General features: G+C 61.7%; 50 protein-coding genes, 1 tRNA gene, 1 pseudogene and 1 riboswitch (1 of these 53 running past the window's edge). Of the genes and pseudogenes, 23 read left to right on the top strand and 29 right to left on the bottom strand.

Annotated features, from left to right (window positions below; all coding sequences use genetic code 11):
- The 13 genes from QRN04_RS07290 to argS form a co-directional block, all read right to left on the bottom strand.
- On the bottom strand, positions 1-163 hold the 5' end (the start) of the coding sequence (locus tag QRN04_RS07290; RefSeq protein WP_284975349.1) for a Cg1360 family ATP-synthase-associated protein. 329 nt of this gene lie to the left of the window's left edge; only the first 163 of its 492 coding nucleotides appear in the window; it begins with the start codon at positions 161-163; the stop codon falls past the left edge of the window.
- A gap of 123 nt (positions 164-286) precedes the next feature.
- Positions 287-1402, bottom strand: coding sequence for an MraY family glycosyltransferase (locus QRN04_RS07285; RefSeq protein WP_284975348.1), 1116 nt, complete (start codon positions 1400-1402; stop codon positions 287-289).
- A gap of 303 nt (positions 1403-1705) precedes the next feature.
- Positions 1706-2662 carry a glycosyltransferase gene (locus tag QRN04_RS07280; protein ID WP_284975347.1) on the bottom strand — a complete coding sequence of 319 codons (957 nt, stop codon included), beginning with the start codon at positions 2660-2662 and terminating at the stop codon, positions 1706-1708.
- Positions 2663-3442, bottom strand: a complete 780-nt coding sequence (locus QRN04_RS07275; protein ID WP_284975346.1) for a WecB/TagA/CpsF family glycosyltransferase — start codon at positions 3440-3442, stop codon at positions 2663-2665. It abuts the gene before it with no gap.
- On the bottom strand, positions 3432-4220 hold the full coding sequence (locus QRN04_RS07270; RefSeq protein ID WP_284975345.1) for an L-threonylcarbamoyladenylate synthase: 789 nt from the start codon (positions 4218-4220) through the stop codon (positions 3432-3434). Before QRN04_RS07270 ends, QRN04_RS07275 begins: the two co-directional genes overlap by 11 nt.
- A gap of 12 nt (positions 4221-4232) precedes the next feature.
- Positions 4233-5105 (bottom strand): peptide chain release factor N(5)-glutamine methyltransferase, encoded by an 873-nt coding sequence (gene prmC, locus QRN04_RS07265; protein ID WP_284975344.1) that lies wholly within the window; start codon positions 5103-5105, stop codon positions 4233-4235.
- A 1-nt stretch (position 5106) separates the two neighbouring features.
- Positions 5107-6180, bottom strand: coding sequence for a peptide chain release factor 1 (gene prfA / locus QRN04_RS07260; protein ID WP_284975343.1), 1074 nt, complete (start codon positions 6178-6180; stop codon positions 5107-5109).
- A gap of 195 nt (positions 6181-6375) precedes the next feature.
- Positions 6376-8553: a transcription termination factor Rho gene (gene rho / locus QRN04_RS07255; RefSeq protein WP_284975342.1), complete on the bottom strand. Its 2178-nt coding sequence runs from the start codon at positions 8551-8553 to the stop codon at positions 6376-6378.
- Between the two features lie 305 nt (positions 8554-8858).
- Entirely contained in the window at positions 8859-9833 is a 975-nt protein-coding gene (thrB, locus tag QRN04_RS07250) for a homoserine kinase (protein ID WP_284975341.1), read from the bottom strand.
- Positions 9834-9835: 2 nt separating this feature from the next.
- Positions 9836-10939: a threonine synthase gene (gene thrC / locus QRN04_RS07245; protein ID WP_284975340.1), complete on the bottom strand. Its 1104-nt coding sequence runs from the start codon at positions 10937-10939 to the stop codon at positions 9836-9838.
- Positions 10940-12256 (bottom strand): homoserine dehydrogenase, encoded by a 1317-nt coding sequence (locus QRN04_RS07240; protein ID WP_284975339.1) that lies wholly within the window; start codon positions 12254-12256, stop codon positions 10940-10942.
- Positions 12249-13721 carry a diaminopimelate decarboxylase gene (lysA, locus tag QRN04_RS07235; RefSeq protein WP_284975338.1) on the bottom strand — a complete coding sequence of 491 codons (1473 nt, stop codon included), beginning with the start codon at positions 13719-13721 and terminating at the stop codon, positions 12249-12251. The genes QRN04_RS07240 and lysA overlap by 8 nt, the downstream gene beginning before the upstream one ends.
- A gap of 3 nt (positions 13722-13724) precedes the next feature.
- The gene (argS, locus tag QRN04_RS07230) at positions 13725-15389 is read right to left on the bottom strand and encodes an arginine--tRNA ligase (protein WP_284975337.1); all 1665 of its coding nucleotides are present in this window, start codon (positions 15387-15389) and stop codon (positions 13725-13727) included.
- A 186-nt stretch (positions 15390-15575) separates the two neighbouring features.
- Between argS and QRN04_RS07225 the strand changes: the two genes are divergently transcribed.
- From QRN04_RS07225 to hrpA, 7 genes are all read left to right on the top strand, one after another.
- On the top strand, positions 15576-16040 hold the full coding sequence (locus tag QRN04_RS07225; RefSeq protein ID WP_284975336.1) for an FMN-binding protein: 465 nt from the start codon (positions 15576-15578) through the stop codon (positions 16038-16040).
- A gap of 5 nt (positions 16041-16045) precedes the next feature.
- Positions 16046-16918 (top strand): FAD:protein FMN transferase, encoded by an 873-nt coding sequence (locus QRN04_RS07220; protein WP_284975335.1) that lies wholly within the window; start codon positions 16046-16048, stop codon positions 16916-16918.
- Positions 16915-18417, top strand: a complete 1503-nt coding sequence (locus tag QRN04_RS07215; protein WP_284975334.1) for an FAD-dependent oxidoreductase — start codon at positions 16915-16917, stop codon at positions 18415-18417. The genes QRN04_RS07220 and QRN04_RS07215 overlap by 4 nt, the downstream gene beginning before the upstream one ends.
- 122 nt (positions 18418-18539) lie before the next feature.
- Positions 18540-18612: transfer RNA gene (locus tag QRN04_RS07210), tRNA-Arg, on the top strand.
- A gap of 154 nt (positions 18613-18766) precedes the next feature.
- Positions 18767-19807: a M4 family metallopeptidase gene (locus QRN04_RS07205; RefSeq protein ID WP_284975410.1), complete on the top strand. Its 1041-nt coding sequence runs from the start codon at positions 18767-18769 to the stop codon at positions 19805-19807.
- A gap of 75 nt (positions 19808-19882) precedes the next feature.
- Positions 19883-20194 (top strand): protealysin inhibitor emfourin, encoded by a 312-nt coding sequence (locus tag QRN04_RS07200; protein ID WP_284975333.1) that lies wholly within the window; start codon positions 19883-19885, stop codon positions 20192-20194.
- 114 nt (positions 20195-20308) lie between these two features.
- Positions 20309-24322, top strand: a complete 4014-nt coding sequence (hrpA, locus tag QRN04_RS07195; RefSeq protein ID WP_284975332.1) for an ATP-dependent RNA helicase HrpA — start codon at positions 20309-20311, stop codon at positions 24320-24322.
- Positions 24323-24433: 111 nt separating this feature from the next.
- Here hrpA and QRN04_RS07190 read toward each other — a convergent pair whose 3' ends face one another.
- The 3 genes from QRN04_RS07190 to QRN04_RS07180 are packed head-to-tail and all read right to left on the bottom strand — an operon-like array spanning position 24434 to position 26933.
- Positions 24434-24862, bottom strand: coding sequence for an HIT family protein (locus tag QRN04_RS07190; protein ID WP_284975331.1), 429 nt, complete (start codon positions 24860-24862; stop codon positions 24434-24436).
- Positions 24859-26013, bottom strand: coding sequence for an NAD(P)-dependent alcohol dehydrogenase (locus QRN04_RS07185; RefSeq protein WP_284975330.1), 1155 nt, complete (start codon positions 26011-26013; stop codon positions 24859-24861). Before QRN04_RS07185 ends, QRN04_RS07190 begins: the two co-directional genes overlap by 4 nt.
- On the bottom strand, positions 26010-26933 hold the full coding sequence (locus tag QRN04_RS07180; RefSeq protein WP_284975329.1) for a sulfurtransferase: 924 nt from the start codon (positions 26931-26933) through the stop codon (positions 26010-26012). The genes QRN04_RS07185 and QRN04_RS07180 overlap by 4 nt, the downstream gene beginning before the upstream one ends.
- 89 nt (positions 26934-27022) lie before the next feature.
- Here QRN04_RS07180 and QRN04_RS07175 point away from each other — a divergent pair, with 89 nt between their 5' ends.
- A complete protein-coding gene (locus QRN04_RS07175; RefSeq protein WP_284975328.1) occupies positions 27023-28105 on the top strand; it encodes a PLP-dependent cysteine synthase family protein in 1083 nt (360 codons plus the stop codon).
- Here QRN04_RS07175 and QRN04_RS07170 read toward each other — a convergent pair.
- Positions 28102-28767, bottom strand: a complete 666-nt coding sequence (locus QRN04_RS07170) for an MBL fold metallo-hydrolase (protein WP_284975327.1) — start codon at positions 28765-28767, stop codon at positions 28102-28104. The genes QRN04_RS07175 and QRN04_RS07170 overlap by 4 nt on opposite strands.
- A 122-nt stretch (positions 28768-28889) precedes the next feature.
- Here QRN04_RS07170 and QRN04_RS07165 point away from each other — a divergent pair, with 122 nt between their 5' ends.
- Complete coding sequence (locus QRN04_RS07165) at positions 28890-29357, top strand: Fur family transcriptional regulator (RefSeq protein WP_284975326.1); 468 nt, start codon at positions 28890-28892, stop codon at positions 29355-29357.
- On the opposite strand, the gene QRN04_RS07160 is transcribed toward QRN04_RS07165, so the two are convergent.
- The 5 genes from QRN04_RS07160 to QRN04_RS07140 form a co-directional block, all read right to left on the bottom strand.
- Positions 29354-30244, bottom strand: coding sequence for a metal ABC transporter permease (locus QRN04_RS07160; RefSeq protein ID WP_284975325.1), 891 nt, complete (start codon positions 30242-30244; stop codon positions 29354-29356). The two genes, QRN04_RS07165 and QRN04_RS07160, sit on opposite strands and share 4 nt — an antisense overlap.
- Positions 30245-31069: a metal ABC transporter ATP-binding protein gene (locus QRN04_RS07155; protein ID WP_284975324.1), complete on the bottom strand. Its 825-nt coding sequence runs from the start codon at positions 31067-31069 to the stop codon at positions 30245-30247.
- A gap of 7 nt (positions 31070-31076) precedes the next feature.
- Positions 31077-32036, bottom strand: coding sequence for a metal ABC transporter solute-binding protein, Zn/Mn family (locus tag QRN04_RS07150; protein ID WP_284975323.1), 960 nt, complete (start codon positions 32034-32036; stop codon positions 31077-31079).
- A gap of 97 nt (positions 32037-32133) precedes the next feature.
- The gene (locus QRN04_RS07145; RefSeq protein WP_284975322.1) at positions 32134-33201 is read right to left on the bottom strand and encodes a hemolysin family protein; all 1068 of its coding nucleotides are present in this window, start codon (positions 33199-33201) and stop codon (positions 32134-32136) included.
- On the bottom strand, positions 33198-34550 hold the full coding sequence (locus QRN04_RS07140; RefSeq protein WP_284975321.1) for a hemolysin family protein: 1353 nt from the start codon (positions 34548-34550) through the stop codon (positions 33198-33200). Before QRN04_RS07140 ends, QRN04_RS07145 begins: the two co-directional genes overlap by 4 nt.
- Positions 34551-34983: 433 nt before the next feature.
- Here QRN04_RS07140 and QRN04_RS07135 point away from each other — a divergent pair, with 433 nt between their 5' ends.
- The 3 genes from QRN04_RS07135 to QRN04_RS18210 all read left to right on the top strand — a co-directional run bounded on the left by QRN04_RS07135 (position 34984) and on the right by QRN04_RS18210 (position 39745).
- Positions 34984-38796 carry a multifunctional oxoglutarate decarboxylase/oxoglutarate dehydrogenase thiamine pyrophosphate-binding subunit/dihydrolipoyllysine-residue succinyltransferase subunit gene (locus QRN04_RS07135; RefSeq protein ID WP_284975320.1) on the top strand — a complete coding sequence of 1271 codons (3813 nt, stop codon included), beginning with the start codon at positions 34984-34986 and terminating at the stop codon, positions 38794-38796.
- Positions 38797-38935: 139 nt separating this feature from the next.
- Positions 38936-39535, top strand: coding sequence for a GDSL-type esterase/lipase family protein (locus QRN04_RS07130; protein ID WP_284975409.1), 600 nt, complete (start codon positions 38936-38938; stop codon positions 39533-39535).
- 135 nt (positions 39536-39670) lie between these two features.
- On the top strand, positions 39671-39745 hold the full coding sequence (locus tag QRN04_RS18210; protein ID WP_369299106.1) for a 50S ribosomal protein bL37: 75 nt from the start codon (positions 39671-39673) through the stop codon (positions 39743-39745).
- Positions 39746-39839: 94 nt separating this feature from the next.
- On the opposite strand, the gene rsrA is transcribed toward QRN04_RS18210, so the two are convergent.
- Together rsrA and QRN04_RS07120 are read right to left on the bottom strand one after the other, a co-directional pair.
- Positions 39840-40100, bottom strand: coding sequence for a mycothiol system anti-sigma-R factor (gene rsrA, locus QRN04_RS07125; protein WP_284975319.1), 261 nt, complete (start codon positions 40098-40100; stop codon positions 39840-39842).
- Positions 40097-40918 (bottom strand): sigma-70 family RNA polymerase sigma factor, encoded by an 822-nt coding sequence (locus QRN04_RS07120; protein ID WP_284975318.1) that lies wholly within the window; start codon positions 40916-40918, stop codon positions 40097-40099. Before QRN04_RS07120 ends, rsrA begins: the two co-directional genes overlap by 4 nt.
- Positions 40919-41097: 179 nt before the next feature.
- Between QRN04_RS07120 and QRN04_RS07115 the strand changes: the two genes are divergently transcribed.
- The 7 genes from QRN04_RS07115 to QRN04_RS07085 all read left to right on the top strand — a co-directional run bounded on the left by QRN04_RS07115 (position 41098) and on the right by QRN04_RS07085 (position 48419).
- On the top strand, positions 41098-41613 hold the full coding sequence (locus QRN04_RS07115) for a DoxX family membrane protein (RefSeq protein WP_284975317.1): 516 nt from the start codon (positions 41098-41100) through the stop codon (positions 41611-41613).
- A gap of 6 nt (positions 41614-41619) precedes the next feature.
- On the top strand, positions 41620-43035 hold the full coding sequence (gene aroA, locus QRN04_RS07110; RefSeq protein ID WP_284975316.1) for a 3-phosphoshikimate 1-carboxyvinyltransferase: 1416 nt from the start codon (positions 41620-41622) through the stop codon (positions 43033-43035).
- Positions 43036-43037: 2 nt separating this feature from the next.
- The gene (gene rsgA, locus QRN04_RS07105) at positions 43038-44153 is read left to right on the top strand and encodes a ribosome small subunit-dependent GTPase A (protein WP_284975315.1); all 1116 of its coding nucleotides are present in this window, start codon (positions 43038-43040) and stop codon (positions 44151-44153) included.
- A gap of 61 nt (positions 44154-44214) precedes the next feature.
- On the top strand, positions 44215-45027 hold the full coding sequence (hisN, locus tag QRN04_RS07100) for a histidinol-phosphatase (protein WP_284975314.1): 813 nt from the start codon (positions 44215-44217) through the stop codon (positions 45025-45027).
- Between the two features lie 198 nt (positions 45028-45225).
- Positions 45226-45339: riboswitch (SAM riboswitch) on the top strand.
- 29 nt (positions 45340-45368) lie between these two features.
- Positions 45369-46766, top strand: coding sequence for an aminotransferase class V-fold PLP-dependent enzyme (locus QRN04_RS07095; RefSeq protein WP_284975313.1), 1398 nt, complete (start codon positions 45369-45371; stop codon positions 46764-46766).
- Between the two features lie 198 nt (positions 46767-46964).
- The gene (locus tag QRN04_RS07090; RefSeq protein WP_284975408.1) at positions 46965-47696 is read left to right on the top strand and encodes a class I SAM-dependent methyltransferase; all 732 of its coding nucleotides are present in this window, start codon (positions 46965-46967) and stop codon (positions 47694-47696) included.
- A gap of 9 nt (positions 47697-47705) precedes the next feature.
- Complete coding sequence (locus QRN04_RS07085; RefSeq protein ID WP_284975312.1) at positions 47706-48419, top strand: metal-dependent transcriptional regulator; 714 nt, start codon at positions 47706-47708, stop codon at positions 48417-48419.
- Between the two features lie 27 nt (positions 48420-48446).
- Here QRN04_RS07085 and QRN04_RS07080 read toward each other — a convergent pair whose 3' ends face one another.
- Entirely contained in the window at positions 48447-49868 is a 1422-nt protein-coding gene (locus QRN04_RS07080) for an MFS transporter (RefSeq protein ID WP_284975311.1), read from the bottom strand.
- A gap of 31 nt (positions 49869-49899) precedes the next feature.
- Between QRN04_RS07080 and QRN04_RS07075 the strand changes: the two genes are divergently transcribed.
- Positions 49900-50274: a hypothetical protein gene (locus QRN04_RS07075; protein ID WP_284975310.1), complete on the top strand. Its 375-nt coding sequence runs from the start codon at positions 49900-49902 to the stop codon at positions 50272-50274.
- Here QRN04_RS07075 and QRN04_RS07070 read toward each other — a convergent pair.
- The gene (locus QRN04_RS07070; protein WP_284975309.1) at positions 50271-51254 is read right to left on the bottom strand and encodes a S1C family serine protease; all 984 of its coding nucleotides are present in this window, start codon (positions 51252-51254) and stop codon (positions 50271-50273) included. The genes QRN04_RS07075 and QRN04_RS07070 overlap by 4 nt on opposite strands.
- Before the next feature lie 650 nt (positions 51255-51904).
- On the opposite strand from QRN04_RS07070, the gene QRN04_RS07065 reads away from it, so the two are divergent.
- Entirely contained in the window at positions 51905-54310 is a 2406-nt protein-coding gene (locus QRN04_RS07065; protein WP_284975308.1) for a CAP domain-containing protein, read from the top strand.
- A 3-nt stretch (positions 54311-54313) separates the two neighbouring features.
- Positions 54314-55795 (top strand): acyltransferase family protein, encoded by a 1482-nt coding sequence (locus QRN04_RS07060; protein ID WP_350224921.1) that lies wholly within the window; start codon positions 54314-54316, stop codon positions 55793-55795.
- Between the two features lie 834 nt (positions 55796-56629).
- Here the strand turns inward: QRN04_RS07060 and QRN04_RS07055 are convergent.
- From QRN04_RS07055 to QRN04_RS07045, 3 genes are all read right to left on the bottom strand, one after another.
- On the bottom strand, positions 56630-56833 hold the full coding sequence (locus QRN04_RS07055; RefSeq protein WP_284975307.1) for a hypothetical protein: 204 nt from the start codon (positions 56831-56833) through the stop codon (positions 56630-56632).
- Positions 56834-57008: 175 nt separating this feature from the next.
- Positions 57009-57206, bottom strand: coding sequence for a DUF4236 domain-containing protein (locus QRN04_RS07050; RefSeq protein WP_284975306.1), 198 nt, complete (start codon positions 57204-57206; stop codon positions 57009-57011).
- An 80-nt stretch (positions 57207-57286) separates the two neighbouring features.
- A complete protein-coding gene (locus QRN04_RS07045) occupies positions 57287-57550 on the bottom strand; it encodes a hypothetical protein (RefSeq protein ID WP_284975305.1) in 264 nt (87 codons plus the stop codon).
- On the opposite strand from QRN04_RS07045, the pseudogene QRN04_RS18205 reads away from it, so the two are divergent.
- Positions 57501-57650, top strand: a pseudogene (locus QRN04_RS18205) (IS481 family transposase); the annotation flags it as partial. The gene QRN04_RS07045 and the pseudogene QRN04_RS18205 overlap by 50 nt on opposite strands.
- Between the last annotated feature and the right edge of the window lie 21 nt (positions 57651-57671).

The following is a 57671-nucleotide window of genomic DNA, read 5'->3' as shown; positions in this document are numbered from 1 at the left end:
GCCCGCCATTCATGAACCCGGCGATCACGCAGGTGATGGCAGTGGCCACCAAGGCCGCTCCGGCGCTGAGTACCAAGAGACGGAGCCACAACGAGGACGTCTCCCCAACGGGTCCAAGACGACGTCTTCCGGACGGGCGTCCGGTTCCGGCGTTGGATGTCATGGGGATACCAATCGTCGTGACACATGTGCAGGCGCATATGACAAGTTCTCAAAGGGGATACGGGCGAGTGACTGTCCGCTCCCCAAATTCTACATGAGATAGAACTGTGCTGAAAACGGACCGCTAACTACTTCCCGGCCATTTGGAATTCCGGGTGAAGTAGGGCCATGCGGTGACGGCGGCCATGACCAAGGTTGCCGCGGCGACCATGGTGATGACGATTTGCCACGGGAAGACCGCGAAGGCGACCCCACCGAATGCCAGGATCGAGGTCCAGACATAAAGCATGACGACGGCGGTGCGGTGCGAGTAGCCGAGGTCAACCAGCTTGTGATGGAGGTGCCCCCGGTCCGCCGACCACGGAGACTGTCCGCGCGCCGTCCTTCGGATAACCGCCATGCCCAGGTCCAGCAGGGGAAGCGACAAAACGGCGAAAGGCAGCAGGATGGGTACAACAGTGGGTATGCCGTTGGCTCGATCGTACAGTCCAGAGCCGATTTGCCCCGTTGCCACCACACCGGCTGAGGCCATGAGCAATCCGATCAGCATGGCCCCGGAGTCCCCCATGAAGATTTTGGCCGGGTACCAATTGTGGGGAAGAAACCCCAGGCAGCTACCCACCAGAATGGCCATGAGGAGGGTGGCCAGATCTGAATTGTCCGTGGATGGGTTGTTCCGATGCACCCAGTAGGCCGTCAGGAAGAAGGCACCTCCGCCGATGGTGGCCACGCCGGCTGCCAATCCATCAAGGCCATCAATGAAGTTCACGGCGTTCATGGTGGTGACAATCAACCCGGCCGTAAGGACGATCTCCACGACGTCGGAGTTCAGGACTATGGGTTCCGGGATGAACGGCACTACGGACATCCGGACGCCCCAGATGGCCACAATCAGCGCTGCGGCGGCCTGGCCCATCAGCTTGATCCACCAACGGATGTCCAGGATGTCGTCGGCCACACCCACTGCAACGATCACGAGCGCGCCGATGAGTATCCCCCACGGGCCGCCGTTGTGACGGAAGATGTCTTTCACGAAGAACGAATTGCTGGCAACCACAAGTGCCACCAAAAAGCCCGCAAAAATACCGAGGCCGCCGAGCTTGGAGATGAGTACCGAGTGCATGTCCCGGCTGCGGATAGGCCGGTAAAGCCGGAGTTTGTTTCCCAGCACCCGCGCCCCCCACGTCCCTGCATAGGCAACCAAGGCAGCTGTCAAAGCCATCAGCAGGTACATGATCATGTAGCGGCTCCCAAGAACTGCACGTTGACCAAACCAGAAACCTGGAGGTGCCGTTGGTATCGGCGTGATGCGCGGTTGCCTTCTCGATGCGGGCAGCTCAAGGTGGGGAATTCTGTCTGTCGATAAATGGAACTACTCCGTCGCCATGCCTGCACCGGCTGTGCCGAATGTTGCGGGATTACTGTGGTCTCTAGTCACGATACTAACGCCAACCGCCGTTACCGACCCGTGACGCAGCCGGGTGGCGGAGTCAGTTTTCTTGTTCCCGGACCCACCTTGCCGGGGGTTATTTGCAGCAGGAAGCTAGCGCGATGCCTCCTGGACATCCCGCAAGGCGTAGATTCCTTGCAACACCCGGGCATTGCTGCGGGGGGCCTTCAGGCTGTGACGCAAGCCCTTGAACAGTCCGTGCAGCAACAGCCTTTTGTTGGGCGACGCGGCGATGGTCCTGGCCCAGTTCCTCAAGGAGGCGCCGGTGAAAAGTACCTTTTCCCAAGGTGCCAATGCATGCGACCGAGTGTAGACCCACAGCTTGTTCCGAACTTCATAGTAGAAGCGGGAACCCGGGTCTGCTCCTGCGTCGCCAAAAACCTTGGTGTGATGGTTGGCGATGGACGCCGCCGTGGTCAGCGCGGATCCTCTCCGGGAAATCCTGGCCGTGTACTCGAGGTCGTCATTCCAGATGAAGTAATCGGCGATCGGTAGCCCATGCCGCCGAATCTCCCCGGCCCGGATGAGCACCGACACAAACGACGCGCTGCGGATTTGGGTTGCGCCGAGCCGCGCGGCTGCGCTCCGGGCATCCTCGCGGGCTCCCATGCGTGGCCGCATCCGGTTCATGGGGTGGTCGCGGCCGTCGGTCCAGACCACCCGGCTGGCAATGAAGGCCGGAGCGTCGCCGGTTTCGTGCTCGTAAGCAAGCGAAACTTCCAAGGCTTCACTTAGCGCGCCGGGTTGGGGCTCGGTGTCATCGTCCATGATCCACACGTGATCCGCCCCGTGGTCCAGGACGGCGCGTTCCATCCCCACCACAAAGCCTCCGGCACCCCCCACGTTTGCGGTCAACGTGACCACATCCATCACGAGGGGTCCCTGGTAGGTCCGAAGGAAGTCCGCCGTCCCGTCCGTTGAGGCGTTGTCGACAACGACGACGACCTCGGGCACCGCGGTTCCGGCGGCAATCCCGTTAAGGGTGGTCTCGAGGAGTTCTCGCCGGTTATAGGTCACCACAACAGCAACCACCACGGGTTTGGACGTCATCTATTTGCCTTCAGTCAGGGATGGTCGGAGACGGCGCCGGAGGAGCAAGGCGGCCAGCTTCCAGGGTTCAACGAAAACTCGATAGGCGACTCTGCCCGGGTGGAGCGCAAGCCGCCATGCCCATTCAAGGCCAAGGCGTCCGAGCCATCGCGGGGCAAGTTTCTGGACCCCGGCTACCTGCTCGACGGCGCCGCCGACCGTGCAGTAAACGCTTGGGGGCAGGTCGTTAAGCCTTCGGTGCAAGACGTTTTCCTGCAAAGGCATGCCCAGACCCAGCAGGACCAGCTGTGGCCGGAAAGCTATCAGCCACTGGACCACAGCCTCTTCCAAGGACGCACCCCAGCCTTCACCGGGCATTCCCTCCACCGTCGCTGCAGGGATGATCGACCGCAACCGGGCTACTGCCGTTGTATTGGCTTGGCGACCGGCGCCCACTACTGCCACACGTTGAAGTCCCGTTACCCTTCCAAGCTCCGGAATCCAGTCCATGGAGCCCAACCTGTAGGCCATGGCCTCGGCGCCGATCCGTTGGGGGCGCTGGGAAAGCCCCCACAGTATGGCCACAGGCGCCCCATCCGGAAGGATGATCGACGCTTCGCGGTACAGCGCTCGCACGTCGTCCCGCGAGTGGAACAGCGTAATGCTATGAAGATTGTGGCCGAGCACGGTCGCTGTGGTCCCCCCGGCTATCAAGCCACCCAATGCGTCCATCAAGTCATTGACGCGCACTGGAGTGACGTCGACGTCGAGGACGGGGACGCTTTGTCGCTCAGGAATCATCCGGCTTTACTTCGCCATTGGCGGCCACAGGATCCGAACCGTGAACTGGACCTTCGACGTCGGGTCCCGCACCTTCCTGGGTTGGCGCCTCGCCGACGGGTGCCTCTTGGCCTACTGCCTCACCGAAACCGAGAATCGAAGGGACGATCTCGCGGAGCCGTTCCAATTCGATGGCGCCCTGGCGGACAACCCTGAAAGGGGTGGACGTTGCGTCGACGATGGTCGACGGCACTGCGGCGGTCCCCTCGATCGGCCTGAAGCCACCCTCGAGATAAACCTCTACAGAGTCCGCGAGTTGAAGGCGGGCTTCCGCGGCGGTTTGTGCGGCTTCCTGGCCGGTGCGATTGGCGGAGGAGACGGCCAAGGGGCCGGTCATCCCGAGAAGGTCCAGGGCGATATGGTCATCAGGCATCCGCAGGGCGACGGTGCCCTTGGTTTCACCCAAATCCCAGTCCAACGACGGCTGTGCGTGCAGGATCAGGGTCAGGCCCCCGGGCCACAACGCCTGCGCAAGCGCCCTGGCATCGGCCGGCACTTCTGTTGCCAGGCCATCAAGTGCGTTGATGCGCGGTATCAGCACCGGAGGGGGCATTTGGCGGCTCCTGCCCTTGGAGGCCAGCAACAATGTCACGGCCATCGGCGAGAAGGCGTCAGCGGCAATGCCGTACACGGTGTCCGTAGGGATCACGATGCACTTCTTTTCGCTGATGGCGCGCTTGGCATGTTGGAGCCCCTCAGCGCGCTGGTCATCGGAAGTGCAGTTGTAAGTAATTGTCACAGCGCTATTCTTTCATTCATCCGGAACAGTCTCGGCCAGCAGCGCGCTGGTTGCGCGTTCCTTGCCGTTCAGGTCGAGGTGCGTGGTGACGTTGGACCAACGTCCGGTACGTTTGAGCATCGTGGCGATCCACGCCGCTTGGACTTCAGCATGTTCCATGACGAAGTAACCACCGGATTTCAGTAACCTTGCCGCTGAAGCGGCGGCCGCCGTCGGAAGTTCCATGCCATCCGCTCCCCCACCGTACAGTGCCTCCGGTGGATCGTGCAGCGCAACTTCGGGTTCTGTGGGTATCGCTTCTGCCGGGATGTAGGGCGGGTTGGATACGACGACGTCGAAAGTTCCGTTGTGTTCAGGCAGGGCATCCCGGAGATCGCCCTGGATGAGGGTTACTCCGAGGGGTTTCAGGTTCCGGGTGGCCCACGCGTGTGCGAACGGGCTGTATTCGACGGCGTGTACCTCTGCGCCCGGTACCTCCTGCGCGATCGAACCGGCTATGGCACCGGATCCTGTGCCCAGGTCCACCACTTTTGGATGGGCCATCCCCGCAACGTGGTCGATCACCAGCTGGACCACCGATTCGGTTTCGGGCCGGGGAACGAAGACACCTGGGCCCACGCGCAGCTCAAGATGACGAAAATACGCGACGCCGGTGATGTGCTGCAACGGGACCCGCCCGGCACGTTCGGAAACCAGTTCCGCGTACCCTTCCGGAGCTGGTGAGTCCCCAAGGAGCATCGCACGGAGGCGCCCGAGGCCAACGCCCAGCAGGTGGTCAGCCAACAGTTCGGCGTCGACCCGCGGGCTGGGAACGCCGGCGTCGGCCAAAACAGCCGTTGCCTCGCGAACGGCATCCGCGAGGCTTTGTCCCTGGTGGAACGCCATGCTATTCGCCGATGGCGTCCAGGCGGGCCTGCTCATCAGCCTCAATGGCCGACTGAATGACAGGTTCCAAGTCACCGTTCATCACCGCATCAAGGTTGTACGCCTTGTAACCGGTACGGTGGTCCGCGATCCGGTTTTCCGGGAAGTTGTAGGTCCGGATTCGCTCGGACCGGTCCATGGTGCGGATCTGCGACTTGCGCTGTTCAGAGTTCGCAGCATCGATCTGCTCCTGCTGGTGGGCAAGGAGACGGGCGCGGAGGACGCGCATGCCGGCTTCGCGGTTCTGCAGCTGCGATTTTTCGTTCTGCATGGCCACCACGATGCCCGTGGGCAGGTGGGTGATGCGGACGGCGGAGTCAGTGGTGTTCACGGACTGACCGCCGGGCCCTGATGAACGGTATACGTCAATTTTGAGGTCGTTTTGGTTGATCTCAAGTTCTTCGGGTTCATCCACTTCAGGAAGCACCAGCACACCAGCAGCGGAGGTATGGATGCGGCCCTGGGACTCGGTGACGGGAACCCGCTGAACGCGGTGCACCCCGCCTTCAAATTTCAACCTGGCGAAAACGCCCTGGGCGGGATCGTTCGAGTTGCCCTTGATGGCAACAGCGACGTCTTTGTAGCCACCAAGGTCGGACTCGGTGGCCGAGATCAGTTCGGTCTTCCAGCCTCGCGACTCAGCGTAGCGCATGTACATCCGGAGGAGATCGCCGGCGAACAAAGCGGCCTCGTCTCCACCTTCGCCACCCTTTACTTCAAGGATCACGTTGCGGGCATCGTCCGGGTCACGCGGAATCAGCAAGCGGCGGAGCTTCTCCTGGGCTGCGGGAATCAGTTCCTCGAGTTGCGCCACCTCAGCGGCGAACTCTGCATCCTCGTCAGCCATTTCCTTTGCAGCTTCAAGATCGTCGTTGAGCCCGCGCCATTTGTTATACGCTTCCACGATCCCCTGAAGCTGGGCAGACCGACGCCCCAACTTACGGGCCGCGGACTGATCGGCATAAACAGCAGGATCACTCAACTGCGCCTGAATGGCAGCGTGCTCATCAAGCAATCCCTGTACGGACTCAAACATTTTCAAACCTCTTTCGACTTCTACAAGTCTAATAACTGCATCGTGGGCTCACGTGCAGCCCATCCGGCGGGGCCTACGTGCGCGGTATGACCTCGCGTGGTGTCGGGTCAAGGATTCCGTTAAACAAAGACCGCTCAAAATATGCCGGTCCGCCGTAGGGGCGGGTCCGGCATATTTTGAGCGGTTAGAGCACAGCTATTTGTCGTTGTCCGACTTCGCTCCGAGCGTCGTCTTCTGAACCTGCATGAGGAACTCGACGTTGCTCTGGGTCTCCCGGATCTTGTTGGTCAGCAGCTCAAGGCTCTGCTGCTGCTCCAGGCCCGAAAGGACGCGGCGAAGCTTCCACATGATCTTGACCTCTTCAGGCGAGAGCAGGTTCTCTTCGCGCCGGGTACCGGACGCGTTGACGTCCACGGCTGGGAAGATGCGCTTGTCTGCCAGCTGGCGGGACAGGCGAAGCTCCATGTTGCCGGTGCCCTTGAACTCTTCGAAGATGACCTCATCCATCTTGGAGCCGGTCTCAACGAGAGCCGTTGCCAGGATGGTGAGCGAGCCACCGTTTTCGATGTTGCGGGCTGCACCGAAGAAGCGCTTGGGCGGGTACAGCGCTGCGGAATCCACACCACCTGACAGGATGCGGCCCGAGGCCGGTGCTGCCAGGTTGTACGCACGACCCAAGCGGGTCATGGAGTCCAGTAGGACAACAACATCCATGCCCATTTCCACGAGTCGCTTGGCACGTTCGATGGAAAGCTCGGCAACCGTGGTGTGGTCGTCAGCAGGGCGGTCGAAGGTGGAGGCAATGACTTCACCCTTGACGGTGCGCTGCATGTCCGTGACTTCTTCGGGGCGTTCGTCAACCAGCACCATCATGAGGTGGACCTCAGGGTTGTTGGTGGTGATTGCGTTCGCGATGGACTGCAGGATGAGCGTCTTGCCAGCCTTCGGCGGGGAGACGATCAGGCCACGCTGGCCCTTGCCGATCGGTGCCACGAGGTCGATGACACGCGGGCCGATCTTCTTGGGGTCCGTTTCGAGGCGCAGGCGCTCGGACGGGTACAGCGGGACGAGCTTCGCGAACTCAACACGGTCCTTGAGCTCTTCCGGAGTCTTGCCGTTGACCGAGGTGACCCGGACGAGCGCGTTGAACTTCTGGCGTGCGGACTGCTGGCTGCGGTCCTCACCATCGCGCGGAGCACGGATGGCTCCGACGACGGCGTCACCCTTGCGGAGGTTGTACTTCTTGACCTGGGCCAAGGAAACGTAGACGTCGTTGGCGCCCGGGAGGTAGCCGGAAGTGCGGATAAACGCGTAGTTTTCCAGGACGTCCAGAATGCCCGCTACGGGGAGCAGGACGTCGTCATCGGTGACCTCGACGTCGTCGACGTCCGGTCCCTGTGCGCGACCGCGACGACGCTCGTTGCGGTCGCGGAAACGGTCACTACGTGTGTTTCCATCACGGTTGTCCTGACCGCCACGGCGGTCGCTCCGGTCATTCTGGTCGTTGCGGTCCCTGCGGTTCCTCCGGTTGCGACGGTTGCCCGTTTCTTCAACCTCGGCAGTGTCTTCGCGGCGTCCACGGGAGTTATCCCGGCGGTCACGCTGCTGGTCACCGGATTCGGGCTGCTCACGCTGCTCAGTACGGTCTGCACGCTGATCGCGCTGCTCGGTACGATCGGCACGCGGCTCACGCTGCTCGTTACGGTCTGCGCGCTGCTCACGCTGCTCGTTACGGTCGGCGCGCTGCTCGTTACGGTCGGCGCGCTGCTCCGCTACCGGTGCTTCCGCACTCTCAGCAGGAGCGTTAGCGACCTCGCCACGTCGGCGGTTGCGGGTTCGCGGCTGACGACGCTCCGTACCAGCCTCGCTTGCCTCTGCAACAGCAGGGGCGTCAACAGCAGCAGTCTCTGCAGCGGCAGGTGCGGCTGCGGGTGCAGCAGCGGCTTCGGCGGCAGCTACCACGCCATCGCTTGTAGCGCGACGGCTGCGGCCACGGCCACGTCCGCGAGGTGCCTCCGCCGTTGCGCCGTCCTTGGCAGGATCCACGGATGTGGCAACCTGCGCGGAGCCAATGGTGTCGTCGGCCTTCTTAGCATCCACGGCGGGAGCTTCCTTGGCAACGCTTGAGGCCTTGGCTGCCTTGGCTGGCGCCTTAGCGCTCGGGGTACCTGCGCGATGGGCCGAAATCGCCGTCACCAGGTCTCCCTTGCGCATCCGCGAGCCCCCGGAGATGCCCAGTTGGCTGGCGAGAGCCTGGAGTTGGGCGAGTTTAAGGCCCGCAAGCCCGCTGCTCTTGGTGGCTGCTGCTGAAGACGATTCAGCAACAGAAGATGTTGTGTCCACAGCTGAAGCCAGCTCAGTGGTTTCTGTCACGAAGGATCCTTCCCCCTCGACGGCGTCCAGAACGAGAGCCGGACGCGATGATTTGTTCTGGGCTGCAGTTCAGATCTGCAACCGGTGATGTGGCCGTGCCTGAAGGATTTTGGCCAACAGGGCCGGATAATGATCGTCTTCACTGGCTCCGGTGACCCGGACAGCCGACTGAACTTCAGGAAACAGAGAGATTTCTGCGGCACCTGAGACAGGCCGGAAAGAGACGGCACCGCCAGACGTTGGCACAGTAGACGAAAGGTACGGCGAATCCGCCGAGATCCAAAATCAGGGAACTGCCCGCGGCTTTACCGCCGGTGCACTCCCACTCTAGCACCTTCAATGTCTACTGCCAGCGTCATCACGCGCCAAGTAACTCCGGGAGTGTCGCCCGCCGTGAACGCTTCAATGAACTCAACCACCCCGGATGCTTCGTTCCCGCCATTAGCCAGGACCAAAACGGTCGGTCCTGCACCGGAGACCACTGCGGCGTAACCGGCAGAACGAAGGGCCCCGATGAGCTCGGCGCTGGGGCGCATCGCCTCTGCCCGGTAGCTTTGGTGCAAGTAGTCTTCCGTACCAGGCAGCAGGAGCTCCGGCCGGGCGGTCAACGCGTGGATCAACAGCGCGGCCCTGCCTGAGTTCATGGCGGCAGCATGGTGTCCGACCGATGCCGGCAGGAGTCCCCGGGCTGTTTCGGTAGACAGTTCGTAGTCAGGGACTGCGACCACCGGCACAATTGAGGAAACGACGTCCGCCCGTGTGCTGCTGTACTGCTCGCTGTCCTGCCACGACAGCGCCAGTCCGCCGAAAATGGCCGGTGCGACGTTGTCCGGATGACCCTCGATTTCGCTGGTCAGTTGCAAGATCCAGTCCCGGTCCCGCTGCGCCTCCAGGGGTACCAAAGCGTTAGCCACGGTAACCGCCGCCACAACAGCGGACGCCGAGGATCCCAGGCCCCGGCCGTGGGGCGTCACGTTGTCGGCGGTAATGCGGAGGCCTTCCTGCCGAAAGCCCAGCCGATCGAGAGCGAGATCAATGGCGCGAACCACCAAATGGCTGGCGTCACGTGGCAGCGTATCGGCACCCTCACCGGAGAGTTCGAACTCGAGCTCTCCGGTGCTGAGTGTTTCCACGGTCAGGGTGTCGTAAATGGACAAGGCCAAGCCGAGGCTGTCGTAGCCCGGGCCCAAGTTGGCACTCGTACCGGGGACCGTGACGGTCAGCCGCTGGCCTGGCGCGACGAGTGCACGACCAGTCGCGGTGGGCTGCGTTGATTCCACTCTTAGTTTTCTTCCAGTCCCAGTTCCGCTGCAACGGTGACGACGTCGTTGGGTACCTTGACCGGCTGGACGTCACTGCCGTCTTCGGTCCGGAGTGCCCACTGGGGGTCCTTAAGTCCGTGGCCCGTGACAGTGATGACGATGGTTTTACCGGACGGAACATCACCGGCAGCGTGCTTCTTAATCAATCCGGCCACGCCCGCGGCGGAACCGGGCTCCACGAACACGCCCTCCTTGGCAGACAGCCACCGGTGGGCGTCAAGAATCTCCTCATCGGTGACCGCTTCGATCAAGCCACCGGACTCATCACGTGCGGCAACGGCTGTGTCCCACGACGCAGGGTTACCGATCCGGATTGCCGTGGCAATGGTGTCCGGCTCCGTGATGGGGTGGCCTGCTACGAAGGGAGCGGCACCTGCAGCCTGGAAGCCCCACATGATCGGAGTCTTGGTGGCGACGGCGGGAAGTGTTCCGTTGGGAGTCTCGAAGGGGGCCGCGTACTCTTTGTAACCCTTCCAGTAGGCGCTGATGTTCCCTGCGTTACCGACCGGCAAGACATGGATGTCCGGTGCGTCACCCAAGGTGTCAACAACCTCGAAGGCGCCAGTCTTCTGGCCCTGGATACGAGCAGGGTTAACCGAGTTAACCAGGAATACGGGATAGGCCTCCCCGAGTTTGCGGGCGATGTCCAAGCAGTTGTCGAAGTTACCGTCGACCTGCAGCAGCGTGGCACCGTGTGCTATTGCCTGGCTGAGCTTGCCCATGGAGATCTTGCCCTCCGGGACCAGCACTGCGCACTTAAGGCCTGCCGCAGTGGCATAGGCAGCTGCGGACGCTGAGGTGTTCCCCGTTGACGCGCAGACAACTGCCTTTGCGCCGGCTTCGACAGCAGCCGTCATGGCCATGGTCATCCCACGGTCCTTGAAGGAACCCGTGGGATTCATGCCCTCAACCTTGAGGTAGACCTCGGAGCCGGTCAGCTCGGAGAGTTTCAGGGCGTGCACCAGTGGTGTTCCGCCCTCCCCGAGGGTGATGACCTTCGTAGCTTCGGTCACGGGCAAACGATCGGCGTATTCGCGGATGACCCCGCGCCATTGGTGAGCCACTTAGACTCCTTCTACCCGCAGTACGGATGTTACAGAATTGATGACGTCCAGACCCTTTACGGCCTCAACGGTCGCTGCGAGTGCAGCTTCGGATGCTCGGTGCGTGACGATTTTCAGCTCAGCCGACTCCACTTTCGAGTTGGTGTCGCGGTGGATCGTTTGGCGCATGATTTCGATGGAGACACCGTGCTCCGCAAATATTTGGGTGATGCGTGCCAGCACACCTGCCTGGTCAGCAACGTCCAGGCCGATGTAGTAGCTGGTGGTGGAGGCATCGATGGGGAGCGCCTGAACATGGCCGGTGGTCGTTTCCGTGCGGCCCGGGCCGCCCAGAACCAAGCGGCGGGCAGCGGAGACGAGGTCTCCCAGCACTGCCGATGCAGTGGGAGTCCCTCCTGCGCCTTGACCGTAGAACATCAACTCGCCCGCGTTTTCCGCTTCGATGAAGACAGCATTGAAGGCACCGCGGACGGCGGCGAGCGGGTGCTCCCGTGGAAGCAGAGTCGGGTGCACCCGCACCGAGATCCCGTTGGCGTCTCCGGCATTGTTGATCTTTTCGGCGATGGCAAGCAGCTTGATGACGAACCCTGCGTCCTTGGCAGCGGCGATGTCCTCGGCGCTGACCTTGGTGATGCCCTCGCAGTACACGTCATCCAGTGAGAACCGGGTGTGAAAGGAAAGTGCTGCCAGGATCGCGGCCTTTGCAGCGGCGTCGTGACCCTCAATGTCTGCGGTAGGGTCGGCTTCGGCGTAACCCAGACGCTGTGCCTCGGCAAGGGCGTCAGCGAACTGGGCGCCAGTGGTGTCCATCTGGTCAAGGATGAAGTTGGTGGTGCCGTTGACGATGCCCAAAACGCGGGTGATGCGGTCCCCGGAGAGGCTGTCGCGGATCGGGCGCAGGATCGGAATGGCCCCGGCGACTGCGGCTTCGTAGGACAGCTGGACCCCTGCCTTGTCCGCCTCTTCGTAGAGGGTGGGCCCGTCCTGGGCAAGGAGGGCCTTATTGCCGGTGACCACGCATGCGCCGTTTTGGATGGCCGTCAGGATCAGTGAACGCGCAGGCTCAATGCCACCCATCAACTCGATGACCAGATCTGCGTCCTTGACCAAGGTGTCGGCGTCGGTGGTGAACAGTTCACGCGGCAATTCGACATCCCGGGGCGCATCCACAGTGCGGACGGCGATCCCGGTCAGTTCCAGGCGCGCGCCGCTGCGCGCAGCCAGGGCCTCGGCGTCGTCAATCAGAATCCGTGCGACCTGGGCCCCCACGTTGCCACAGCCCAGCAGGGCCACCTTCAAGGTTCGCACTTCAGACATTCGCCACTCCCATGTCGCGGTTCAAGAGATCTTCTTCGGTTTCCCCGCGGACAATCAACCGGGCGGCTCCGTCGCGTACAGCGACAACGCCAGGCCGGGCCAGGTAGTTGTAATTGCTGGAGAGGGCCCAGCAGTAGGCGCCGGTACCCGGTACTGCGAGCAAATCACCGGCTGCCACATCCGCGGGCAGATATACATCTCTAACAACTATGTCGCCGCTCTCGCAATGTTTGCCCACTACTCGGGACAACTGGGGAGCCGCAGTGGAGGTGCGTGAGGCCAGAATGGCGGAATAATCCGCGTCGTAAAGCACTGGACGAGCGTTATCACTCATGCCGCCGTCCACCGACACATAGCGGCGGGGATACGTAACGTTCTCCGGACCGGCGCCCGACCCGGGAGCATCCACGCGGACCGTTTTTAGCGTTCCCACTTCGTACAGCGTGAAGGTGGAGCTGCCAACGATTGCCCGGCCCGGTTCGATGGAAATGCGGGGCGCGGTGATGCCAAGTCCGGCACACGTCGAACGGACGACGGCGGCCATCGCTTGAGCGATCTCGGCGGCAGGCCGTGGTGTGTCCACGGGTGTATAGGCAATGCCGTATCCCCCGCCGAGATCGAGCTCGGGAAGTGTGATGGAATATTTGGCCTGCATGGTGGCAAGGAAACCTAAGAGCTTTTCCGCCGCAAGGGCGAAGCCATCAGGCTCGAAGATCTGTGAACCAATGTGGCAATGCAGTCCCAAAAGCTCCACGCTCGCATAGGAGGTGGCAGCAGCTACGGCTTCCTCCGCTGCCGACAAGCCTGCTTGATCCGTGGAGTCCCCTGCCATGGAAAGGCCAAACTTCTGGTCCTCATGGGCCGTGGCGATGAACTCATGGGTGTGCGCATGGACGCCCGGTGTCAGGCGCAACATGACCTTGGCCGTTTCTCCGCGGTCCGAAGCGATTTTGGCCACGCGTTCGAGTTCGTCGAGGCTGTCCACAACGATCCTGCCAAGCTTCATGTCCAAAGCGCGGTTGATCTCAGCGTCAGACTTGTTGTTGCCGTGCAGGCCGAGGTTGGGCCCGTCGATCCCCGCGCGCGCAGCAACGGCCAGTTCCCCGCCGGAGCAGGTGTCCAGGCGAAGCCCTTCCTCCCGCACCCAGCTGGCAACTGCCGTGCAGAGGAAGGATTTACCGGCGTAATAGACGTCCACTCCCCCGCAGATGTCAGCAAAGGCCGCATCAAAGGCTTCCTTGAACGCCTTGGCACGGGACCGGAAATCCGTTTCGCTCATGACGAAGAGCGGGGTGCCGAATTGTTCCTTGAGATCCTTCACCGCGATGCCGTGGACCGTTAGTTCACCGTCGTCGTTCCTACCCACCCCCTCAGCCCACAGGGGCGACTGAAGTGCATTGAGATCTTCGGGGACGGCAAGCCATTCGGGCGCGAGAGGAGAAGGCTGCGCAGCGTCAGTATTCATGGCCTACATCCGTTCCGGCGCCGAAACGCCCAGCAGTTCGAGTCCGTTGGCAAGCACTTGGCTGGTGGCATCGTTCAACCACAAACGCGTACGGTTCACGTTCTGGACCGGCTCGTCCCCCAGCGGTGAAACCCGGCAGGCATCGTACCAGCGGTGATACGCGCCTGCGATGACTTCCAAGTGGCGGGCCACGCGATGGGGTTCCCGCAACTCGGCCGCCTTGGCGATGATGGAGGGGTAGCTACCGAGATAGGACAGCAACTCATTCTCCGTGGGGTGGTCCAGCAAGGAAGCATCGAAGGCATCGGTTCCGTCAACTGTCCGGTGCACTCCCGCCTCGGCGGCATTCCGCGCTGTGCCCCGTGAACGGGCATGGGCGTACTGGACGTAAAACACCGGGTTCTCGTTGCTGTTCTTTTTCAAGAGTTCCGGGTCAAGGGTCAACGGCGAATCGGCCGGGAAGCGGGCCAAGGAGTAGCGCACCGCATCTTTGCCAAGCCAGGAAATGAGGTCCTTGAGTTCGATGATGTTGCCGGCGCGCTTGGAGAGCTTGGCGCCATTGACGGATACCAGCTGGCCGATCAGGACCTCGATGTTGACCTCGGGGTCATCCCCTGCACAGGCCGCAATGGCCTTGAGGCGGTTAATGTACCCATGGTGGTCCGCTCCGAGCAGATAGATCTTCTCGGTGAAGCCACGGTCCTTTTTGGACAGGTAATACGCAGCGTCCGCAGCGAAGTACGTGGGCTCTCCGTTGGCCCGGATCATGACGCGGTCCTTGTCGTCGCCAAAATCGGTGGTTCGCAGCCATACGGCGCCCCCGTCATCGAACACATGGCCTTGTTCGCGAAGGCGCGCGACGGCAGATTCGATCGCACCGGCGTCGTGCAGTTCTTTTTCCGAAAAGAAGACGTCGAACTCAACGCCAAACTCTGCAAGCGTGGCCTTGATGTCCGCCATTTGTGCCTCGTAGGCTGCCGCGCGGATAACCGGCAACGCGGCCTCGTCCGTCAACTCCCGAATACCGGGGTGGGCCTTGAGGACCTCGTCTCCGAGTTCGCGAATGTATTCGCCCGGATAGCCGCCTTCCGGAACCCCACGCCCGTGAAGGCGGGACAGCACCGAGTTGGCGAATACGTTCATTTGCGAGCCGGCGTCGTTGATGTAGTACTCGGCAGTGACGTCCGCCCCCGATGCGCGCAGCACGCGGGCGATGGCATCGCCCAAGGCGGCCCAGCGCGTGTGTCCAATGTGCAGCGGACCGGTGGGGTTGGCCGAAACGAACTCCATGTTGACCACGCGGCCCGCGAGCGCCTGGTTGGTGCCGTAGCTCGCTCCAGCTTCCACGATGGCCTTGGCGAGGGCCCCCGCGGCGGCCGCGTCAACGGTGATGTTCAGGAATCCCGGACCTGCGATGTCGACGCGTGTAACACCCGGAATGGCTTGCAGGTGGTTGCTGAGGATGCCTGCGAACTCCCGGGGACTCATTCCGGCCTGCTTGGCCAGTTGCAACGCAATGTTGGTGGCCCAGTCCCCGTGCTCCCTGTTCTTGGGTCGCTCGACGCGCACGGCATCCGGCACGGCAGTTTCCATCAAGGCGATGTCGCCGGCGGTGATGGCGTCCTTTAGGCAGGCGGATATGGCAGCAGAGAGTTCTTCGGGAGTCACGCATCTAGCCTACCGGGGGCCCACAGAGACGGGGAATTGATGCTCGTTTATGTGGAAAAATTGATCAGGGACTGAACCATTACACATGATTCGACGTTATGAATGACGTAAGAGTTGGCCGCGAGCGCCATCCAGTTCCGAACCCTACAAGTTACCGATTCTTGTCCAGCTGAAACGAGCAGATCCATGACTACGCCACTTCGCAAGAGTTTTTACGTCGGTATTGCGGGCCTGTCCATCGTGGGGTCGGCGGCCGGGTGTGCGCCGTCGTCGGCAGCACCCTCCCAGCCGACCCAGTCGGCACCGGCCGGCTCGGCACCCACGTCACATTCAGGCTCGGGGTCAACATCGGGGTCCACATACAAAGACGGCACCTACAGCGCGGACGGAAACTACACATCGCCCAACGGCCAGGAGACGGTAGGGGTTCAGCTCACCCTCACAGGCGGCAAGGTCTCCGCGGTGAACATCACCACCCACCCATCCAACCCCAACACCAAAAAGTTCCAGGGTGAGTTCGCCAGCGGCATCGCCGCGCAGGTGGTGGGCAAGGACATCGATTCGCTCAACGTCTCGAAAGTCGCCGGTTCCTCGCTGACCTCAGGCGGTTTCAATGACGCGGTCCAACAGATCAAGTCCCAGGCCAAGTAGCCACCATGCCGCACCCGGGCTGGAGTGCTTTCAGTTTCGAAGGAATTGGAACACACTGGGAAATTTCCACCCCGCAGGTTCTGGGTGCTGACATCAGGCAACAGCTCCGTGATGAGGTAGGCAAGTACGACAAGACGTACTCCCGATTCCGGGCTGACTCCTTGGTCGCTTCCCTTTCGCAACGCCCGGGAACCATCACACTGCCGGGGCACGCCGTGGGTCTCCGGAACCTCTACTCGAGGCTCTATTTGCTCACGGGCGGAGCCATGACTCCCCTCATTGGCGCGAGTTTGGAGCGGCTCGGCTACGATCCCGAATACAGCCTGAGGCCCACAGGCGGTCCCTTGCCCCCGCCTCCATGGGAAGACGTCCTGGCCTGGAATGGCACCTCCCTCACAGCCAAGGAGCCCCTTGTCCTCGATATAGGAGCTGCCGGAAAAGGGCAGCTTGTGGACCTGCTCGGCGGCCTCCTGGTCTCGGCGGGCTTCGCCGACTTCCTCGTCGATGCCAGCGGGGACATGCTCCACTCCGGGCGCCATCCTGTGACCATCGCGTTGGAACATCCATACAACCGGAAGCAGGCGATCGGGACCGTGGTATTGGACAACTCCGCACTGTGCGCATCAGCAAATAATCGGCGTGCCTGGGGAGACGGACTTCATCACGTCCTCGATGGAACCACCGGCCAGCCCATCCGAACCACCGTGGCAACGTGGACGATGGCGGCGAGCACCATGGAAGCCGATGCCTTGGCCACAGCGCTCTTCATGGTTGAACCGACCGTCCTGGAAGAACATTTCGCGTTCTCCTGGCTGCGGGTATCTTCCGGCGGAGCTGCCACATTTTCCAGCGCATTTGAGGGGAGACTGTTCACATGAATGCCTTGACGTCACGGCTGGATACCTGGTTAGGCCGCTTCACCATGTACCGGCTCATTTTCTGGGTCCTCTTGGTTTTGGTGGTCTACAGCATGGTGCTGAACGCGTTGGGATGGTTGACGTTCGGCCTTCCTGAAATGGTGGTCCATCTACTCCTCTGCCTCGGCGTCACCTATGTATCCAACCGCCTGCTGGGGCTGGTTTTCGGTCTACGTCCCCACTCGGAGTCCTCGCTCATCACCGGGTTGCTCCTCTATTTCCTGTTCTGGCCCAGCCTTGCCACTACGGATATGGCGGGTGTGGCGCTGGCATGTGTGATGGCCAGCGTCTCCAAATACGCGCTGGCGTTCCGGGGGCGGCACATTTTCAATCCCGCAGCAGCCGGAGCTTTCATCACGGGGCTCACCGGGCTCAATATCGCAACATGGTGGGCTGCGACGCCAGCCATGCTGTGGCTCCTGCTTCCCGGGGTGGCCTTGGTCCTTCATCGGACCCGCAAAAAGCTGATGGCCCTGGTCTTCCTGGTCGTCGCCACCAGCATCATCTCCACGGAACTTGTGAGCAGGGGCATGACTCTTGGCCAAGGGCTATGGCAGCCATTGGCTCAGCGTCCACTGCTGTTTTTCGCCGGGTTCATGCTTGTGGAACCCCTCACGCTGCCTCCGCGCCGGTGGCAACAACTGGGGCTTGCCGCCGTCGTCGGTATCGTTTTTGCCGTCCCCTACAACCTGGGAGTCGTGGCGAACTCCCCCGAACTGGCGCTGCTGTTCGGTAACCTGCTTGCTTTCCTGATGGGGCAGCGTGGGCGTGTGCAACTGATTTTCAGGGGCTCGCGCGCCTTGACGCCAGCCACCACGGAGTTCACGTTCGAGCCGGCTCGTCCCGTTCGGTTCTCGCCCGGACAATTCATGGAGCTGAACTTGCCTCACTCCGGATTTGACGGGAAAGGACGCCGACGTGTCTTCAGCATCAGCAGTGCCCCTGACGCCCCCGAAATAACGTTTGGTGTGGGAACCACGGAGCCTCTTTCACCGGCGAAGCGGGCTTTGTCTGCCCTTCGTCCTGGTGACTCCATCTCGGCTACCGCTGTGGGCGGAGATTTCCTCCTGCCACGCGACGCCGCCAAGCCGGTACTGCTGATCGCTGCGGGAATCGGCATCACGCCTTTCCTCTCGCACCTGGCCTCCAACCACTCCGGCCGTGACATCGTGCTCCTGTACTTGGCTCCCGGCCGGGAGGAACTGGCCGGCGTTGAGCAATTGCGGGCGTCCGGCGCGAAAGTCATTGCCCGCTTGGCGGACGGCTCCACCCCACCGGAGTTCATGGTCGACGCCGGGACCGCACGGATAGACTCCACGCGCCTGGCTGAGCTGGTACCGGACATCCGGGACCGGGCGGTATACGTCTCGGGATCTCCGGCTAATGTTCTCGCCTTGCGGGCAACAGCCCGAACGGCCGGCGCCGCACAGGTCCACGTTGACTCCTTCGCAGGATACTGACCACACAGAGAGCGATCCGCCGGTGCCTTGGAGCCCGGTTCCCCTGCCGTGGAATTTCCTGTGCGGCGCGGCGGCTGCTAAGCTCTAGGACGTCCCACCGGCAACGGAGGGAAACCCTGAATGCCCTCGTAGCTCAGGGGATAGAGCGTCTGCCTCCGGAGCAGAAGGCCGTAGGTTCGAATCCTATCGAGGGCACCGAAGATACCCCGCCAGTCCTGCTGGCGGGGTATTTGCGTTTCTGCGCCGCAAGGAATTCCGGGCTTGCCGGGTCAAGAGCGCCAAATTGTCGGTGACCGCTCCTAGGCTGTTGGCACTTGGTCGTTATCGATAGCCATAGGGGTCCGCTGTGATGTGTTCAATTGTCCCGCCATACATGCTGCGCAAGCTTGCTGTGCAAAACGAACCGCGGCTGCAGGCGGTGGCGCAGGCTGCCAAGGAATCGCTGCTGCACCTGAAGAACCTGCAAGCAGTCCGCTCGGCACCTCTCCCCCCAGCGCCGCCGAGCGCACGGCAATCGAAGCCCGGGCCACCGAATCGAACCATTTACGACGCCGAATCCGGGCAGACCCTGCCGGGGCGCCTCCTGCGGAAGGAGGGCGAGCCGGCTGTCACTGACATTGCTGCGGACGAAGCGTATGACGCCCTCGGTGACACCCACCGCCTTTACGCCGACATCTACGGCAGGGACTCCATCGACGACGCCGGCCTGGCGTTGGATGCTTCCGTCCATTACGGAAGGCTTTACGACAACGCCTTTTGGGATGGGAGCCAAATGGTGTTCGGCGATGGTGACGGAGAGATCTTCCAACGCTTCACCAAATCCGTGAGCGTTATCGGCCATGAGCTCACCCACGGCGTTACCCAATATTCGGCAAACCTCGCCTACCGTAACCAAGCGGGGGCGCTCAACGAGTCCATGTCCGACGTCTTTGGCGTCCTCGTGGAGCAGTACGCAAAAAAGCAATCAACCCAAGAGGCAAGCTGGCTGATCGGTGAGGGTTTGTTCACCGATCAGGTCCAAGGAGCAGCCTTGCGGTCTATGAAAGCCCCAGGAACTGCCTACGACGACGACGTGCTCGGGAAGGATCCGCAGCCGGACTCCATGGATGCCTATGTGAAAACCAGTGCCGATAACGGCGGCGTGCACATTAACTCGGGCATTCCCAACAGGGCTTTTTACCTGGTGGCCTCGGAATTGGGCGGAAACGCATGGGAGTCGCCCGGGCAGATCTGGTACCAGTCCCTGACCGGCGGATCCTTGCCTGCAACGAGCACGTTCGGCAAGTTTGCCAAGGTCACTGCTGCGACGGCTACGGAAATCTTTGGCGAGGGTTCCAAGGAGCATGACGCCGTCATGAAGGCGTGGGAGACTGTGAAGGTCAAGGTTTAGCCGTCGCTGGGCTGCGAGGCTTCACTACCCCGCGGCCCAACTGGCGCCAGGTAATCAACAAGAAGTAGCCGGGTCATGAAGATCACCGTTCAACGCAGTGGGGGCTTCGCCGCCATGACGCTTCTCTGGAGTGTGGAGGCAGTTTCACCTGACGACAAGCAACGCTGGATGCCGATTGTCGAAGCGTGTCCTTGGGATGAAGTTATGAGCCAGCGGCAACCACGGGGAGAACCCGGACAACCGGACCGTTTCACCTACTCCATCCGGGCAGGGCAACGCCGGGCCACCCTTCCCGAGCACGAAGTCACTGGCCCATGGCAGCAGCTCATTGAATGCGCCAAGGCCGAGGGCTCAGAGTCGCGCGGCCAGATCGGTGGCCGGCTTTAGGCTGGGTACAGGGTGATTCCGGCGAGGGCGTTGGCGAAGGCGCTGAGGTAGCGACACCGGGTAGCGACCCCGGTAGGGCACCCATGCGGCCGCAGCAGTAGACTGACAGCAGCCATGACACTTCAAATTTCCTACCCTGCCGAGCTGCCCGTCTCAGAGCGCCGCGAGGATCTGATGGCGGCCATCGCCGCCAACCAAGTAACCATCATCGCCGGCGAGACCGGTTCAGGTAAGACCACGCAGATACCTAAAATGTGCTTGGAACTTGGGCTGGGAGAGAAGGGCCTGATCGGGCACACACAGCCACGCCGGCTCGCGGCACGCACCGTTGCCGAACGCATAGCCTCGGAGCTCGGCGTCGAAATGGGCCAGGAGGTCGGATTCCAGGTCCGGTTCACTGGCGAGGTCAGCGCGGCGACCAAGGTCAAGTTGATGACCGATGGCATCCTCCTCGCCGAGATCCAGCGCGACAAGCTGTTGCGCAAGTACAGCACCATCATCATCGATGAGGCACACGAGCGCAGCCTTAACATCGACTTCATCCTGGGCTACCTCAAGCGCGTCCTGCCCCAGCGGCCCGACCTCAAGGTCATCATCACCTCGGCCACGATCGACCCGGAACGATTTGCCAAACACTTCGGCAGCGACGATCAGCCCGCTCCGATCATCGAGGTCTCCGGCCGCACCTACCCGGTGGAAATCCGGTACCGCCCGCTGTCCCAGCCCGCACGCACGGACGAAGCCGGAGCGGACGATGCCGGCTCGGACGATGAGCTGGAAGAGGACCGGGACCCGCTGGATGCCGTGTGCGACGCCGTGGACGAGCTCGCCAAGGAAGCCCCCGGGGACATCCTCATTTTCTTCTCGGGCGAACGCGAAATCCGGGACGCCGCTGAAGCAATCAATGGCCGCATCCAAAGCAACAGGCGGCTGGCGGGGACCGAAGTCCTCCCCCTCTTCGCCCGGCTCAGCCTGCAGGAACAGCACCGGGTCTTCAACCCCAACGGCAAGCGCCGCATCATCCTTGCCACGAACGTAGCCGAGACGTCACTGACCGTGCCCGGGATCAAATACGTGATCGACACAGGCACCGCCCGGATCTCCAGGTACTCGCACCGGACGAAAGTCCAGCGCCTGCCCATCGAGCGCGTGTCCCAGGCATCCGCAAACCAGCGTTCCGGCCGCTGTGGGCGCGTGTCCGAGGGCATCGCCATCCGCCTCTACTCGGAGGAGGACTACGAATCCCGTCCCCAATTCACCGACCCCGAAATCCTGCGGACCAACCTGGCCGCCGTTATCCTCCAGATGACCGCCATGGGCGTAGCACGAGGCCCGAAGGATGTGGAGAACTTCCCGTTCGTCGAGCCACCGGACTCCCGCGCCATCAACGACGGCGTGACGCTCCTGCGCGAATTGGGCGCACTGAACACGCCCAAAGCCAACGGCGTCACCCCCGCAACCCAGGATCGCCACGAGGACGGCAATAGCGGCCGAGGCCGTAACGGCCGGACGGGCAGCGGCAGCGGCCTGACCGCCGTCGGACATCAACTCGCGCAGCTTCCCGTGGACCCGCGTCTGGGCCGCATGATTGTTGAGGCTGGCAAACGGGGCTGTGTCCGCGAGGTCATGATCCTCGCCGCCGCGCTCACCATCCAGGACCCGCGCGAGAGGCCGACGGACAAGCAGCAGCTCGCCGCCGAGAAACACGCCCGTTTCCGGGACGAAAACTCGGACTTTACGGGGTTCCTTAACCTCTGGAACTACGTCCAGGAGAAGCAACGTGAGTTGTCCTCCACCCAATTCCGGAAACTGTGCCGCAACGAGTTCATCAATTACTTGCGTGTCCGTGAGTGGCAGGACCTTTTCACCCAGCTTCGGCAACTAGCCAAGCCGTTGGGCATCACGCTTGATGCCAAGCGCGAGGCCGATCCAGTGGGCCATCACGAAAGCATCCACATCAGCCTGTTGTCGGGGCTGCTGAGCCACATCGGTCTCTTGGATGAGCGGAAGCGCGAATATGCCGGTGCACGCGGCACCCGGTTCGCGATCTTCCCAGGCTCGGCCTTGTTCAAGAAATCCCCCGCATTCGTCATGGCCGCCGAGCTGGTGGAAACCAGCCGGTTATGGGCCAGGGTTGCCGCGAAGTTCGATCCCCTGTGGGTTGAGCAGGTGGCTCCGGATTTGGTGAAGCGTTCGTACAGTGAGCCCCATTGGTCCTCCCGCCAAGGCGCGGTCATGGCCCACGAAAAAGTCACCTTGTATGGCGTTCCGATCATTCCCAGCCGCAGGATCAACTACGGCCGGATCGACCCGGACCTCTCCCGGGAACTGTTCATCCGCCATGCCTTGGTGGAGGGCGAGTGGAAGACCCACCACAAGTTCTTCCACCGGAACAGGGCCCTGCTGCAGGAGATCGAGGAACTCGAAACCCGGATGCGGCGCCGCGATATCCTCGTTGACGACCAAACGCTCTTCGAGTTCTACGATGCCCGGGTTGGCAAGGACGTTGTGTCAGAAAGGCACTTCGACAAATGGTGGAAGGACGCCCGCCAAACAGATCCCGCGTTGTTGGACTTCGACCAATCGTTCCTGATGAGCGAAGACGCCGAATCCCTGGACGAGTCGTCGTATCCCAAGACCTGGCTGCACAAAGGCTTTGAACTCCCCCTCAGCTACGAATTCCGCCCCGTGGCACCGGGCTCGGCGCCCAACCCGTCCGACGGCGTCACGGCGGAAGTTCCGGTGCTTTTCTTGAACCAACTCGATGACGCGCCGTTCCGCTGGCAGATCCCAGGGCAGCGAACAGAACTGGTGACGGCGCTCATCAAATCGTTGCCCAAGCAGATCCGTAAGAACTTCGTGCCGGCCCCGGACGTTGCACGGCAGGCGACGGCGGCCTTGGAGGCGGATTTCAACCCGGCCACAGACGAGCTGGAACCATCCTTGGAACTTGTCCTGCGGCGCCTCCGCGGCCACGTCATTCCACCCGGCTCCTGGAACTGGGAAGCCGTGCCCCCACACCTGCGCGTGAGTTTCAAGGTGGTGGACAGCAAGGGCAAGGTTCTGGACGAGGGCAAAGACCTATCAGCCCTGCAGGAAAGGCTGGCCCCGGCCACGCGCCGTGCCATTGCTGAATCCCTCGGTGCCACCCCCGCGACGACGACGCGGGCCAAGGCCGGCACGGGAAGAGGCGCTTCGAACTCCCAACCCCCGACGACGGGCACGGCCAACGCCGGTCCCAGCACTGACGGTGTGGTCTCCGAGCGCACAGGCATCACCGCATGGGACTTCGGCACAGTGGACCGCCAGGTCACCCGGACGGTGAAAGGACACGACGTCACCGGTTTCCCCGCGATCGTGGACGAAGGCAAGTCCGTGGCCCTCCGGGTTTTCCAGACCCGGCAGGAACAGGAAGCTGCGATGCGTGGTGGCGTGATCCGTCTCCTGGCCCTTCGTATTCCTTCACCGGACCGATACGTGCTGGAGCACCTGAGCAATACGGAAAAGCTCACCTTCAGCCAGAACCCGCACGGCTCCGTGAGTGCGTTGATCGCTGATTGCGCACTGGCCGCCATCGACAAGCTCACCCCCCAGGCCCTCCCTTGGGACAAACAGGCTTTCGATGACCTGTACGAAGCTGTCCGGGCGGAACTGATCGATACGGTGTTCACGGTGACCGCCGTCGTCGAGCGTGTTTTGGCCAGTACGCGAAGAATCCAGAAGCAGCTTAAGGCCAGTTCAAGCCTGCCACTCATCAGCGCCCTCAATGACATGAAGAGCCAGTTGGAGCAATTGGTCTTCCCTGGTTTTGTGGCACAGACGGGCTACGCCCAGTTGAGCCAGCTGCCGCGATACCTGCAGGCCATCGAGAAGCGGCTGGAGAAGCTTCCGGGGAACGTCCAACGTGACAGCCTCAACATGGCCGTCATCCAAGCTTTGGAGGACGACTACGACGACGCGGTGTCGGCCCTGCTGCCCGGGCGCCGGACAGACCCCGAGTTAACCCGGGTGCGCTGGATGATCGAAGAGCTGCGTGTGAGCCTCTTCGCAGTGGAGCTCGGCACGGCGTACTCCGTCTCCGAGAAGCGCATCAGGACCGCACTGAACCACGCGCTGGCCCCCGCCTGACGGGAAACCCCGCCTGAGGGACAACGGAGCCTGAGGGGACAACGAAAAATCCCGGCGGTGCTGGATCAGCACCGCCGGGATATCTCAGCCGGGATATTTCACATGCACGGCTCAGTCTGCCGGGACAGCCTCGTGGTGGCCTGCCGCACGCAGGGCAGCCCGCAGTTTGACGGCCGTGGCGTCCATGACCGCCGGGTCCGGACTGTGGTCGGCGTTATGCACCTCGAAGTCCGCTGTGGAATAGGCGGGCCATACATGCACGTGCAGGTGGTCCACCTCGAAGCCCTCCATCAGGACGCCTACGCGCTTTGCGGAAAACAACTCTTCCTGGACTTTTCCAATGCTCTGGGCCACATCCATGACCTTCCCCAGAAGCTCCGGGCTCGCGTGGGTCCAGGAGTCGACTTCTTCCCGGGGCACCACCAGGGTGTGGCCTTGGGTGAGCGGGGCGATGGTCAGGAAGGCCACTACGTCCTTATCCTTCCAAACAAAGCGGCCAGGGATCTCCCCATTGATGATCTTGGTGAACAGCGTGCTCATACGTCCGCCTTCTCCGATGGTTGGTGGAGGGTTGAGGCGTCGAGCACGAAACGGTACTTGACGTCGCCGGCAACCATCCGGTCATACGCCTCGTTCAACTGATCGCCAGCAACGATTTCAATCTCGCTGGCCACCCCATGATCGGCACAGAAATCCAACATCTCCTGGGTTTCGGCGATGCCCCCGATGAGGGAACCTGCATAGGCGAGCCTGCGCCTGATGAGCAGACCGGGGCTTACCGGGGGCATGTCGCCAGCGGGCAGCCCAAGCTGGAAGAGCGCACCGTCCAAGCGAAGGGTGAGGAAGTAGGGATTGAGGTCGTGGGGCGCGGCCACGGTATCGATGATGACGTCGATGCTGCGGTTCGCTGCAGCCATGGCGTCGGCATCCTTGGACAGGACCACCCGATCAGCTCCCAGTTCACGGGCAGCCTCGAATTTTGACTCCGAGGTGGTGAAGACAGTGACCTCTGCGCCCATGGCCTTGGCGATCTTGACAGCCATGTGGCCCAACCCGCCGAGCCCAACAACGCCTACCGAGTCACCCTCTTCCACTTCGAAATACCGCAGCGGCGAAAAGGTGGTGATTCCTGCGCACAGCAGTGGCGCTGCGGCAGCGGGGTCGAGACTTTCGGGGATGCGAAGCACAAAGCGACGGTCCACTACTACCGACGTCGAATAGCCGCCTTGGGTGACGGCGCCTCCGTTCCGGGGGTCGGCAGCACCGTACGTGCCGGTGTTGCCGCGTTCACAATACTGTTCCAGTCCGTCCAGGCAGCTCTCACATTCGCGGCAGGAGTCCACCATGCAACCGACGCCCACGCGGTCTCCGGGAGCGAAGTCCTCGACGGCGGCACCGACACGCGTCACGCGTCCGACAATCTCATGCCCCGGAACCAGGGGGTACGTAGGCATACGCCATTCGGCGCGGACCGCGTGTACGTCGGAGTGGCAAAGTCCGCAGAACTCGATGGCGATCTCGACATCGTCTTCTTTCGGGGCGCGCCGGGCAACCGTCAGCGGAACGAGTCCACTATCTGGAGACGTTCCTCCATAGGCCGCAGCGAGCATTTGTGTGCCGGGGGCGGACTCGCTGGTGTCAACAGTGATGGGTTTGGCAAGGGGCGGGGGTACAGGGCGTCCGGGGGTCATGCCTCGACGCTACTCCCGGTTGATGCACCAGTGCCAGTTGAACCGCTGCTCAGCGGTATCTCGTCCACTACCCCGGGGCCGCCAAAGGGCCCGCTTCCAACAACCACAGGGTTCGCATCATGTTGGGACCATTGCGAGAAGGACCCCGGAAAGAGCGCTGCTTGGAATCCGGCGATTTCAAGGGCAGCAATCTGGTGGGCGGCCGTTACTCCGGAACCGCAATAGACCGCAACGTCGCAGGAACCATCGATCCCCAAATCCGCGAAGGCCGTCCGCAACGCCGCCGCAGGGAGGAACCGGCCATCAGCCTCGAGATTGAGGGTGGTGGGGGCGCTTACGGCCCCGGGGATGTGGCCGGCCTTGGGATCTATAGGTTCCACTTCGCCCCGGTAGCGCTCACCGGCACGGGCATCGAGCAGCACACCTTTGCTGTGCCACCGCGATGCCTGTTCCTCGGTGATGATCGGCATTCCGGCCTCCGCGAGGTTGACGCTCCCTGGCACCACGTCCCGGTCACCGGTTTCCATACCGAAGCCCGCTGCGCGCCAGGCGGTAAGGCCGCCGTCGAGCAGGTAGACCGACTCGATACCCGCATTGCGCAACATCCACCAAGCACGGGCAGCAGCCATGCTGCCGCTGTTGTCGTACGCCACCACGGTGTCGCCGTCGTTGATGCCCCAGCGGCGCGCCGACGCTTGGAAGCGTTCCTGCGACGGCAAGGGGTGCCGTCCGAGGCCAGGCTGCGCGGGATCGGCCAGCTCAGTGGGCAGGTCAACGTAAACGGCACCTGGAAGGTGGCCTGCGAGGTATTCGTCATGGCCGTCAGCCCGGCCCAAGACCCAGCGGACGTCCAAGAGTACGGTCCGCTCCCCTGCTGCGAGGCGGCGGTGGACTTCAGCGGCGTCCATCAAGGTGGTCATGGGCTCTCCTCCACGTCGGCGGTTAATAGTCAGCGTCCCCGGTCAGGAAACTGTGTTCGGGCTGCCGTTTTCCAGCCTAGGCTTATCCGGTGAGCAAATCGTGTATTCAGGACAGAGCGTGGGCCAACAAGGCGATCGGCAAGATCGAAGCCGAAAACAACCGCTCTGCGGACACACACCTCTACGCCGTCCCGTTGCCCGAACATTGGGGCGTGCAGCTGTACCTGAAGGACGAGTCGACGCACCGCTCCGGTAGCCTCAAGCATCGCTTGGCGCGTTCGTTGTTCCTGTACGGCATCGTCAACGGCTGGATCACGGAAGGGACCACCATTGTGGAGGCCTCCAGCGGAAGTACCGCGGTCTCCGAGGCATACTTTGCCCGGCTCCTTGGTCTGCCATATATCGCCGTCATGACCAAGACCACCAGCCCGGAGAAGATCGCACTGATCGAGGACTTCGGCGGTTCCTGCTTGTTCGTGGATCACGCCTCAGAGGTGTACGCAGTTGCTGAGGAAACAGCCCGAACGGCTGGCGGACACTACATGGACCAGTTCACCTACGCAGAACGCGCCACGGACTGGCGCGGGAACAACAACATCGCCGAATCAATCTTCGAACAACTCGCCATGGAAGAACACCCTGTCCCGGAATGGATCGTCGTGGGGGCCGGCACCGGCGGTACCAGCGCGACCATTGGCCGATACCTGCGGTACAACCGCCATAGCACCAGGCTCGCTGTTGTGGACCCGGAAAACTCAGCCTTCTACCCGGCGTGGCGTGACGGGAACGCTGCCGCGGTCAGCGGCTTACCGTCGCGTATTGAAGGCATCGGACGGCCGCGGTCCGAACCAAGCTTCGTGCCTGCGGTCATCGACCACATGATCCAGGTGCCGGACGCGGCTTCGATAGCTGCAATGAGCCACCTGCGGAAATTCACCGGCATCCACGCCGGCCCCTCCACCGGCACCAACCTCTGGGGCGTCTGGCAACTGGTGGCCCAAATGGTGGCTGAGGGGCGCAGCGGCAGCATCGTTTCGCTCATTTGCGACGCCGGCGTCCGTTACGCAGGAAGCTATAACGACGCCGGTTGGCTCGCCGCGCATGGACTGGACCCCCTGCCTTACGAGGCCGTCCTGGACCAGTTCCACGAAACCGGTGTGTGGCCTGTCTAGACGTCCACGCTTCCGCCGGGAGCAATCGACTCGTAGGTCGTGCCATAGCGGGAGCCGATGCGCGCCACGTGTGCCTCGACAGCTCCCCTGCCCAGCTCGTTGAGCAGCCCATCATGGACGGGGAAGGCTCGGGGTGCCCTGACGGAGACGACAAAGTCCACTACCTCGGACACTTTGGACCATGGCGCGTGAAGGGGTACCAGCAGCGTCTTGACCTGGATTCCATCGGGCACCACGAAAGAATCGCCGGGGTGGAACACGTTGCTGTCCACGAGGTACCCGACGTTAGCCACCACAGGAATCTGTGCATGGATCAGGGCATGCTGGCCCCCGAAGGTGCGCACGTTGAAGCCGCCGGCATCAAACTCCGTACCGGGCTCTGCGGTGTGGATACGGGCAGCGATACCCTCATCGGAACCAGCGTCTTCGCGCAATGCCGCCGCTACGCCAGCGGGCGCATGGACCTCCAGTGTTGTGTTCTCGCGCAACGCGGCAACCACTGCCGGGCGGTCAATATGGTCGTTGTGCTCGTGCGTAACCAGTACCGCATGTGCCCCTGCCAGGGCCTCCTTCGACTCGGAAAATGTCCCTGGGTCGATGACCAGGACATGTCCTTCCTTCTCCAAACGGACACAGGCGTGGGTGTATTTGGTGAGCTTCATGTGCACAGCCTAGGGACGCTTCCTGACAGTTTCCAGACCGCTCCTGCTGGTAAAATCGGGGTTCACAGTATTCGGCGTTTGCCAGTTCGGCGTTTGCCGGTTTTCGGGAAGTGAGTCCTCCAATGCCACACGGCACCCATTCCGCCACAGGCGGGCCTACAGTGCCGGTGGCCGCAGCCGCCAAGGAGCAGCGCGTCACCAAGCAACGCCTGGCCGTCAGCGCCGCATTGGACGAGCTAGATGACTTCGTCAGCACCCAGGAGCTCTACAGGTTGCTGCAGAACAAAGGCATTTCGGTGTCGCTGGCTACGTCCTACCGCATCCTTCAATCATTGGCCGACGACGGTCTCATCGACGTTCTCAGGAACAGCGAAGGCGAAGCCGTGTACCGGCGCTGCGCGGTCACCGGCCACCACCATCACCTGCTCTGCCGCAACTGCGGGAAGGCCGTGGAAGTAGAAGCGCCCGCCGTCGAGACGTGGGCGGCCCGGACGGCGGCCGAGCATGGCTTCACTGAAGTTGCGCACACGGTTGAGATCTTTGGGCTCTGCCCGGAGTGCTCGGCGAAAAAGGCAGCTGGGGAACTTTAGGCCGCTGCTGTGGGCAACTCCCGGGAAACCCGGCCATTAAGTCCCCGGTTCGCCCGTACCTTCCCGATCACTCGGCACACCACGTAGGTAAGGAAAGACAACGTTGTCACGTAGGGGCTGATGGGTATCCTGCTGCCCAGTGCCAGCAAGATGCCGCCCACGGTCGCGGTCGTGGCGAAGACCACGCTGAGCAATACCACCAGTTTCGGTGAGGTGGTCACCCTCAGTGCCGCTGCCGCAGGGGTGATCAGCAAGGCCAACACCAGCAGGGCTCCCACAATCTGGATGGACAACGCAACGCTGATCCCCAGCAGCACCATGAATCCGATGGCGAGGGCCCGCACAGGGACACCCCGGGCTTCCGCCATCTCCGGGTCCACGCTGGCAAAGTTCAACGGCCGCCAAATGGCCGCGAGCGCGATCATCACTATCAGGGCGGTGACCACGAGCGCTTGCAGTTGAACGGTGTCAACGGACACGATCTGCCCGGTCAGCAGCCCGAATTTGTTAGCTGCCCGCCCCTCGTAAAGGGCCAGGAACAGAATGCCCAAGCCCAGGCCAAAGGGCATGATGACGCCGATGATCGAGTTTTTGTCCCTCGCGCGCACGCCCATGAATCCGAGGAGGACTGCTGCGGCCACGGAGCCGATCAGGGACCCCAGGATGATGTCAGCACCGATCAACAGGGCGAAGGCGGCACCGGCGAAGGAAAGTTCCGAAATGCCGTGGACGGCGAAAGCCAGGTCGCGTTTCATCACGAAGGTCCCCATCAGGCCCCCAAGAAGCCCCAGGACCGCACCGGCCCATAGGGAGTTCTGGACCAGGCCCAGCAGTTCCGCGTAGTCCTCGAAATTGAACACCGTGTGCAGGATGCTGTTGAAGTCCATCTAGAGCCCTTCCGCCGCGTGCGCGTCGTCATGGAAGTGCGTGGTTGCGTCCGGAAGCCCGACGACGACGATCCTTCCGTTGGCGTGGATGACCTCCACGTGGCTGCCGTAGAGATCGGACAAAACTTCGGTGGTCATGACTTCATGGGGCGGGCCCACCCTGAACCGGCCACCTGCCAGATAAAGGACCCTGTCCACATAGTCCATGATCGGGTTGATCTCGTGCGTCACGAAAACTACTGCGCTGTTGCGTTCGTGGCATTCCCTGTTGATCAAGGAACTGACGGCTTGTTGGTGGTGCAGGTCCAAAGACAGGAGCGGTTCGTCGCAGAGCAGCACTTGCGGCTCGGACGCCAGTGCCTGGGCAACCCGCAGCCTTTGCTGCTCCCCACCTGAGAGCTGCCCTACCGACACCTTGGCGTAGTCGCTGGCTCCCACGAGCTCAAGCAGTTCATCGATGCGGCGATTGGTCTTTCCGGCTGCAACCCGCAGGCCCCAACGGTGCCCGTCGAGGCCGAGGCCCACCAAGTCCCTGGCCCGCAAGGGAGTGTCCGGGGCGAAGGATTTCTGCTGCGGGATGTAGCCGATGCTCCTGCTTCCCCGCTCCACCGGATGGCCAGCCAGTGAAACAGTGCCCGCATGGAGTTCCTGAAGGCCCAGCAGGACTTTCAGGAAGCTCGTCTTGCCGCTCCCATTAGGGCCGAGAACTGCCAGGAACTCGCCGGGGTTGATGTCAAGGTCAAGGTCCCGCCACAAGGTCCTCTTTCCGAACTGCAGGCAGGCTCCGCGCAGGCTCACGGCCGGCGTCGAAAGTTGTCCGGTCATGGCAGGGCTACTTTCCAAGTGCGGCCGTCAGGGATTCCACGTTCTCAGTCATCCACTGAACATAGCCCTTGCCGTCGGGAAGCGTTTCGGAAAAGTTCACAACAGGTATCCCGGCAGCCTCCGCAGCCTGCTTGACCGCTTGGGTTTGCGGGCCCTCGGTCTGGTCGTTGTAAGCCAACAACCGGACACCTTTGTTCGCCATGAGGCCAGTGGTTTCCTTCATCACGGAGGCCGGGACGTCCGTGCCCTCTTCCACCGCGGCACTGAATGCTGCGGGGGTTTTGTTCTCCAAACCTGCTGCCTCCAAGAGATACAGCGGAACCGGTTCGGTGATCGCCACGGGCGCGTGGTTGTAGCGCTGTTCCAGGACCGAGAGTTTTCCCGAGAGTTCTGCCAGTTTGGCTTTGAACGCGGCCGAGTTGGCTGTAAATGCCGATGCCGATGCCGCGTCAAGCTTGCCCAGCTTGGCAGCTACTGCATCGGCGAGCTTGCCCATGGAATCGATGTTGTACCAAACGTGCTCATTGAATCCGTTGGTGTGCCCGTGGCCATCGTCGGCAGATGCGGCCGCGGACGGCGTCGTCGCCTCCAGGCCGGAGACATCAACGGCCTTGACCACGTGATCGGAACTGATCTTGGTCTCGTCGGCAATCTTCTGGACGAAGTCGTCATATCCGCCGCCGTTCTCCACCACGAGGCCAGCCTTGGAGACGGCCAGCTTGTCCTGCGCGCTGGCCTCATAAGAGTGCGGATCCTGGCTGGTCTTGGTGATGAGGGCCTTCACGTTGACCTTGTCGCCTCCGATCGCCTGGACGATGTCGCCGTAGACGTTGGTGGAGGTCACGACGTCCACCACTCCCGGAGTGGACTGGCCAGCTCCACTCGCATTGCCCGAACAGGAACTGAGCATGAGGGCTGCCATGCCGGCAGCAGCAACGATGGACAGGTGGGCGGCTGGGCGTCGCACAGAACCTCGGATCTACTCACAATGAGAATCAAACACGTTTACTGACGTTCCGAGTCTAGCCCTAAATGGGAATGATTCCTATTTAGGGCCAGACGGGCTAAGCCTCGGGAACGCCGTAGCGCCTGATCCCGGTCGCCTGGGTGGCATCCCGGATCTCTCCGACAAGTTGCTCGATCACATCTTCGAGGAACAGCACTCCTTGCGTTGCCCCGCCCGGGCCCAAAACGCGGGCCAAGTGGGAGCCGGTGCGTTGCATGACTGACATCGCCCGCTCGATTTCATCCTCCGGAGAAAGATTGGCCAGGGACCGGATCCGGCCCTCGGCAATGGGATGCCTCCTGCCCTCCTCAGGGATGGACAGGATGTCCTTGACGTGCAGGTATCCGGCGAGTTCGCCGTCGTCGTCCACCATGGGGAAGCGCGAAAAGCCGGTCCGGCTGACGGCCTTCTCCACGTCGATGGGAGTCGAGGCTGTCCTCAGGACCACCAGGTCCTGCAGCGGCACCATGATGTGGGCTGCCGTGTGTTCGGAGAACTCCAACGCGCCGCTGAGCAAGCCTGCGTCGTCATCCACCAAGCCGTGGCGTGTGGACTCCTGGACGATGGACTGCACTTCTTCCAAGGTGAAGGAGGACGCGACCTCATCCTTGGGTTCAATTTTCATCAACCGCAGGATGTGGTTTGCCAGCCAGTTCAACGACCAAATGACGGGTTTGACGAAGCGGCCGATCCACATGAGCGGAGGCGCCAACATCAACGCGGCTTTGTCCGCCAAGGACACTGAGATGTTCTTGGGCACCATCTCGCCGAACGTCACGTGCATGAACGTGACAAAGAGCAGCGCGATCGTAAATGCAATGACGTCGGCCAGCTCAACAGGGACGCCCACAAGCTCCAACGGTGCCGCCAGCAGGTGGTGGATAGCAGGTTCAGCCACTTGAAGGATGAGCAGGGAACAAACCGTAATGCCCAACTGGGCACAGGCCAGCATGAGGGAAACGTTTTCCATGGCCACAAGAGTGGTTTGCGCCCTCTTGGAACCAGCCAAGGCCAACGGCTCAATCTGGCTCCGGCGTGCCGACATCACCGCAAATTCTGCGCCCACGAAGAAGGCGTTGCCGAGCAACAGGACTACCAGCCAAAAAATTCCGGCCCAGTCGTTCATGCCGCACCTTCTTGTGAATCGGCGTCCCGGCCCTCCGAAGGCGACGGATCTTCCTGCTCGATGTGGTGGAAGCAAATACGGTCGATACGCCGGCCATCCATCCGCGTGACCGCGAGTGTGCCGCCGTCGACCTCCACGACGTCGCCGACCTTGGCGATACGCCCCAGCCGGCTCATGACGTAACCGCCAACGGTCTCATAAGCGGATTCGTCCGGAACGGTGAGATTGGGAATCTGTTCGGACACCTCGTCCGGCCGGAGAAGCCCGGGAAAATACCAGTCCCCCGAAGCGCTCTGGAGCACACCCGGGCGGACCTTGTCGTGCTCATCTGCCACTTCGCCGACGATCTCCTCCACCAAGTCCTCCAACGTGGCGATACCTGCGGTTCCGCCGTATTCATCAAGCACGACGGCGAGTTGCAAGTTACCTTCGCGAAGTTCCGACAACAGCGCATCGAGGTGAATCGTCTCCGGAACCCGGAGTACCTCGGTCATGATGGCCCCGGCCTCTAGCTTTCCTCGCCGCTCGGCCGGAACGGCCACGGCCTTTTTGATGTGGACCACGCCACGGATGTCATCCGCGGAATCGCCGATGACCGGGAAACGGGAATAGCCCGTACGTCGTGCGGCGTTCAGGATCTCCGCAACCGGCTCGTCGGCGTCGATCGTTTCCATCCGGATGCGGGGCGTCATGACGTCAGCAGCTGAACGCCCGGAGAAGTTAAGCGTGCGGGCGACGAACGTTGCCGTCCCGGCGTCGAGCGTTCCCATTTCTGCCGAACGCCGCACGAGTGAGGCAAGCTCCGCAGGCGTCCGTGCACCCGAAATCTCTTCCTTGGCCTCCAGGCCGAAGAGGTTCAAAACTTTGTTCGAGAATCCGTTCAGAACCACGATGGCAGGCTTGAAGACAGCAGTGAACACGAGTTGCGGACGCGCCAAGCGTTTGCCCAAAGGGAACGCAAGGGCAATCGCCATGTTCTTGGGGACCAACTCACCCAAGAGCATGGACAGCAGTGTCGCAATGGCCATTGCGACCACGAGGGCGATGGAACGTGCCGCCTCGGGAGTGAGGCCCAGCAGCGCAAGGGGGCCCGTCAGCAGTTGGCCCACGGAAGGCTCCATGACGAAACCAGTCAACAGGGTGGTCAACGTAATGCCGAGCTGGCAGCTGGAAAGCTGGGTGGAGAGGGATTTAAGGCACCTGAGGAGTGGAGCCGCAGCCTCGTCACCGTTGTCTACCGCACGCTGGACGCTCGCTTGGTCAAGTGCGACCAGGGAGAACTCGACGGCCACAAAGAATCCGGTGCCAATAATCAAGGCAAAGCCGGCCAGAAGGAGGAACCACTCCACTTAGCGCACCCCACCGGATTCTTGGGAGGTCATCGGCAGGGAAATCGTCTGCGCAGCGGCGAAGGGCGGCACGTTGTGATGGGCATGTGAACGGGTGTTGCCGGCACGGGGGGCACGCTGCGCGGAGGTGCCCCGGAGGCTCCCCCGACAGTACCCAGGCCGGCACCTAGATTTACTGTCCATAAGGATTTCAGTCTACAGTCCGGGCGCTCCGGCACCCACGAAGTAGACCAGCATCTGGTGGCTCGCTACCAATACGAGCCCCAAATGTGGATACACACATGATTTAGATCACCACTATTGGCAGATAACCAAAGATCGTAACTAGACTGTCATGGGTCTGAGTTCGCGGGACCCGGACCCTGGCGCACGGTTGTGGAAGAGCAATTTTGGCCAGCGGGAAAATAACACTCATGGAAGAGGCGTATTTCAAGTGCCAGAGCAGCCAAGCCACCGTCTACCCGAGGAATTTGGCGGAAACGAGTGGCTCGTTGACGAACTGTACGAGCGGTACCAGCAGGACAAGAAATCGGTCGATAGCAAATGGTGGCCGCTCTTCGAATCCTTCGCTGCCGCAGACGGCCCTTCCTCCAACGGAACCTCCGCAGCTCCAGCAGCTGCCAACCCGACCACCCAAGTGCTTCCCGTGGTAACTCCGGCTGCAACTCCCCCGGCCGCTCCCAGCCAACCGGCTGCAGCACCGCCGGCGGCCGCTCCCAGCCAACCAGCCGCCGCGCCGGCGTCTGAGAAGAAGGCACCCGCCACCGCTGCCAAGGACGGAGCACGCCAACCCGCAAGCGCCAACGCCCCGGCTCCCGCCCCGATCCCGGCGCAGCTTCCCAAAAACACCAAAGCGCCCACCGCGCCCGAGGAAGATGTTGTTTCGGTCCTCCGGGGTCCTGCGAAAGCCATCGCCACCAACATGGTGACCAGCCTCGAAGTTCCCACCGCCACAAGCGTCCGGGCAATTCCCGCGAAGCTGCTCATTGATAACCGCGTGGTCATCAACTCAAACCTCGCCCGCGCCCGCGGCGGCAAGGTTTCCTTCACGCACCTGATCGGCTACGCCGTCATTCGCGCGCTCTCCCAGTTCCCCTCGATGAATGTCTACTACGACGAAATCGACGGCAAGCCGAGTGCTGTCCAGCCGGCTCACGTCAACTTCGGTATCGCCATTGACATGCCGAAGCCCGATGGCACCCGCCTTCTGATGGTTCCGAACATCAAGAAGGCCGAGACCATGGACTTCGCCGAGTTCTGGCACACCTACGAGGACCTCATCAAGCGTGCCCGCAATGGCAAGCTGACCGCGGATGACCACGCGGGCACTACTGTCTCCCTGACCAACCCCGGCGGCATCGGCACGGTGCACTCAGTGCCCCGCCTGTCCAAGGGGCAGGCGGCCATCATCGGCGTCGGCGCCCTTGACTACCCGGCAGAGTTCCAGGGTGCCAGCGAGAAAATCATCGCCCAGAACGCCATCAGCAAGATCCTGACACTGACCTCCACTTATGATCACCGCGTGATTCAGGGGGCAGGCAGTGGTGAGTTCCTCAAGCTCGTCCACCAGCTGTTGCTGGGCGCGCAGAATTTCTACGACGAGATCTTCGAAGCCCTCCGCATTCCTTACGAGCCCGTCCGCTGGAGCCCCGATCTGCAGGTGGACCCCGCTGACGAGATCAACAAGGTAGCCCGGATCCAGCAGTTGATCCACTCCTACCGGGTGCGCGGCCACTTGATGGCTGACACCGACCCCTTGGAGTACGTCCAGCGCAAGCACCCCGACCTCGACGTCCTGACCTACGGACTGACCCTCTGGGACCTCGACCGCGAATGGCCCACCGGTGGCTTCGGCGGTAAGCCGATGCTGAAGTTCCGTGACATCCTCGGCGTTCTTCGTGATGCGTACTGCAGGACCACGGGCATTGAGTACATGCACATCCAGGAGCCTGCAGAACGCAAGTGGTTCCAAGACCAGCTCGAACACCCGTACTCCAAGCCCAGTCGCGAAGAGCAACTGCGCATCGTCTCCAAGCTCAACGCAGCGGAGGCCTTCGAGACCTTCCTGCAGACCAAGTTCGTGGGCCAGAAGCGCTTCTCGCTTGAGGGCGGCGAATCCTTGATCCCGCTGCTCGACGCCGTCATCTCTGACGCCGCTGACGACGGGCTGGATGAAGTTGCCATCGGCATGGCACACCGTGGCCGCCTCAACGTGCTGACCAACATCGCCGGCAAGACGTATGCTCAGGTGTTCCGCGAGTTCGAAGGCACCCAGGACCCGCGTTCGGTTCAGGGCTCCGGTGACGTCAAGTACCACTTGGGCACTGAGGGCACCTTCACCTCGGACAACGGCAACCAGACCAAGGTCTATCTGGCCGCGAACCCCTCCCACCTTGAGGCGGTGGACTCTGTCCTTGAAGGCATTGTCCGCGCCAAGCAGGACCGCCTGGACCAGGGCGAGTCCTTCCCGGTGCTTCCCATCATGGTTCACGGAGACGCTGCGTTCGCCGGTCAGGGGGTCGTCGCTGAGACCCTGAACCTGTCGCAGCTTCGTGGCTACCGCACCGGCGGCACCATCCACGTCATCGTCAACAACCAGGTTGGCTTCACCACGGCGCCGTCGTCCTCGCGTTCGTCGACCTACTCCACGGACGTCGCCAAGATGATCCAGGCACCGGTCTTCCACGTGAACGGCGATGACCCGGAGGCGGTAGTCCGCGTTGCACAACTCGCCTACGAGTTCCGTCAGCGTTTCCACAAGGACGTCGTTATCGACATGGTTTGTTACCGTCGTCGTGGCCACAACGAGGGCGACGACCCCTCGATGACCCAGCCGCTGATGTACAACCTGATCGAAGCGAAGCGTTCAGTCCGCAAGCTGTACACAGAGTCACTCATCGGCCGTGGAGACATCACGGAAGAAGAAGCCGAGCAACTGCTCCGCGATTACCAGGAACGCTTGGAGCGGGTCTTCGCCGAGACCCACGCAGCCCAGACCTCGCCGATTCCGATCATCACGGGAGATTCCGCGGCTGTTTCGGATATTGAGCGCCCCATCGCCCAGCAGGCCGATTTTGGCACTAACTCGCCTTCTTCCACGGCCATTTCCGCCGAGACGCTCGCGCGCATCGGCAAGGCCCACTTGGAGATTCCGGAAGGCTTCACCGTGCACTCCAAGCTCAAGCAGCTCCTGGAGAAGCGTGAGCAGATGTCCCGTGAGGGTGGCATAGATTGGGGCTTCGGCGAAATTGCTGCCTTTGGCTCCCTCATCATGGAAGGCGTCCCGGTACGCCTTGCCGGACAGGACTCCCGTCGCGGTACCTTCGTCCAGCGCCATGCGGTGTTCCATGACCGTGCCAACGGCAATGAGTGGCTGCCCCTGGGCAACCTTTCAGATGACCAAGCCAAACTGTGGATCTACGATTCCCTGTTGTCCGAATACGCGGCCATGGGCTTCGAATACGGCTACTCGGTAGAGCGTCCGGATGCATTGGTCCTGTGGGAAGCGCAGTTCGGTGACTTCGTCAACGGCGCCCAGACCATCATCGATGAGTTCATCTCTTCGGCTGAACAGAAGTGGGGCCAGCGTTCCTCACTGGTGCTCATGCTGCCTCACGGCTACGAAGGACAGGGTCCGGACCACTCCTCGGCACGCATCGAGCGTTTCCTCCAGATGTGCGCCGAAGACAACATGATCGTGGCCAACCCCACCACCGCGGCTTCGCATTTCCACCTGTTGCGCCGCCAGGCTTACAGCCGCCCGCGCAAGCCGTTGATCATCTTCACGCCAAAGCAGCTGCTCCGCCTCAAGGGTGCCGCATCCGCCGTCGAAGATTTCACCAATGGTGGCTTCAGGCCGGTCATTGCCGATCCCGAGGTGCAGCCCGCGAACGTGGAGCGGGTCATCCTGGTATCGGGCCGCTTATACTACGACCTCTTGTCCAACCGACAGAAGTCCGGCGACACGTCCACCGCGATCATCCGGGTGGAGCAGCTGTACCCGCTGCCAAAGGCCGAGATCGACGCCGAGCTGGCCAAGTACCCGAACGCGGACATCGTGTGGGCACAGGACGAGCCTGCCAACCAGGGCCCTTGGCCGTTCATGGGCTTGAACTTGGCTCCCGAGCTCGATCGCAAGCTTCGCTTGGTGTCGCGTCCCGCGTCGGCGTCCACTGCTGCGGGGTCCATGAAGCGGCACGCCGCTGAACAGGATGCCCTGATCAAGCAGGCATTCGACCACAAGTAAAAACGAAACTGCCCGGCCGGAGGAGCGATGAGCGCGCCTCAGGCCGGGCAGTTCTGTTTAATGGGACAGGTACCCGGCTCAGGCTTGGGTGGTGATCCCGGGATCGCGCAAGGACCGTAACGAGGGTGAAGAGGTAACCGTGGAAGACAGGAAGCTGCGCATCGCAGCTGTAGGAGATGAACTGCTGGCGGGCTTGGGCGACCCCCGTGCCTTGGGTTGGCTCGGGCGAGTACTGGCCCGTACACCCCAGGATTCTGTTGTCGTGGAGAGCTTTTCCCTCCCCTGCCCCATGGAAGGAACCGAAGGCCTCGCCGCGCGATGGCAGGATGAAGCCGGACGGCGATTCAGCGACAGACACGAGAATCGATTGGTGATCGGCCTCTCCGGCCGCGACGTCGAGTTCGGTTTGTCCACTGCCCGCAGCCGGTTGAACTTGGCAAACATCCTCGACGGCGCGTCGCACAGCAGCGTGGAAGTCTTCGTGGTGGGTCCCCCGCCCACGTTGGATCCTGCACGGAACAAGCGGCTTGCGGAACTCAACACCGCCTTCGCTGATGTCACCACCAGGCGCAACCACCATTACGTGGATACGTTCTCGCCATTACTCAACCACGAGCAATGGCGGACGGACCTGGCTGCCAACGGCGGAACGCCAGGCCAGGCCGGCTACGGCTTGATTGCCTGGCTCGTACTGCACCGAGGCTGGTTCCAGTGGCTCAATATCGCCCAACCGGAATAGCACCCTGGCGTCTTTCGAACTGCGGTAAGTGCCTAAGCGCGGCAGGCCACCCACCGCCGGTTCGCGGCGCAGCACCCGGGTGTGCGAAACTGGAGGGCAGCTTTATTGAGTATCAATCCTTGAAGGAGGCCAGCTATGAGCAAGCGTGCACGTAAGCGTCGTGACCGTAAGCGCGGCGGCGCGAACCACGGCAAGCGTCCCAACACCTAAGCCAATGGCTTAGCGTCTCAGGCTTAAAGCAAGAGCCCCGGAACCATACGGTTTCCGGGGCTCTTGACGTTTAAGCGGGAAGTGCGGGAGAAAGCTAGGCATCCACTGATTTGATGGAGTGGATCCTATCCAAAATGGAGTTTTTCAAGTTCTCCGGCGCCGACTCCGTGCACGATCGCTTGACCATGGTCCGAATGAGGCACTCGAGGTCGTACTGCTCGGCGCACTCGGCGCATGTGTCCAGATGCTGCTTGATCTCCCCGAGATCCTCGCGGGTCAATGCACCGTCGAGGTACTCGTAGATCCGCTGCATACGGGTATCATCGCAATCGCCCAATCCCTGGCAGTCGCTCATTGCTCTTTCTCCTGATTGTTGCTTCCGGCCGCGGCCTGATCTTCGGTTTGGGCCCTGAAGCCCCGTTCGACGGCGTAGTCCGCCAGCATGTCCCGCAGCATCTTCCTGCCGCGGTGCAAGCGCGACATCACCGTGCCGATCGGGGTATTCATGATCTCTGAAATCTGCTTGTACGCATATCCTTCGACGTCCGCGAAATACACGGCGAGGCGGAATTCCTCCGGAATCGACTGAAGGGCGTTTTTCACGTCTGAATCCGGCAAATGATCCAAGGCTTCGACTTCGGCTGACCGCAAGCCTGCCGAGGTGTGCGATTCAGCCTTGGCCAGTTGCCAATCTTCGATCGTGTCCGAATTGGACTGCAGCGGCTCGCGCTGCCGCTTCCTGTAAAGATTGATATAGGTGTTGGTGAGGATGCGGTACAACCATGCCTTGAGGTTGGTCCCTGGCTTGTACTGGTGGAAAGCGGAAAATGCCTTGGTGTAAGCCTCTTGGACCAGGTCCTCGGCGTCCGACGGGTTGCGGGCCATCCTCATCGCTGCCGAATACAACTGATCCACGTACTGCATGGCGTCACGTTCGAAGCGCGCCCGGCGTTGTTCGGGGCTTTCCGCGGCGACGTCGACTGCCGCGGAGCCCTCCTGGGAAGGCTCGGCTGCAGAGTTGTCTTCCGACGACGAGTCGGCTGCTTCATAGGTGGCCGCTGCGGCCGGTTCAATGGTGCTCATCGATGCCAAGTCTACTGTCAGCTGCGGAGAAACCGGCTGACGCATGTACACCTGCTCCGGAAGCACCACGCGGTCCTTAACCAAAGTCAAAAAACCAACTCCATTCACCAAGCGGCAACACCACGCCGCAGTCCGGTCTTCACCGCACCTGATGATCACAACCGCGTGGGCTGGGTAAATATTCCTCAAAGGTGCAAGACTAGAGCGGACTGCACCCCATGAACACACCACTCATCGAATCGTGTGGCACGCCACCCAGGAGGCAAGATATGTCTGTTATCCGTTTTCTCGCTCGGCCTATGCTCGCGTCCAGCTTCGTCATCGCCGGCCTGGACAAGCTCAAGAACGCGGACGACACCGCCAAGCAACTCTCGCCCATTCTTCGCCGGGCATCAGAGTCCCTACCCTTCAAAGCCAACGAGAAGACCCTCGCACGGGTTCTCGGGGGTGCCCAGCTCGGCGCCGGAGCGCTGCTGGGACTTGGCAAGGTCTCCCGCTTTGCCGCGACCCTTTTGGCTGTGACGTCGGCGCTTAACTCCTACGTCGAATGGCGTTCAGCGGACATCAGCACCAAAGAAGGACGCAGCGCCCGCAAGTCACAGCTTCTGCGCAACGTGTCCTTGACCGGCGGCGCCCTTTTGGCGTCCGTAGACACGGCGGGACGTCCAGGCTTGGCTTGGCGTGCAGGGCACGCGGCAGCCGATGCCCGGAAAGCTACCGGCAAGCAGTTCAAGCGCACAGACAAGGCTGTCCGTCGAGTCGTTGACAACGCAGTTGGAGCATAAGGAAGCATGACCGGTACCACCTCCGCTCATTCCGATACAACGAACCCGGAGGCAACCCACGTCGGCGTGGCTGACGCCGGAACCTCGAATGCTTCCGCAAAGCTTCCGCTCTGGCCGGCTCCTTTTGCAAAACGGCCTGTGGATGCGACGGTGACCGTGCCGGGTTCGAAGTCCCTCACCAACCGGTTCTTGGTGTTGGCGGCATTAGCGGACGGTCCCTCGAGGTTACGTTCTCCCCTGCATTCCCGGGACTCCGCCCTCATGATCCAGGCCCTCCAGCAGTTGGGTGCCGTAGTCACCGAAGTTCCGGGCGACGGCGACTACGGCCCTGACCTCGAGGTCACGCCGATGGATCCCGCAGCGGCTGCCGCCTCACGCGCCGTCGACTGCGGTTTGGCCGGAACCGTGATGCGGTTTGTGCCGCCGCTGGCCGCACTCCGCAAGGGCCAGACCGTATTCGACGGCGATCCCCATGCCCGTAACCGGCCCATGGGAACCATCATCGAAGCACTCGTCGCCCTTGGCGTGCAGGTAGCCACTGTGGAGGGCCGGACGCCGTCGGCACTGCCCTTCACGGTGGAAGGCACTGGTGAGGTCCGCGGCGGTCACCTGGTCATCGATGCCAGCGCCTCATCACAATTCGTCTCGGCATTGCTGTTGGTAGGAGCCCGTTTCACGGAGGGCCTGCACCTTGAGCACGTCGGAAAGCCCGTGCCCAGCCTTGACCACATCGCGATGACTGTCGAGGTCTTGCGGAGTGTGGGAGTGACCGTGGATGATTCGGTGCCCAACCACTGGCGCGTCTCGCCGGGCAGAATCCAGGCGTTTGACCGGCGGATCGAGCAAGACCTCTCCAACGCCGGACCGTTCCTGGCAGCGGCGTTGGCCACAGGGGGAACCGTCCGGGTTCCCAATTGGCCCGCGGGTACCACCCAAGTCGGCGACCAGTGGCGTTCCATCCTCGCATCCATGGGTGCCACCGTATCCCTCCACGACGGAACTCTGACCGTCACCGGCGGCCCCCGGATCCTCGGCGTGGACCTGCACGAAACCAGCGAGCTCGCCCCCACGGTGGCCGCCCTCTGCGCCCTCGCAAGCACCCCCTCCCGCTTGACGGGTATCGCGCACCTCCGTGGGCACGAAACAGATCGCTTGGCGGCCCTGGTGGCTGAAATCAACCGCTTGGGCGGTGACGCAGAGGAAACATCGGACGGGCTCATCATCCGGCCCGCCACTTTGCACGGCGGAATTGTCCACAGCTACGCGGACCACCGTATGGCCACCGCAGGGGCCATCCTCGGGCTTGCCGTCGAGGACATCCAGGTGGAGGACATCGCCACAACATCCAAGACGATGCCCGAATTCCCCACGATGTGGGCCGCGATGCTTGAGTCCGCGGGTTCGAACGGAGCCAGCAACTGACTATGGGCCGCGATGCACGCTCCTGGGACGAGTCCGATGTCCGGATCCGTCCCAACAAAAAAGGATCAAGGCCACGGACGAAAGACCGTCCCAGCCACGATGACGCGGTCATCGGCAGGATCATCACGGTGGACCGGGGACGGTATACCTCGATCGTTGGTGAAGACACCCCTGAGGAACGCATCGTCATCGCTGCCCGCGCGCGCGAGCTCCGCCGCAACCCCGTGGTACCAGGGGATTTTGTCGCCTTGGTGGGCGATGTGTCCGGGCTGCCGGACACCCTGGCCAGGTTGGTTCGCGTTGAAGAGCGCAAGACTCTCCTGCGCCGCAGCGCCGACGACACCGACCCCATTGAACGCGTAGTGGTGGCCAACGCGGACCAGTTGGTGGTGGTCGTCGCCGCGGCCAATCCAGAGCCCCGTACCGGGTTTATCGATCGCGCCCTGGTAGCTGCGTACGACGCCGGGATCGAGCCGCTGCTACTGATCACCAAGGCAGACGTCAAGGACCCCACGGAACTTCTGGCCAACTACCTGAGCTTGGACTTTCCAGTCATCATCAGCAAGACCGCGGACTCGGCTGCTGGCGGTATCGACGCACGGTCGGACGACGGATTGTCCGCACGTTTGGACCGGAACGCTGTGTCCGAGCTAAGGACCCACCTCCACGGCAAGGTGACGGTGATGCTGGGCCACTCGGGCGTAGGAAAGTCCACCATGGTCAACGCGTTGACGGGCGCTGAGCGCGCCACCGGCGGGGTGAATGCAGTCACGGGCCGGGGCAGGCACACGTCGTCCTCAGCCCTGGCGCTGCGGCTCAACGACGCTCCTTCCGGCAGCTGGATTATCGACACACCCGGCATCCGCTCTTTCGGGCTGGCCCACGTGGACCCGAACCGGATACTGCACTCCTTCCCGGACTTGGAACCGGGTACTGAGGCCTGTGAGCGGGGCTGCAAGCATGATGCGACAGCCATCAACTGCGGCCTCGACTCATGGGTTAGCGAAGGCAATGCCGGACCTTCGGGTCCGGCCCGTTTGTCCTCCCTTCGCCGCCTGTTGGGCGCAGACCCCCGGTTGGAAGCGAAAGAAGCCAAGGAACTCGGTACCGTCAACTAATCCCGCCCGAGTCCGTCACGGCATCCCGGCGAGAGGACCCGTTTCAGGATAGTTTGGTGGCATGACCCAACCCGTCTCCACCTACAACGACGACCTGCGCCTTGCCCACGTCCTCGCGGATTCCGTCGACTCCCAGACAATGTCCCGTTTCAAGGCCCTGGACCTGAAAGTCGAAACCAAGCCCGATCTCACGCCCGTCACGGACGCCGATAAGGCCGCTGAGGAAGCTATCCGCGGCCAACTGTCGCGCTCCCGCCCCCGTGATGCGGTTTTGGGCGAAGAATTCGGCAGCAGCGGCCATGGATCGCGCCGTTGGATCATCGACCCCATCGACGGGACCAAGAATTTTGTCCGCGGCGTGCCGGTCTGGGCAACGTTGATCGCCCTGGTGGATGAGGGGGAACCGGTTGTTGGCGTCGTGAGCGCACCGGCACTAGGCAAGCGTTGGTGGGCCGCAAAAGATATGGGTGCCTACATGGGGCGCTCCTTGGCAGCTGCCACGCGACTGAAGGTTTCCAACGTTTCGCGACTGGCCGACGCCTCCATGTCGTATTCAAGTCTGTCCGGATGGAAAGAGCGAGGCAACCTTGATGAGTTCCTTGGGTTGACCGAGGAGGTCTGGCGCACCCGCGCTTACGGCGACTTTTGGTCCTATTGTCTGGTAGCGGAGGGCGCCGTTGATATCGCCTGCGAACCGGAATTGAACCTTTACGACATGGCAGCACTCGTTCCGATCGTTACCGAGGCCGGAGGTCGCTTCACCTCTTTGGAAGGTGAGGACGGGCCCTTTGGCGGCAACGCGTTAGCCACCAACTCGATCCTGCATTCGGAGGTCCTCAAAACGCTAAACCCGGCCCTGGACGATCTCCTCTGACGAGCGCTCATTACCGGAGTACGTTCCGACGGTAACACCCGGCTTTGACCAAATATTCGACGGCGGACGCCCCCCTTACCGGGCATCCGCCGTCGTTATATTCGCCGTTCATCCGATTTTTCGTCCTAAACGTAACAAAGCGCTTAACAATTGTGGTGGCTTTGTCAGCCCTGTGCGGGGTGCCCTAGCCTAGAGAGAGGTCACGAGTGCCAGCGCAAAACCCCGGTTTGCTGGCCGGCAACCCTCCATTCGCGGTGGGGTGCCCCGGGTGACGACCTGGCCGGTCCGGAACGGATTCGGCAAGCGCGACCCCAACCGGGGTCCCTCTTGAGTGAGGTCCCATGAGTACTGTCACGTTAAATCCCGCAGCCCCATCCAACACCCCAGCTGGCAACGTCCTCGCAGCCCGCCCCCTCGCCGCAGTAACAGGGGCAGAATTGCAGGCGCCGCTGATTCAGGGCGGCCACGCACGGTATGCAAACCTGGACTACGGCGCCTCTGCGCCGGCCTTGACCGTTGTCTCCGCGTATCTCAATGAGATTCTGCCGTACTATGCCAGCGTCCACCGGGGCGCCGGCTACGCCTCCCAGATAAGTACGTCGGTCTACGAGAACTCCCGGAACGTGGTCCGTGAATTCGTTGGCGGACGCCCGGACGATTCCGTCATCTTCACGCGCAACACCACAGATTCCTTAAACCTGCTGGCAGGCTGCCTTCCACAACTGGATGGTGAATTCGTTGGGGAAGTCCTTTACCTCGACATAGAACACCACGCCAATTTGCTCCCATGGCAAGGTGTTCCGCACCGCAGCGTCGTTGCCGAGGCAACGCTTGCGGCCACCGTGGACAAGCTCCGGAACGAGCTCAGCCAAGGAGGGGTATCGCTGCTTGCCGTGACGGGCGCATCGAACGTGACCGGCGAGATCCTTCCCATCGCGGAACTCGCGGATCTTGCCCACGAACACGGTGCCAGGATTGTGGTTGATGCTGCCCAACTGGCTCCGCACCGGCGCATAAACATCACCCAAGCGGATGTGGACTACCTTGTGTTCTCCGGTCACAAGCTTTATGCGCCTTTTGGGGCAGGCGTTGTGGTGGGCCGTCCTGATTGGCTCGACGCCGGAACACCTCACCTCGCAGGTGGCGGGGCGGTACGCGAAGCCCGGTTGGATTCGGTCAGTTGGGCCACCGGTCCGGCACGGCACGAAGGCGGCTCCCCCAACGTCTTGGGCGCTGCCACGCTCGCCCGTGCAACGCAGGTGTTAGCGGACCTGGACCAAGACGCATGGCACGCCCATGAGGCAGCAATCCGCTCCTACCTCATAGAGGGGCTGGAAGGCATCGATGGCGTAACCGTGCATCGGATCTTCAGTGATTCCGAGGACACCATCGGCGTCGTCAATTTCTCCGTGGAAGGGTTCGACGCCGGGCTCGTGGCAGCATTCCTGGCCGCCGAGCACGGCGTCGGCCTACGCGACGGCAGGTTCTGCGCGCACCCGCTGCTCAAGCGCCTCGGCCTGCCCTCCGGGTCACTTCGCGCAAGCTTCGGTGTCGGCTCCCGGCTCGAGGATGCCGCGCGGCTCCTTGCCGGGATCAGGGAACTCAAACGCAACGGTCTTGGCTGGGACTACGTGGTTGATGAAGGGCGATGGGTTCCCGCGAACGACCACAGGACCTACCCCGAGTGGGCTCCCAACACTCCGGGAACCGCGGGCGCTGCACCCTGCAGCGTTGACTGAGCCGGTTCCGTTGACTGAGCCGGTTCCGTTGACTGAGCCGGTTCTGGGGCACGGACCCTCCTAGGGTAAATTCGTAGGGTACTTTGGCATCCTGTGAAGGAGATAGGCGTGGCCGTGCTTCACACCGGCGCTACCCGCGGCTCTGTTGGTCCTGCCGGGCCGGGCGGCCCGAAGCTCGCCGCCGCCCGCCGGCAGGAGATGGGCTTGAGCTTCCAGGACGGCGGCGAACACTATGATCGTGTTCGTCCCGGCTATCCGCAGGACTCGCTCCAGTGGTTGCTTCCCGAAGAGGCAGGAACCGCGGCAGATATCGGCGCCGGTACGGGGAAGTTCACTGCGCTCCTCCTGGAACGCGGGCTGGAAGTGGTCGCGGTGGATCCCTCGGCAGACATGCTCCACCAACTCCGGAAATCGTATCCCTCGGTCACAGCAGTGGAAGGAACCGCGGAGGCGACAGGGCTGGCGGACTCAACATTCGACGTCGTCAGCGTTGCCCAGGCCTGGCACTGGTGTGACCCTATTGCGGCCAGTGGGGAGATTGCCAGGATTTTGCGGCCGCAGGGGGTCTTGGGGTTGGTCTGGAACCAGTTGGACACCTCTGTCCCTTGGGTCCACCGGCTTTCCCGGATCATGCACGCCGGAGACGTTCACAAACCCGGATTTCGGCCCGCCATAGGGCCGCAATTTGCTGGTCTCGAAAGCCATCTGACCATGTGGGAGGACAGGGTGACACCGGAAGACATCATGGAGTTGACCAAGTCACGCAGCTATTACCTTCGCGCTGGCGCTGCCACCCGTGCAAAGGTGATGGCCAACCTTGAGTGGTACCTCTACGAGCATCTGGGCCACCGGCGGGAAGAGACGTTACCGCTGCCGTACCTCACCCACTCGTGGCGGGCGCACAAGCTGGACAGCACGCGGCCGCTGTAGGCTGGATGCGTGAAGACCAGTGCGCCCTCCTCCTCGATCGAGGACTATGTCAAGGTGGTCTATTCCTACACGGAGTGGCAGGACACGCCCATCACTTCCTCGCAGCTCGCGCTGCGTTTGGGCGTGGCCAACTCCTCAGTCTCGGAAATGGTCCGGAAGCTCAAAGACCAGGGCTTGGTGGACCACCAGCCTTACAGTGCGATCACTCTCACGCCGCAAGGCACGCGCTTGGCCTTATCAATGGTTCGCCGGCATCGGCTCATTGAGACATACCTGGTGGAGGAACTCGGCTACAGCTGGGACGAAGTGCACGACGAAGCCGAACTGCTGGAGCACGCGGTGTCGGATACCTTTATTGAGCGCATGTCCGCCAAGCTGGGCCACCCTTCGCGGGATCCGCACGGTGACCCCATTCCGGGGCCGGACGGCTCCGTTGAACTCCCCTCTGCCATGCGAATGATCGAACTAGACCATGGGCATACAGGCCGTATCACCAGGATCAGCGACGAGAACCCCGATCTCCTGCGTTACCTGGCAGCTGAGGGGATCACCTTGGACACCCGCGTCGAAGTGGTGGGAAGAAAACCCTTCGGCGGTGCTATGGTGGTGCGCATCGGTGACGGCGCGCAGCGGGCCGAGTTCGATTTGGCGGATGAGGTAACTTCGGCTCTCTGGGTCCAAAGCCTCGAGCCACACGAAGGATGCGTTCTTCCCGCTCGCTGAGCGTTGCCGACGTCGGACGTCCGCAGCTTAGGCGGCAGCCGCGTCACCGCCGTCGGCGGTCACCGGACCGGGAGCTGGGTTTCGTATCCCGACGGCGGAAGCCGCAGCTCCCACGAAGAACAGCACGGCAGTCACAACCAACGCGTTGAGGAGGCCCTGCCGGGTGAAGACCGGCCCCACAATGAGTCCGGCGAAAGCGATACAGATCAATCCTGCAATGCGGGCCACCGCATTGTTCACGGCCGAGCTTATTCCTGCCTCTTCCGGAGGCACAGCGCCGAGGATCGCCGCCGTCAGCGGAGCCACAAGGGTTGCCAAACCGACGCCGAAGACTATCTGTCCCGGGAGGACCTGGGTCCAGTAATTGAGTGGTTCCTGAACCGACAAACACAAGAGGAAGCCGATACCGCACAACACGGGGCCGGCGGTCATGAACCACCGCGGGCCATATTTTCCGGCCAGCCCACCAAAATAGGATGCAGTCAGCATCAGGATGACGGTGCCCGGAAGCAGAGCGATGCCGGCCACTGTGGCCTTCAGGCCGCCCACCTGCTGGAGGTAGATGCCCAGCACGAAGAAACCGAGGGAAATGGCGCCATAAATAGCCAAGGTGGCGAGGTTACCCCAGCCGAAGTTCCGGATAGCGAAGAGCCTCAGGGGCAGCATCGGGTCGATTGTTCTCCCTTCGTGGACCAGGAAGAACGCCAATGCTATGGCTCCCACCAGGAGCGGGCCCCACACCTGCCAGCTCCCCCACCCCAAACGGCCCTGTTCAATGAACGCATACACAGGGCCGCCCAGTCCGATCATCGCCAAGACTGCGCCGGTGTAGTCGATTCCCGTGTGTTTGTCCCGTGCGGTATCCGATGCCCGGAGGCGGACAAGCACTGGCCAGATTGCAGCGGCAGGAATCACGTTGATGAAGAAAATGACCCGCCAAGACACCAAGTCCACGGAAACTCCGCCGATCAGGGGTGCCACGATGGCTGCGGCGCTGGTCCACCCCGACCATTGACCAATTGCTTTCGATTGAGCGGGCCCGGCAAAGGCGGTGATGATCATGGCCAGGGAGCTGGGAACCAGAAGGGCCCCGGCGATTCCTTGCAGCGCCCGGGAGATCACAAGGACTTCACCGTTCCATGCAAAGCCGCACATCATGGATGTCAGGGCAAAGCCGCCCAAACCCCATTCAAGAATTCGCGCCCTCCCGAAATGGTCAGAGAGGGAACCGGCCACCAGGATCAGCGACCCCAAGGACAGCAGGTAAGCGTCCACAACCCATTGCTGAATGACTAAGCCGCCCCCCAGCTCCCGGCCAATCGCGGGCAAAGCGAGGTTGACGACAAAACCGTCCAGGATGGCTATGAATGAGGCCACAATTGCCACGACGAGTACGCGCTTTTGGAGCGGGGTCCTCGGCAGCACGGCCGCTGCGTCTGTCATGTGCACAGCCTACGCCGCCGCCGTCCCGTATCGTTGGATGGTGATTAGCAGACGTGACGCCGCTTTGGCCCTCGACATACCCATGGAAATGGCCCAGCGCCACGGCATCCCCTCCAGGCTTACCGAGGCTGAGCTGCGGGATCTTCAGGACAATCCCCCGGCTTGGTTGGTGCAGTCGCGCACCAACCGTACCGGCAAGCGGCCGGTCTGGGTCCAGTTAACCTGTGCCGTGTGTGGCTACTCCGAGGCCGCACGCCCTAAAAAGTGGTGGCCTGAATTTTCCTTCGTGTTCTGCGGTCACCACCGCAACAGTGAACTGCCCGAGCTGTTTCGCGGCGAAGTGCGCAGTGAATACGAGGGCATCGGTAGCCGTTTCGTTGGCGTCGTGGACGTTCCTGAAAGCCCGGCCTAGCCGAGCGGGCCCATCTCTGACGGAACAGCCACAAGTTGCAGGTTTTTGCCGTCCCGCAGCACCATGAGCGGGAACGGCTCGCCGATTGCGTCTTCAAATAGAAGCTTCTGAAGGCTCTCTGCGCTTGACACCGCCCGGCCGTGGGCGCGGAGTACGAGGTCGCCCGGCTGGAGTCCGGAGAGTTCTGCCGGAGAATGGGGAATCACCTCAACCACCCGCAAACCCTCCTTCTGGCCCGTCCGAACCACCGCGCTGGCATCCAGGGGTATAGGGGTGCTCACCAAACCCAGATATGCCCGGCGCACCCGGCCATCCTTCAGTAACGAGGCAATAATCCGTTGTGTTGTTGAATTGATCGGCACCGCCAGCCCCAGCCCGAGGCCAGCGACGGCGGTATTGATCCCGACGATGCGGCCCCGCGTGTCGGCCAATGCTCCGCCTGAGTTTCCGGGGTTCAATGCAGCGTCAGTTTGGATGACGTCCTCAATGACCCGCCGGTGCTCTCCTGCCCGCACCGGGATCGATCGACCCAAGCCGCTCACTACTCCGGCTGTCACCGATCCGGCGAGCCCCAGAGGGTTGCCTACTGCGATTACCAGCTGGCCCACCCGCAAAGTGTCGGCGTTTCCCAGGAATGCCGGCGGCGGAGTGGATTTACGGCCACGGAGCACGGCAAGGTCGGACAGAGGGTCCGCTCCCACAAGCTCCACATCTGTGTGCTTCCCGTCGGCGAACACGGCCCTGCCGGATTGCGTGCCGGCGACCACGTGTGCATTGGTCAACAAGAAACCATCGCTCGTAAAGACGACGCCGGATCCGCTTCCTACGCGCATCTCCCCGCGGCGGCCAACCCTGGTCATCTCGATGGCCGCGACATGGGGGGTTACAGTCTCTGCCACATGAATGACTATGCGGGAATACGCGTCCAAAGCGAGATCGTCGTCCTGCTCCGGCTCTGTGAACTCCGGCTCCACGCTCATCACATCTCTCCTGCCACAGCTGGGCCAGGCGCCGCCGGGCCTTTGCCGGCCTGCGCTTACTCACTACAACGATCACGTACGGGCAGCTAGTCCTGATTCCGGTACGCCGTGGGTGAACGCGCATCCCAGCCACCAGCAGCCCTGGATCTCCCTGCAGTGATAGATGCGTCTCATGCACGCTGGGGAGTGCGCGTGGACCCGCCATGCAGGTTTAGTAGAGTGTATGGACTAATCATCTTGGACCACGCTAGGATCACGTTCTGAGCCGCTAAATAAAGCGACTCTTGCGTTCGTGAGGACATGGGTGGCAAATGGGGGGGCTAATTTCTTGCGGCGCTGTTTTCGTATCGCCCAGCATCGAATTCGGGGATTTGGCCTTCGAGGTCCAAGCTAACTCGAATTCATCCATGACTCACAAGCCGTTGCAGCGCAGAAGCTCAGTTCTCGCCGCAGTGCAACGTATGCCACTGGGATGTATCCAAATCAGCGCTGTTTACCCACGCCGTCCCGTGCGAACCATTAACCGCGGCGCGACGGCCGTATTATCTTCCGCCCACACCACTATGGTTCCATCAAGGCACGCACATGCATTGGTCGACGAGTGGTCCTGCACCAAAATTGCCGCTGTAGGAACCACGCGGTGACTCAGCATGAAGGGAAAAATGAAAAATGGATTTTTGGCGAGGAGGGGTGCCACGGCTCTGGTTACCCTTATTATCGCAACCGCGGTAGCCGTGCCTGCCCACGGAGCTACTCCTGTTGGCAGCAACCAAATCAATACAAACTCGCGTGCTGCCGTTGCGGCTGCTTACGCGAATCAGTGGTTACCGACAACAAAGTCGCCCATCAATTGGACCGGGGATGCTGCAAGCTGCCAAGCCGGTACTCAGTCCGACGATTCCTTGATCAAGGGCGTCCAGGCTGTGAACTTCTATCGGGGCTTGGCGGGGCTTGACGGTATCAGCTTCACTGAGACCCAGAACGCGATGGCCCAGCAAACGGCCCTCATGATGGAAGCCAACGGTCAACTTAGCCATACCCCGGACAGTAGTTGGAAGTGCTATACATCGCAGGGCGCGCAGGGCGCTGCAACGTCAAACCTCCATGGCGGCACAGGCAACTACTACATCGGTTCAGCCTCGGTTCCGATCGAGAAGTATATGGATGATGCTGGGCCAGGTAACGGACCTGTAGGGCACCGCCGCTGGGTCCTCAACCCGGACACCGTCACCATGGGGATGGGAACCACTAAGGCTTACAACGCGCTGAATATTGCCGGCGCCCCAACGGATTCTTCCCGAGCGAACCCGGTCATGATCGGGTTCCCAAACTCCGGCTATTTCCCCCAGCAGCTGGAACCCAATGGCAGATGGTCGCTTTCTTCTGATCATGGTGTCGACTTTTCCGCTGCGACCGTGAACGTCAAAGATGCGAGTGGCACGGCAATTCAAGTTTCACCTGTAAGCACAGCGGAGGGTTACGGGCCAAACACTATTTCGTTCCAAATTTACGTATCGTACGCCACTGGGACGAGCGAGTCCGATTACACCGTAACTGTTGACAACATGAGGAAGGATAATCTTCCATTTTCCTACACGTACACCGTCCGGCTTTTTGACGGTAATGTTTCAACATCAAGCGTGGCGCCCACAGATCCGATGCCGACTCTTCCCACGCCTGCGATAAGTGTTGTTCCGCAGGCGCCGACATTCGGAACCGGCACCTACACCATTCCGACAACGATCGGTGTCGTGTATACGGTCGATGGCGCACTCACCCAAACGGGCACATATAACGCATCAAGCCCCATCGCCATTACCGCGGAAGCGGCATCACCGAGTTATACGGTCGTTGGGGAAACCTCGTGGTCCCATGACTTCACCCCTGTCGCCCCTCCGCAGCCCATCACGATTACGCCCATAGCACCGACGTTCACTGATACGAGCTACACCATTCCTTACCAAGATGGTGTCCGCTACAAAGTGAACGGAGGGCTGGCGTCGCCGGGAACCTACACTGCGGGGTCTTTGGTTTCGATTGCAGCCCAAGCCCAACCTGGCTATGTCCTTTCCGGGACCACAACATGGAGCAAGGACTTTACTCCGGTATTCACCCAGCCAACTCCGGTAATGCCTGCCGCTCCGACATTCGGTGATTCCAGTTACACTATCCCCTCCACCACCGGGGTCGAATATTTGGTGGATAATGTCGTCAAGCCTGCCGGAACGTATAGCGCAAATACAAACATTTCCATCACGGCAAATGCAAAACCGGGGTACACCCTGACCGGTACCGTCCTTTGGATCAAGAACCTTACGCCAGTCTCCACTTTCAGCCCATCCATCAGGGCATCTGGAGATGTTGTTGCCATTGATCCAATCGGCACTCTTTATGATTATGGCGATCTTACTAGTGGGCGTCGTGCCATAGGTTCGGGATGGAATGGTTTCAGTAACCTGAAAGTTGTTGACTGGAACAGTGACGGCACCATGGACATCGTCGCAGAGGACCCAAATGGGGTGCTCTACCTTTATGAGGGCGCATCCTGGGGAGGATTCACCAAGATCCGCATAGGTGGAGGATGGCAGGCGTATGACATCTCCGTGGCCCCATGGGTCAAGGGTGCAAACTTCCCTTCCGTCATCGCCAAGAACCGGGCCAACGGCAATTTGTACTACTACGCCAATACTTCGGGCACAGGTGTTTCTTCCCCGGTTCAGATTGGATCGGGCTGGAGCAGCTTCGATATTTGCGTCAGCGACTGGGATAAAGACGGCAATGCCGACGTCATAGCCAAGAACCTTACCGGCCAGCTGCTTCTCTATCGCACAGACGGCGCCGGAAGATTCATTAATGAAACCCGCGCAGTCATTGGTGCCGGCTGGAATGGTTTCTCTACCAGCACTATCAGCAATTTTCGCGGTGCTTACGCAGATGGCTTCCTTGCCCGCAGGCCTGATGGCAGGCTCTCCTACTACGAGATGATCGGCTCCGGTTGGGCTAAGCCGATTCAAGTGGGCAGTGGCTGGGGCGGGTACACGCTTGCCGGCAGATAGGAACTGAAGGGTGATGGCCCCGGTTGGGGGAACAAGGGCCATCACTGTGGCACAAGCAGCAAGCCGGCGCCTGATCCACCAACGACGACGCCACAGGAAGGTCTACGCCCACAGGCAAAAGAAAATCCCGGAATCGCAAGGGTTCCGGCGTGGGAGTTCGCAGCGGGTGGCATCCTCGCCTTGCTTCCGGCCATAAGTGCCGTGAACGAGATGACCCGCAAAGCGTTCTCAGTCGTTGGCTTCCTGCTGATCTTGTTGTCCTGCTTCGTCATCACCGCGAACCAGGCATTCCCTGGCTCAATTGCGCTCTTCCCGGTTGTGGGGACGGTGCTGGTCATTGCTGGCGGCACGGCGGACAGCCCCGTGAATTGGCTACTTGGTGCGCGCCCCATGCAGTGGATCGGCGACCGGTCCTACTCCTGGTATCTATGGCACTGGCCCGCCATGATCCTGATAGCAGCCGCCACCGGGATCGATTCGCCGTGGCTCGGTCTCGGTATCGGCGCGGCAACCCTCGTCCTAGCGCACTACACGTTCCTTAAGATTGAGAACCCAGTACGCCATTACCGGCCACTGAAGGTCAAGGGGCCGTCAGCGACGTACGCTTTCACGAGTGCTTTACTTGCTGTTGCCGCCCTGGTTGCCGCGGGCGTCTTCGCTGTAGGCACCGAAAAGTCTATGAATGCCGATATTCAGAAGTGGAATGCCGTAAGGGAGCAAGGCCCGCCAGCAGCATGTCCGACTAAACGGACCACGAAGACCGGGCAGGCTTACTGTGTCGCCGGTCCCGAGAATGCTGCCAAAACCGTGATGATAGTTGGTGACTCGCACGCCGCCCAGTGGGTACCGACATTGGCTGCCATAGCGGCGGATGACGGCTTCCGCCTGGTGATCCGCACTCTTGACGCTTGTCCTGCAGCGGAGGTGTCAGTGCTGGCCAACGGCTCGCCCAACAAGGCTTGTGCCGCGTTCCATGCGTCCACCCGGTCCGCAATCGAGGACATCCGGCCGACAGTGCTGCTTACCGCGAATTCCGATAGTTACCTTGGGCAAATCACGAGCGCCGCGGGTAAAGTTCCCACCGCTGACGAGCAAGCCGCACTTTGGTCTGCGGGGATGACGTCGGTGATTCAGTCAGCGCGGCAGGTAGGTGCCGAACCGGCGTCCATTGAAGACACCCCTAGACCCATCGGGGACGCTGCAATCTGCGTGACCCGACCAGGTGGAAGCGAGGACGAGTGCACGCCGTCAGTGGAGAAAGCAGAAGCCGACGTGGCAGTGCTCAAGGATACTGAACGGGCCCTGAAGATCGAACACGTTTTGTCCTTCGACGACGATCTCTGCGACAAAAGCACCTGCAAGATCTCGGACGGCGGCACACCAGTCTTCTCGGACCAGAGCCACATCTCGCAAGCCTGGGCAGCCACCCAGAAGGGCACTATTCGGGCGCTGGTCCGAGAAGCGCTATCTGCTACTTCCTCCTAGTCCAGAGACTCTCCGGAGCTGGTCCTAGACCAACTCGAGCCTCCGGGAACAGATCTACTTGCGTCTTCGGGAAAGGCTGCTTCACCCTTCTCTCAACCCTTTGGAACTCGGCTATTGCATCTTGGCGGACATCGTATGCTGCCCGGTCCTGGGCGGCCGTAGCTTGGCCGGCCATCCAAGCCGAGTGGACTCGCGCCCATGTTGTGCGTGAGCTGGCATAATCCTCTGCCACGGCGATTAGGCCGTCTGCAGGCGGACGCTCGCTTTTCTGAAGCTCTTTGCCTGCATTGCGACTATCCATAGGCCCAAGGATACGGGCCATACCGTTCGTATCATCGCCGCCCGTAACAATTGCCCCCACTCTCTCCCGAGGGTGAGGTCAATTCTGCGCTTAGTTTGGATAGTGCTACTTCCGCGTCGCCCCAACGGTGCATCTGGCCGCACTCAGGGCACTCGGATGGGTTGTCTGCAAAGGAGCTGACATTGAAGCTATTTGGGTTCGTGAATACTTCTGTTGGGAAAACTCGTCAGTTTTCGGGCACCTGATGATGACACGGGCATGTGCGGTGCTGGCCTCATGGATGGCCGTCTGGCGGTCCGTGGCCGTCTGCCGCCGCTGGTCTTTGATGCGCTTGCCTTGCCCGAATTACTCCCCCAGTTCATGATTCGAAGAATTGAGTGTATCCGGCGTGCCATGGTTACTCATTCGTTCGCATGACGATGGCTTTGCAGCCTTCCGGGACGAGTGCCCTGACGGACGTGAGCGCAGAGTCATAACCGGCGACCTGATGATTGAAGTCATTCGACGCTTAGGACCGCTAACCTTCAACATGCTCAGTCCTGGCTGAACAAGTCATCCCGCGTCCGTCTTTGGGTCCGGTAGGCGGGATCGGCTGCCGAACTCACGAGGTAGTCAATCCCCGCAGCTGTACGATAGGCGCCCACCAGCACGAAGATGGCGCCGAACACCAGAGCCGCGCAACCGACGATCAGCGTGGGCAGGTAATTGACAACTACTGTTGGACCGTCTCGGGCCACGAAAAAGGCTGAAGGAGCGGTGGGGCCGCCCCGATCAACAATGCACCGAAAAACCAAAGCAATATGCCCACGAGCAGTAAAGCCCGCGAAGGGCCGGGTTTAGACAAACTAGGTCCCCAAATCGATCCAAACGTGGAATGTTACGCAGAGACTACCGCCTATAGCAGCAAACGAGTCACAACTTGCCCTGCCGGCGCTTCCCGAATCGAAAGGACAATCCGGGCAGGATGCGAAAACTCCCACCGTCGCGACTGTTCAAGGTCATTCGCCCGACGCGCTTAGACACGCTTGCGCCGGACTTTGAAAGGTTCAGCGCCGCCCCTCTGCCAAGTCGCACACGCTTCCGAAATACGAAACCCAATTTGTACCCCATCCCTTTGTCCTGATTCCGAAAGAATACGCGCAGTCAGCAAAAGATCCGCGACGCTTGCTCTGACGATGAGGCGCCTACTCCTATTCGAAGTGCGGGCCCGAGTGGGAATAATCGGTAGTCCGGAGGACGATGGCTTTACAACCTTCCGAGACCAATTCCCGTGCGGCGGACAGTGTGGAGCCGTGATCGGCGCCCACAGCACTGACGCTGCCAAACTCGCCGTCGGGGTTCTCGATGGTCGAGGCTACTTCCTGGTCTCCCCCACGCCCGCCCGGACGACCATGCCCGCGCGCCGACGTCACCATCAGCAACGCAACCACCGGCGAGATCATCCGCGAACTCACTATCGACCCCACCAGAAACTACCAACCCAGAGAATCCGGGCAAAGAAAAACACCCCGGTCCGAAGACCGGGGTGTAACCGATGACTCGACTCATCCGTGAAGGATGTCTCGACTCATCACA

The organism is Arthrobacter sp. efr-133-TYG-104 (assembly GCF_030208915.1).
GTDB lineage: Bacteria > Actinomycetota > Actinomycetes > Actinomycetales > Micrococcaceae > Arthrobacter.
Note: the sequence above shows the minus strand (reverse complement) of the source record. Positions and strands in the feature narration are given on the sequence as shown.

Coding starts and splice junctions, on each gene's coding strand:
- QRN04_RS07285 (WP_284975348.1), bottom strand. CDS start 1,402: ATGATCATGTACCTGCTGATGGCTTTGACAGCTGCCTTGGTTGCCTAT.
- QRN04_RS07280 (WP_284975347.1), bottom strand. CDS start 2,662: ATGACGTCCAAACCCGTGGTGGTTGCTGTTGTGGTGACCTATAACCGG.
- QRN04_RS07275 (WP_284975346.1), bottom strand. CDS start 3,442: ATGATTCCTGAGCGACAAAGCGTCCCCGTCCTCGACGTCGACGTCACT.
- prmC (WP_284975344.1), bottom strand. CDS start 5,105: ATGGCGTTCCACCAGGGACAAAGCCTCGCGGATGCCGTTCGCGAGGCA.
- prfA (WP_284975343.1), bottom strand. CDS start 6,180: ATGTTTGAGTCCGTACAGGGATTGCTTGATGAGCACGCTGCCATTCAG.
- QRN04_RS07240 (WP_284975339.1), bottom strand. CDS start 12,256: ATGTCTGAAGTGCGAACCTTGAAGGTGGCCCTGCTGGGCTGTGGCAAC.
- lysA (WP_284975338.1), bottom strand. CDS start 13,721: ATGAATACTGACGCTGCGCAGCCTTCTCCTCTCGCGCCCGAATGGCTT.
- QRN04_RS07225 (WP_284975336.1), top strand. CDS start 15,576: ATGACTACGCCACTTCGCAAGAGTTTTTACGTCGGTATTGCGGGCCTG.
- QRN04_RS07220 (WP_284975335.1), top strand. CDS start 16,046: ATGCCGCACCCGGGCTGGAGTGCTTTCAGTTTCGAAGGAATTGGAACA.
- QRN04_RS07215 (WP_284975334.1), top strand. CDS start 16,915: ATGAATGCCTTGACGTCACGGCTGGATACCTGGTTAGGCCGCTTCACC.
- QRN04_RS07205 (WP_284975410.1), top strand. CDS start 18,767: ATGTGTTCAATTGTCCCGCCATACATGCTGCGCAAGCTTGCTGTGCAA.
- QRN04_RS07200 (WP_284975333.1), top strand. CDS start 19,883: ATGAAGATCACCGTTCAACGCAGTGGGGGCTTCGCCGCCATGACGCTT.
- hrpA (WP_284975332.1), top strand. CDS start 20,309: ATGACACTTCAAATTTCCTACCCTGCCGAGCTGCCCGTCTCAGAGCGC.
- QRN04_RS07190 (WP_284975331.1), bottom strand. CDS start 24,862: ATGAGCACGCTGTTCACCAAGATCATCAATGGGGAGATCCCTGGCCGC.
- QRN04_RS07185 (WP_284975330.1), bottom strand. CDS start 26,013: ATGACCCCCGGACGCCCTGTACCCCCGCCCCTTGCCAAACCCATCACT.
- QRN04_RS07180 (WP_284975329.1), bottom strand. CDS start 26,933: ATGACCACCTTGATGGACGCCGCTGAAGTCCACCGCCGCCTCGCAGCA.
- QRN04_RS07170 (WP_284975327.1), bottom strand. CDS start 28,767: ATGAAGCTCACCAAATACACCCACGCCTGTGTCCGTTTGGAGAAGGAA.
- QRN04_RS07165 (WP_284975326.1), top strand. CDS start 28,890: ATGCCACACGGCACCCATTCCGCCACAGGCGGGCCTACAGTGCCGGTG.
- QRN04_RS07160 (WP_284975325.1), bottom strand. CDS start 30,244: ATGGACTTCAACAGCATCCTGCACACGGTGTTCAATTTCGAGGACTAC.
- QRN04_RS07155 (WP_284975324.1), bottom strand. CDS start 31,069: ATGACCGGACAACTTTCGACGCCGGCCGTGAGCCTGCGCGGAGCCTGC.
- QRN04_RS07145 (WP_284975322.1), bottom strand. CDS start 33,201: ATGAACGACTGGGCCGGAATTTTTTGGCTGGTAGTCCTGTTGCTCGGC.
- rsrA (WP_284975319.1), bottom strand. CDS start 40,100: ATGAGCGACTGCCAGGGATTGGGCGATTGCGATGATACCCGTATGCAG.
- QRN04_RS07115 (WP_284975317.1), top strand. CDS start 41,098: ATGTCTGTTATCCGTTTTCTCGCTCGGCCTATGCTCGCGTCCAGCTTC.
- aroA (WP_284975316.1), top strand. CDS start 41,620: ATGACCGGTACCACCTCCGCTCATTCCGATACAACGAACCCGGAGGCA.
- rsgA (WP_284975315.1), top strand. CDS start 43,038: ATGGGCCGCGATGCACGCTCCTGGGACGAGTCCGATGTCCGGATCCGT.
- hisN (WP_284975314.1), top strand. CDS start 44,215: ATGACCCAACCCGTCTCCACCTACAACGACGACCTGCGCCTTGCCCAC.
- QRN04_RS07095 (WP_284975313.1), top strand. CDS start 45,369: ATGAGTACTGTCACGTTAAATCCCGCAGCCCCATCCAACACCCCAGCT.
- QRN04_RS07090 (WP_284975408.1), top strand. CDS start 46,965: ATGGGCTTGAGCTTCCAGGACGGCGGCGAACACTATGATCGTGTTCGT.
- QRN04_RS07075 (WP_284975310.1), top strand. CDS start 49,900: ATGGTGATTAGCAGACGTGACGCCGCTTTGGCCCTCGACATACCCATG.
- QRN04_RS07070 (WP_284975309.1), bottom strand. CDS start 51,254: ATGAGCGTGGAGCCGGAGTTCACAGAGCCGGAGCAGGACGACGATCTC.
- QRN04_RS07065 (WP_284975308.1), top strand. CDS start 51,905: ATGAAGGGAAAAATGAAAAATGGATTTTTGGCGAGGAGGGGTGCCACG.
- QRN04_RS07050 (WP_284975306.1), bottom strand. CDS start 57,206: ATGGGGTACAAATTGGGTTTCGTATTTCGGAAGCGTGTGCGACTTGGC.